The organism is uncultured Parabacteroides sp., from assembly GCF_902493135.1.
Taxonomy (GTDB): Bacteria; Bacteroidota; Bacteroidia; order Bacteroidales; family Tannerellaceae; genus Parabacteroides.
This window is the reverse complement of the sequence record NZ_CABUOD010000008.1, coordinates 57672-115342: the sequence shown is the minus strand read 5'-3', so window position 1 is coordinate 115342 and position 57671 is coordinate 57672. Positions and strand designations below refer to the sequence as shown.

At 44.8% G+C, this 57671-nt stretch carries 50 protein-coding genes and 3 tRNA genes (2 of these 53 cut by a window edge); 7 read left to right on the top strand and 46 right to left on the bottom strand.

Annotated features, from left to right (window positions below; translation table 11 throughout):
• The 20 genes from RDN79_RS05625 to RDN79_RS05530 all read right to left on the bottom strand — a co-directional run.
• On the bottom strand, positions 1–2341 hold the 5' portion of the coding sequence (locus RDN79_RS05625; RefSeq protein ID WP_298554640.1) for a hypothetical protein. The gene continues 137 nt to the left of window position 1, outside the view; the window shows 2341 of its 2478 coding nt (coding positions 1–2341); its start codon is at positions 2339–2341; its stop codon lies off the left edge, out of view.
• A gap of 139 nt (positions 2342–2480) precedes the next feature.
• Complete coding sequence (locus RDN79_RS05620; protein WP_308572971.1) at positions 2481–4145, bottom strand: RagB/SusD family nutrient uptake outer membrane protein; 1665 nt, start codon at positions 4143–4145, stop codon at positions 2481–2483.
• Positions 4146–4286: 141 nt separating this feature from the next.
• The gene (locus RDN79_RS05615; RefSeq protein WP_298554855.1) at positions 4287–7121 is read right to left on the bottom strand and encodes a TonB-dependent receptor; all 2835 of its coding nucleotides are present in this window, start codon (positions 7119–7121) and stop codon (positions 4287–4289) included.
• 43 nt (positions 7122–7164) lie between these two features.
• Entirely contained in the window at positions 7165–7656 is a 492-nt protein-coding gene (locus RDN79_RS05610) for a SusC/RagA family TonB-linked outer membrane protein (protein ID WP_298554646.1), read from the bottom strand.
• Between the two features lie 232 nt (positions 7657–7888).
• The gene (locus RDN79_RS05605; RefSeq protein ID WP_298554649.1) at positions 7889–8869 is read right to left on the bottom strand and encodes a FecR family protein; all 981 of its coding nucleotides are present in this window, start codon (positions 8867–8869) and stop codon (positions 7889–7891) included.
• Positions 8870–9073: 204 nt separating this feature from the next.
• A complete protein-coding gene (locus RDN79_RS05600) occupies positions 9074–9613 on the bottom strand; it encodes a hypothetical protein (protein WP_298554651.1) in 540 nt (179 codons plus the stop codon).
• 31 nt (positions 9614–9644) lie between these two features.
• The gene (locus RDN79_RS05595; protein WP_298554653.1) at positions 9645–10622 is read right to left on the bottom strand and encodes a hypothetical protein; all 978 of its coding nucleotides are present in this window, start codon (positions 10620–10622) and stop codon (positions 9645–9647) included.
• A 402-nt stretch (positions 10623–11024) separates the two neighbouring features.
• Positions 11025–12194, bottom strand: a complete 1170-nt coding sequence (locus RDN79_RS05590) for a 6-bladed beta-propeller (RefSeq protein WP_298554655.1) — start codon at positions 12192–12194, stop codon at positions 11025–11027.
• Complete coding sequence (locus RDN79_RS05585; RefSeq protein WP_298554657.1) at positions 12191–12754, bottom strand: TlpA disulfide reductase family protein; 564 nt, start codon at positions 12752–12754, stop codon at positions 12191–12193. Before RDN79_RS05585 ends, RDN79_RS05590 begins: the two co-directional genes overlap by 4 nt.
• 12 nt (positions 12755–12766) lie before the next feature.
• Positions 12767–12976 (bottom strand): hypothetical protein, encoded by a 210-nt coding sequence (locus tag RDN79_RS05580; protein ID WP_298554660.1) that lies wholly within the window; start codon positions 12974–12976, stop codon positions 12767–12769.
• Between the two features lie 23 nt (positions 12977–12999).
• Positions 13000–14559, bottom strand: coding sequence for a vitamin K epoxide reductase family protein (locus RDN79_RS05575; protein ID WP_308572967.1), 1560 nt, complete (start codon positions 14557–14559; stop codon positions 13000–13002).
• The gene (locus tag RDN79_RS05570; protein ID WP_298554666.1) at positions 14546–15766 is read right to left on the bottom strand and encodes a TIGR04157 family glycosyltransferase; all 1221 of its coding nucleotides are present in this window, start codon (positions 15764–15766) and stop codon (positions 14546–14548) included. The genes RDN79_RS05575 and RDN79_RS05570 overlap by 14 nt, the downstream gene beginning before the upstream one ends.
• Positions 15763–16371 carry a lanthionine synthetase LanC family protein gene (locus tag RDN79_RS05565; protein ID WP_298554669.1) on the bottom strand — a complete coding sequence of 203 codons (609 nt, stop codon included), beginning with the start codon at positions 16369–16371 and terminating at the stop codon, positions 15763–15765. The genes RDN79_RS05570 and RDN79_RS05565 overlap by 4 nt, the downstream gene beginning before the upstream one ends.
• Positions 16372–16387: 16 nt before the next feature.
• Positions 16388–17341, bottom strand: coding sequence for a 6-bladed beta-propeller (locus tag RDN79_RS05560; protein ID WP_298554672.1), 954 nt, complete (start codon positions 17339–17341; stop codon positions 16388–16390).
• Positions 17342–17442: 101 nt separating this feature from the next.
• A complete protein-coding gene (locus RDN79_RS05555) occupies positions 17443–17673 on the bottom strand; it encodes a hypothetical protein (RefSeq protein WP_298554675.1) in 231 nt (76 codons plus the stop codon).
• A gap of 38 nt (positions 17674–17711) precedes the next feature.
• On the bottom strand, positions 17712–18533 hold the full coding sequence (locus tag RDN79_RS05550) for a polysaccharide pyruvyl transferase family protein (RefSeq protein ID WP_298554678.1): 822 nt from the start codon (positions 18531–18533) through the stop codon (positions 17712–17714).
• Positions 18534–18807: 274 nt separating this feature from the next.
• Positions 18808–19956, bottom strand: coding sequence for a 6-bladed beta-propeller (locus RDN79_RS05545; protein WP_298554681.1), 1149 nt, complete (start codon positions 19954–19956; stop codon positions 18808–18810).
• 5 nt (positions 19957–19961) lie between these two features.
• Positions 19962–20216, bottom strand: a complete 255-nt coding sequence (locus tag RDN79_RS05540) for a TIGR04149 family rSAM-modified RiPP (RefSeq protein ID WP_298554684.1) — start codon at positions 20214–20216, stop codon at positions 19962–19964.
• 582 nt (positions 20217–20798) lie between these two features.
• On the bottom strand, positions 20799–21341 hold the full coding sequence (locus tag RDN79_RS05535) for an RNA polymerase sigma-70 factor (RefSeq protein WP_298554687.1): 543 nt from the start codon (positions 21339–21341) through the stop codon (positions 20799–20801).
• Between the two features lie 74 nt (positions 21342–21415).
• Positions 21416–23833, bottom strand: a complete 2418-nt coding sequence (locus RDN79_RS05530; protein ID WP_298554690.1) for a TonB-dependent receptor — start codon at positions 23831–23833, stop codon at positions 21416–21418.
• 89 nt (positions 23834–23922) lie between these two features.
• Between RDN79_RS05530 and RDN79_RS05525 the strand changes: the two genes are divergently transcribed.
• Positions 23923–24657 (top strand): SDR family oxidoreductase, encoded by a 735-nt coding sequence (locus RDN79_RS05525; protein WP_298554693.1) that lies wholly within the window; start codon positions 23923–23925, stop codon positions 24655–24657.
• A gap of 65 nt (positions 24658–24722) precedes the next feature.
• A complete protein-coding gene (locus tag RDN79_RS05520) occupies positions 24723–26378 on the top strand; it encodes an amino acid permease (protein WP_298554696.1) in 1656 nt (551 codons plus the stop codon).
• Between the two features lie 323 nt (positions 26379–26701).
• Here the strand turns inward: RDN79_RS05520 and RDN79_RS05515 are convergent.
• The 4 genes from RDN79_RS05515 to RDN79_RS05500 all read right to left on the bottom strand — a co-directional run bounded on the left by RDN79_RS05515 (position 26702) and on the right by RDN79_RS05500 (position 27875).
• A tRNA-Leu gene (locus RDN79_RS05515) sits at positions 26702–26785 on the bottom strand.
• 9 nt (positions 26786–26794) lie between these two features.
• A tRNA-Leu gene (locus RDN79_RS05510) sits at positions 26795–26876 on the bottom strand.
• Between the two features lie 52 nt (positions 26877–26928).
• Positions 26929–27004, bottom strand: a tRNA-Gly gene (locus RDN79_RS05505).
• Positions 27005–27104: 100 nt separating this feature from the next.
• A complete protein-coding gene (locus RDN79_RS05500) occupies positions 27105–27875 on the bottom strand; it encodes an SGNH/GDSL hydrolase family protein (RefSeq protein WP_298554699.1) in 771 nt (256 codons plus the stop codon).
• 110 nt (positions 27876–27985) lie between these two features.
• On the opposite strand from RDN79_RS05500, the gene RDN79_RS05495 reads away from it, so the two are divergent.
• Positions 27986–28870: an NAD(P)-dependent oxidoreductase gene (locus RDN79_RS05495; RefSeq protein WP_298554703.1), complete on the top strand. Its 885-nt coding sequence runs from the start codon at positions 27986–27988 to the stop codon at positions 28868–28870.
• Here the strand turns inward: RDN79_RS05495 and RDN79_RS05490 are convergent.
• From RDN79_RS05490 to RDN79_RS05455, 8 genes are all read right to left on the bottom strand, one after another.
• Positions 28853–29641: an aspartate dehydrogenase domain-containing protein gene (locus RDN79_RS05490; protein ID WP_298554706.1), complete on the bottom strand. Its 789-nt coding sequence runs from the start codon at positions 29639–29641 to the stop codon at positions 28853–28855. The genes RDN79_RS05495 and RDN79_RS05490 overlap by 18 nt on opposite strands.
• 11 nt (positions 29642–29652) lie before the next feature.
• Positions 29653–30477, bottom strand: coding sequence for a purine nucleoside phosphorylase I, inosine and guanosine-specific (locus tag RDN79_RS05485; protein WP_298554709.1), 825 nt, complete (start codon positions 30475–30477; stop codon positions 29653–29655).
• A gap of 136 nt (positions 30478–30613) precedes the next feature.
• Entirely contained in the window at positions 30614–31876 is a 1263-nt protein-coding gene (locus tag RDN79_RS05480; protein WP_298554711.1) for an amidohydrolase, read from the bottom strand.
• Entirely contained in the window at positions 31873–33183 is a 1311-nt protein-coding gene (locus RDN79_RS05475) for a DEAD/DEAH box helicase (protein WP_298554714.1), read from the bottom strand. Before RDN79_RS05475 ends, RDN79_RS05480 begins: the two co-directional genes overlap by 4 nt.
• 1 nt (position 33184) lies before the next feature.
• Positions 33185–34543, bottom strand: coding sequence for a dipeptidase (locus RDN79_RS05470; protein ID WP_298554716.1), 1359 nt, complete (start codon positions 34541–34543; stop codon positions 33185–33187).
• 27 nt (positions 34544–34570) lie between these two features.
• On the bottom strand, positions 34571–34915 hold the full coding sequence (locus RDN79_RS05465; protein ID WP_298554718.1) for a HigA family addiction module antitoxin: 345 nt from the start codon (positions 34913–34915) through the stop codon (positions 34571–34573).
• 8 nt (positions 34916–34923) lie between these two features.
• Positions 34924–35241 (bottom strand): type II toxin-antitoxin system RelE/ParE family toxin, encoded by a 318-nt coding sequence (locus RDN79_RS05460; protein WP_195483146.1) that lies wholly within the window; start codon positions 35239–35241, stop codon positions 34924–34926.
• 80 nt (positions 35242–35321) lie between these two features.
• Positions 35322–35900 (bottom strand): cob(I)yrinic acid a,c-diamide adenosyltransferase, encoded by a 579-nt coding sequence (locus RDN79_RS05455; RefSeq protein WP_298554724.1) that lies wholly within the window; start codon positions 35898–35900, stop codon positions 35322–35324.
• A gap of 72 nt (positions 35901–35972) precedes the next feature.
• Between RDN79_RS05455 and RDN79_RS05450 the strand changes: the two genes are divergently transcribed.
• Entirely contained in the window at positions 35973–37391 is a 1419-nt protein-coding gene (locus RDN79_RS05450) for a sialate O-acetylesterase (protein WP_298554727.1), read from the top strand.
• Here the strand turns inward: RDN79_RS05450 and RDN79_RS05445 are convergent.
• From RDN79_RS05445 to RDN79_RS05410, 8 genes are all read right to left on the bottom strand, one after another.
• On the bottom strand, positions 37363–38694 hold the full coding sequence (locus RDN79_RS05445) for a cobyrinate a,c-diamide synthase (RefSeq protein ID WP_298554729.1): 1332 nt from the start codon (positions 38692–38694) through the stop codon (positions 37363–37365). The genes RDN79_RS05450 and RDN79_RS05445 overlap by 29 nt on opposite strands.
• A gap of 86 nt (positions 38695–38780) precedes the next feature.
• On the bottom strand, positions 38781–39608 hold the full coding sequence (gene panB / locus RDN79_RS05440) for a 3-methyl-2-oxobutanoate hydroxymethyltransferase (RefSeq protein ID WP_298554732.1): 828 nt from the start codon (positions 39606–39608) through the stop codon (positions 38781–38783).
• A 46-nt stretch (positions 39609–39654) separates the two neighbouring features.
• Complete coding sequence (locus RDN79_RS05435; RefSeq protein ID WP_298554733.1) at positions 39655–41538, bottom strand: TonB-dependent siderophore receptor; 1884 nt, start codon at positions 41536–41538, stop codon at positions 39655–39657.
• 90 nt (positions 41539–41628) lie between these two features.
• On the bottom strand, positions 41629–42030 hold the full coding sequence (gene nikR, locus RDN79_RS05430) for a nickel-responsive transcriptional regulator NikR (RefSeq protein WP_186930412.1): 402 nt from the start codon (positions 42028–42030) through the stop codon (positions 41629–41631).
• Positions 42031–42338: 308 nt separating this feature from the next.
• Complete coding sequence (locus RDN79_RS05425; protein ID WP_298554735.1) at positions 42339–42518, bottom strand: hypothetical protein; 180 nt, start codon at positions 42516–42518, stop codon at positions 42339–42341.
• A gap of 315 nt (positions 42519–42833) precedes the next feature.
• Entirely contained in the window at positions 42834–44444 is a 1611-nt protein-coding gene (locus tag RDN79_RS05420) for a SusD/RagB family nutrient-binding outer membrane lipoprotein (RefSeq protein WP_298554737.1), read from the bottom strand.
• Positions 44445–44456: 12 nt separating this feature from the next.
• Positions 44457–47756 carry a TonB-dependent receptor gene (locus RDN79_RS05415; RefSeq protein WP_298554739.1) on the bottom strand — a complete coding sequence of 1100 codons (3300 nt, stop codon included), beginning with the start codon at positions 47754–47756 and terminating at the stop codon, positions 44457–44459.
• Between the two features lie 238 nt (positions 47757–47994).
• Entirely contained in the window at positions 47995–49020 is a 1026-nt protein-coding gene (locus RDN79_RS05410; protein ID WP_298554742.1) for a FecR family protein, read from the bottom strand.
• A 142-nt stretch (positions 49021–49162) separates the two neighbouring features.
• Between RDN79_RS05410 and gpmA the strand changes: the two genes are divergently transcribed.
• The 3 genes from gpmA (at position 49163) to RDN79_RS05395 (ending at position 51446) form a co-directional block, all read left to right on the top strand.
• Positions 49163–49915 (top strand): 2,3-diphosphoglycerate-dependent phosphoglycerate mutase, encoded by a 753-nt coding sequence (gene gpmA, locus RDN79_RS05405; RefSeq protein ID WP_298554744.1) that lies wholly within the window; start codon positions 49163–49165, stop codon positions 49913–49915.
• Positions 49916–49999: 84 nt separating this feature from the next.
• Positions 50000–50563 (top strand): RNA polymerase sigma-70 factor, encoded by a 564-nt coding sequence (locus RDN79_RS05400; RefSeq protein WP_298554746.1) that lies wholly within the window; start codon positions 50000–50002, stop codon positions 50561–50563.
• Positions 50564–50684: 121 nt separating this feature from the next.
• Complete coding sequence (locus RDN79_RS05395) at positions 50685–51446, top strand: exodeoxyribonuclease III (protein WP_298554748.1); 762 nt, start codon at positions 50685–50687, stop codon at positions 51444–51446.
• Here the strand turns inward: RDN79_RS05395 and RDN79_RS05390 are convergent.
• From RDN79_RS05390 to RDN79_RS05365, 6 genes are all read right to left on the bottom strand, one after another.
• Positions 51416–52378, bottom strand: a complete 963-nt coding sequence (locus RDN79_RS05390; protein WP_298554751.1) for a tRNA-dihydrouridine synthase family protein — start codon at positions 52376–52378, stop codon at positions 51416–51418. The genes RDN79_RS05395 and RDN79_RS05390 overlap by 31 nt on opposite strands.
• Positions 52375–53043, bottom strand: a complete 669-nt coding sequence (lipB, locus tag RDN79_RS05385) for a lipoyl(octanoyl) transferase LipB (protein WP_298554754.1) — start codon at positions 53041–53043, stop codon at positions 52375–52377. The genes RDN79_RS05390 and lipB overlap by 4 nt, the downstream gene beginning before the upstream one ends.
• On the bottom strand, positions 53040–53858 hold the full coding sequence (gene mtgA, locus RDN79_RS05380; protein ID WP_298554757.1) for a monofunctional biosynthetic peptidoglycan transglycosylase: 819 nt from the start codon (positions 53856–53858) through the stop codon (positions 53040–53042). The genes lipB and mtgA overlap by 4 nt, the downstream gene beginning before the upstream one ends.
• A 34-nt stretch (positions 53859–53892) precedes the next feature.
• On the bottom strand, positions 53893–55437 hold the full coding sequence (xylE, locus tag RDN79_RS05375; RefSeq protein ID WP_298554760.1) for a D-xylose transporter XylE: 1545 nt from the start codon (positions 55435–55437) through the stop codon (positions 53893–53895).
• Positions 55438–55506: 69 nt separating this feature from the next.
• On the bottom strand, positions 55507–56835 hold the full coding sequence (gene xylA / locus RDN79_RS05370; RefSeq protein WP_298554763.1) for a xylose isomerase: 1329 nt from the start codon (positions 56833–56835) through the stop codon (positions 55507–55509).
• A 40-nt stretch (positions 56836–56875) separates the two neighbouring features.
• Positions 56876–57671, bottom strand: partial view of a xylulokinase gene (locus RDN79_RS05365; protein ID WP_298554766.1) — the 3' portion only. The gene runs 692 nt beyond the window's last position; only the last 796 of its 1488 coding nucleotides appear in the window; the start codon falls outside the window, past its right edge; its stop codon occupies positions 56876–56878.

The following is a 57671-nucleotide window of genomic DNA, read 5'->3' as shown; positions in this document are numbered from 1 at the left end:
AATCACCATTGCCGGTAGGATCCACTTCAACCGTAATGACGGCTTTCTTATCAGACTGGTGCGACAACGAAAGCTCTTTCTTGTCGTAGAATCCAATCAGATACGGATCAGAAGCAACACCTGCTTTTACATCTGTATTCTTCCACGGGCCACCTTGGCCTACCGGTTTTCCCAATGTCCACAAGTCATCGATAACCCCTACCCAAACAGCTGCTTTTCCATCGTCCGAAACTATAATATGCGGATTTTCTTTACCCTCTTCAGGTGTCACACCTGTCAAAACAAGCATACCTCGGTAAGAAGCATAATCATTGATGCGGTAATTATGAGTTGATATTGGACGAATTTTTGCATATCCATCCGCATTCTCCGCAGGAAGTTCATAAAAAGTACCCATACAAGAAAACATATCACGCTCCGTTGCCACTTCCCGACAAACACGCAGTACACCTTGGTTGGTCAAATCCTTATACATTTCATTTCCCAAAGGAAGACGCCAACGCCGATTCAAATCATCTACAATCAATACTGAACCCTCTTCTATCGAAACAACCTGTTGCGGTATGGCAAACTTCGTACGAATAAAATCAGCCGTCTTCTGATCTTCCTTACGGGTCAAACTCAATTCTTCACCCATTTCATAATAACCGACTTCCGATGTCTTTCCGTTTTCCGTAACATTCGCCAACAGCCCCAAAGCACGGCGGTTGTCCCCCAGTCCATAGAGCAGGCCACCGGTAACCGTATTCTGGTCGACAGGCGCCAGACCCTGATAAATCGGGTCAGAAGAGGCCACACGATTATCGGCAGTCGTATAGTTGAAACTAACGGTTGCCAACGTATTCTTATCCGTTTTTACACGAATCCATTCTCCTTTTTCGGCTGAAGTAAAAGGAACGGAGACCGACTTTCCTGCATTTACCGTTATACTCTTCAAAGTCTTCCATTCATTTTTGCCGGCTTCGTCTATTTCAAAAGTAAAGATCACCGGTTGTTTTCCTTCATTCTTCACCCAACCGAAACGATGTGCCCAACCACCGAAAAGGAACGGTTCAGAGGCTTCACCCGCCTTCACGCTTTCCTTTGCCCAAACAGCACCTTCGGCGGTTGCCGGTCCCAATTCGTCCGGTCTTGTCAAAGAGGTAAACCACAGATTTGAGTTCGATTGACCAGGTCCCTCTATACTTCCTTTTGCTTTTCGTTTGTTCAAAAATTCTTTCTGAGCCGAATCATCACAACCGAAAACCAATTGATCGTTCCAACGGGTAAAATCACCAATCACTTTCAAATAAGCGGAACGCGGACGGATACCGGCTGAATTATCAGCTGTAAACATTCCCGGAAAATGCCAGAACATTCCATGCATCGTCATCAGATAATCAGGTTGAGACTCTGTCCCGACATTCCGAATGCGCGGCCATTCCGTATTCCATCCATGCGCACCGTCATAGCTATGGCTGGCTTTGGGCAAACGATAAAAGGACCATCCTTTTTGAGCATCCCGTACACCTAAAATAACCGATTTATAATCCCAACCGGTTGCCCAAATCGGATCTGATTCCGGATTTGTATTTCCATAAATGCCACCCGGCCCCGTCACTTCGACAAATTGATTACGACGAACCACTTTCCACTCTTTTCCATTCCACTCAGCCAAAACGCCAGCCTCCACATCAAACTTCTTCAATGCTTCTTGTGTCCCTTCTCCATTGTTGGTAAAATACATACAGCCTTGCCCGGAATATAACCCTTTACCATGTACTCCCGGTAACAACGCATTTATCGGCCCGGCATCCGTATCATTCTTTTTCTGTTGTTTCTTATTGCCATCCTGATACAATTCTTTTACTTCCAATGTATTCACATCCACTTCATAGAATCCTTCTTCCATTGTCCCGTAATAAATCTTATTTGACGGATCTGTCAAATGACGGGCATTACCTGTATGACGGCCGGACATGACAGTATATGGAATAACACGAACTTTACCTGTTTTATCAATCGCATAAGGACCTATAAAAAGTTGATTGCTTTCTTTATGAATCATTCTGTTTGCGGGTGTACCTCCAATGCTTTCATCACGTATAATCTGTTGATAATCTGATGTTACTTCATACAATTTATCAGAAGAGCCATTCGGCAGATGAGGTCCATAAGTAATCACCCACAAACGATCCGCCCAAGGCACGACCGCCCCCGTACCGCATTCGCCTTCATTATTATAATAAGCCAAACGAGGATAAATACCGGATATGGAATCCGGCACTTTTTTGACATCTTTCTGCGCCGTACAACCCAACAAAGAAAAGGCGGCCAATAATCCAACTACATTCAATTTCATATTATCTACTATTTTAGGTAAAATGTCATAAAAAGGGCTCCTCATATTCTATATGACGATATAAACAGAGAAGCCCCAAGATATTAACTATTTAAACACCGATCCCTACTAACCGGAATTTATTTTAACTCCACAACCATTACCATTTCGGATTTTGCGACAGATTTTCATTGATAAGTCTGTCTGCAGCAGGTACCGGCCACAAGTAGTCACGACTTTCATCAAACACACGTTCGGTTGCCACGGTAATATATCCCTTTTTCGCCATTTCGCTCAAATCGGCAATACCGTCTTCATCGATCTGCGGAACACCACCTATCGGATAGTTACCGTCTTTCCAATTCTGAATCAACTGCTTATATTCAGCAGAAACGGTACTTTCATTACCGTCCCAAGAGGTATTGCCGGACCATGCACGATTCAAGAAATAAATCGGACGATTCAATACTTTACCGGCAATCTTCCAACGGATCAAATCGCTATAACGATGACCTTCCCAAGCCATTTCAATGAAACGCTCGGTACGGATAATCGTACGCAACTGCGACTGCGTTCCTTCCATTACTCTCGGATATTCAAGCCCTGTTCCATTATAAGCTCTTTCACGCAATTTATTAATCGTAGCATCCAAAACCTCTTGGTTGCACTGGTTCATCTCATTCATCGCTTCGGCATACATCAACAAGACATCGCCATAACGCAGCATCGGATAAGTAGTCGGTGCACCTGCTTTACCATTTTCCAAAAATGAATCATCGACATATTTCTTAAATAATAAACCAGTATAGGAAGCATGTTCCGCTCTTGCTTTAGAATCATTATTTCCCACCTGTGCACCGTCAGAAATTCTCTGAACGGTTGTTTTAATAGGAGAAGGAGAATATTCATACCCTAACCACTTATAATCATTCGGATCATACGTCCCATCCAACACACTCTTGTTATATGCTGTTGCAAACGGAACAATCGTCATGGCCATACGCGGATCCCGATTTTCAAAAAAATCTTTCGGGTTATAAAGCGGAGATTCATCGATCGGTTTACCGTCAATACAAGGATAAGCACAAACCAATTCATAAGATGGAGCTTTTTGTCCACCCCATCCTCCTGAAAGGCGAGATATGCTATTCAACACATCACCCGCAGCCCAATAATATTTTTTCAACGTCACATCTCCACGGAAGAAGAAAATCCATTCGTCAGACCAGGAAGCCGTAAACAAGTCCTGATAGTTGCCATGCAATTTATACACATTCAAATCCATACAACTCTTGGCAGCAGTGGCAGCAGTAGCATAATCTTCATTATAAATAGCAATCCTTGCTTTAAAAGCATAAGCAGCCCCTTTCGTGGCACGTTGAATACCTGAATAACTGTTCGGTAAACGTTCGGCAGCTTTGTCCAAACATTCGTAGCTGTAAGCCAATACATCGGCTTTCGGAGATCGGGAAGCGGTATAGGCTTCATCCAAGCTCATACCCACCTTATCCAAGATCGCATCTCCCCAATGAAAAGCCAACATACCGTAAGCATATCCCATATAGAAATAAGCTTCACCTTCATATTGTGCGATGTTTGTTTCCGACACACCCATAGCACGTGCACGATCCATATTATTGATCAAACGCAAAGCACGAGCGATACCTTTATAATAATTCTCCCAACGATCGGAAATCTTTTTAGTTTCAGAAGTCAATGTACCATTATTCACCTCTGATGATTCATTTCGAGCCGTCACATCATCTCCCCATTTCATATCGTCAATCGGGAAAAAATCCGTACGATAGAAATCATTCAAAGACATTTCTATTTCTGCTTGAGAAGAATACCAATTCTCGCTTGATCCTTCAGAAAGAGGATTTAAATTAAGATCGACACACGACATAAGCATGAATAGAGATGCGGTACATATAGAAAATTTTATCTGTTTCATATCACTATAAATTTAAAATTTAACATTCGCGCCAAATGTAAAAGATGTGGATATAAAGTCGGAACTTGCACCTATTTCCGGATCCCATCCCTTAGGATAGTGGCTGATAGCAGGAAGATCATTTATTGTAGCATATATCCGAAGTCCTCTGATGAAACACTTATCCATAAGTTTTTGCGGCAATGAATACCCCAATGTAATGTTCTTGACACGGAAATATGCTCCGTTAAACAGCCAATAATCAGATCCAGTATAAGTATTGGTAGTATTGGTATATGTAAGACGAGGATATTTGACATTCCGGTTTTGATCTTCCGTATTATGCTGACTCCAATAATTACCTAATACAAGAGAAGGCACAGCTCCCCATTGTTCTTTCAACGGTTGTATCCAAGCAGAATTGAAGAGAACATTCTGGTGCCCCACGCCTTGGAAAGAAAGAGAGAAATCCCAATCCTTCCAACCTAAGAAAAGATTACCACCAAACTGAAACTCCGGCAAGGAATTACCTAAACGAACTTTATCATCCGCATTGATAACACCATCCCCATTCACATCGACATATTTGATATTACCAGCCTTATCGTTAGCAGTGAGTGTCGGATACTTGTTTCCTTTCGAATCATACAAGTCTGCATCAGTAACAAAAAGGCCATCAGTCTTATACATAAACCACTCATAATAATAAGAATCTTCTTCATAAATCTTATTACCATCTATCGTCCTCCTGTCTCCTAAATATCCCATTTTCGAACGATAATCAGACAGGTTGAAGGATACGCCGTAAGAAACCTCACCAATCTGATCACGCCAACTTGCTTCAAACTCCCAACCGTGCGTATACATATCACCTGCATTTTGTTTCGGAGCGGAAAAACCAGCATAAGAGGGGAAGCCCAACGTCAACAACATATCGGATGTTTTCTTATAATAATAGTCTCCTGTCAAACTCAAACGATTATTCAACAAAGTAATATCGACACCAATATCATAAGTCGTCGTTGTTTCCCATGTAATATTGTTGAATGCATAATAATATTGCGCCGCATTTTGTACAGCGGTCACCGAGTGAGAACCCTTATCATACATATAACTGTTTCCGAAATTGATAGCTGCTTGATATGGGAATTCCGCATCACTAATACGCTCATTGCCCAATGACCCAATAGAAGCACGTACTTTCAAATAATCGATCTGTTTGTCTTTAGGGAACCAAGGTTCACTCGAAACAGCCCAACCTGCCGATACGGAAGGGAACACACCCCAACGATAATCGGAAGCAAAACGAGAAGAGGCATCTGCACGGACATTCGCTTGTAACATATAACGATTTTTGTATGAATACATGGCACGTCCAAAAACTGATTGATACGCATTGTGTCCTGCTTTACCTGAATTATACTGGTAATCTTCCGGTCCAAGATTCAGATAGGGATAAGAATCCAATTCATAATTATTTCTTGATGCACCCAAATTTTCCCATTTATATTTATAGCCTTCATAACCTGCCATTGCATTCAAGGAATGATCATTCCATTTGTTTTCGTAGTTGGCATAAAACTGATAAGTACGGCTTTGCGTGTTATTACGTGCTTCGTTCAACTGGGTTGTCTTACTAAGTTGTGCAGCAATGACCGATCCATCTTCATAATAAACATTCACTTTCTTATTAAATGCCTTTTTGTTCTCGAAAGTGTAACGAGGAGCGAAAACCGCCGTCAAAGTCAATCCTTTCACAGGAGTCAAACTCAACTGTGCTTTCCCTCCGAATTTATAATTATTGGCATTGGTCGTTCCTCCCTCGTTCAACATAGCCAACGGGTTAGCACCCGATTTCACATCAGCATAACTACCATCTTCCCAATACGGATTATAATAAGGAGTTGCTAAATATGCCCAATAAATCGGGTTAAAAGTTTCACTCTTGGAAAAATTAGTAGAGAATGGATTAATACTTTTCGAAGTTGAAAAATCAATATCAATATTGGCCCGAATCCAAGAATTGATTTTATAATCGTTGTTGACACGGCCAGCATACCGTTCATACGATTTATTCGCATAATACCCGTCTGCCGTCTGATAATTGAACGAGAATTTGGACTGCAACTTATCCGTACCACCCGAAACGTTGAAGTTATGCTGCTGATGAGAAGTCGTATTCTTCAACAATAAATCGACCCAATCCGTATTCGGATAATGGTAAGGATCCGTTGCATTGTTAGCCATCCAAGAATTAATGGTTTCTTGCGAATATTGCGAATAAGGATTAGACGCACCATCGTTCCACTTTATCTCATTTTGAACATTCATCCAATCGATCACATTTCCATTAGTCGGCCGTGTAGTCGGTTTGTCAATGGAATATTCATAATTGTAATCCAAATTGAATTTATTCTCCTTAGCCCTTTTGGTCGTGATCAAAATGACACCTGCCGCGGCACGAGAGCCATAAATAGAAGCCGATGCAGCATCTTTCAAAACACTCATGGTCTCAACATCCGAAGCTACGACATCATTCAACGAACCGGGTACACCGTCAATAATGACAAGAGGATCATTATTGGAAAGTGTCGTCACACCACGAACACGTATTGTTGCCGAACTCCCCGGACCGCCGGAAGAACGTGTGACCTCCACACCCGAAATCTGCCCCTGCATAGCCGTAGACAACATTTGAGTGGAACGTTCCGTCAAAGAAGCCCCTTTGACACTGGATATCGGACCTGTCAAATCTCCCTTACGAGCCGAACCATAACCAATTACTACTACTTCATCCAACAATTCCGCATCCTCTTTCATCGTTATAGACACGGATGTCTTATTTTTTACAGATATTTCACTCTGAATATATCCGATATAGGAAACTATTAATGTTGCATCAGATGCAACATTAAGGGAGAACCTCCCTTAATGTTGCATCAGATGCAACATTAAGGGAGAACCTCCCTTCTGCATCCGTTATCGTACCGTTGGTTGTTCCCTTCTCCACCACATTGGCACCAATAACCGGCAGGCCGGATTCATCGAGGATTACACCCGTAACGGTTTTCTGATTCTGTTGGACGCCGGTCAATAAAAGGTTGTCCGAAGCCTTGATCAATACCTGTCGATCGATAATCTGATACTTGTAGCCAGTGTTCCTCAACACTTGATCCAGTACATCTTCCAATGTCGCATTTTTAGCATTAACACTCGCTGTTTTGTTGACATTCACACGATTATCGTTAAAAAAGAATGTAAACTCACTGCTTTTTTCAATTTCTCTGAGGATTTCAATAATACTACTGTTCTGCTTGTTGATTGATACCTTATAGCTCTGCGCGTATGTAGAGGCAGAAATACAACATGCAACTCCCAACGAAAATAAGGTTGTGATCTTCATGATACGTTTAGTTTTTCTAAATAACGGGATACAATAATCCCTCTCACTGTTTTTTTTCATAACTTTGTTATCGTTTTAATGAATAATAAATGCAAGTCTTCGGCTTGGACTCCTTACGACAAGCATTTTAAAAAACTCTCTGATTGGAAGGTGCTTGCCGGCATCTTCCAATTTTTTTGAAGGTTAACTCTTTTTATCCCATAGGCATTAGAATTAAGTTGTTTATAATAAGTCATTTTAAAGTCAATATATAATCGCCATTCTTCTCCTCTTTATACTGCAATGGAGAAGATGCTTTTATCATAAAAAGTATCCGTTCCAGCGACTCATCCCTCACCTTGAAAGTGAACCGGTATTTATCTGCCAGATCCTTTTGGCACATCACCTTTCTGCCGTACCACTGTTCGAGACGCGGGATGATCATGGAGAGTTTTTCGTTTTCGAAACTCAGCATCTTTTGTTTGCGCCAGGCGGTATATTTGTCGGCATCCACAATCTGCTTGGTGATCTTGCCGGTTTGCCGGTCCACCAAGATCTTTTCGTCGGGAGAGACGAGGTATTCTTCCAATCTGTTTGTTTCCTTGTCCGCCACACTTACTTTGATCTTGCCATTCAGAAGGATCGCTTCTATCTTATTCTCCATATCGTAGCTGAATAATTCGAACGCAGTCCCCAACGCCTCCACGCTCATATCCTCCGTATGGACGATAAAAGGTTTTTCGCGATTCTTCGCCACATCGAAAAAAGCTTGTCCATCCAATGTTATCTCACGCGTCTTACCGGAGAAACTGGCAGGATAGGTCAAACGGCTGCCCGGTCCCATCTGCACTTTCGTTCCATCCGGCAAAGAGACGGATTCCATATTCCGGATGCCGGAACTTACGACATACATCGGAACATTCGCCTTGCCCTGCAACGCGAAATAAGCGGTTCCGCCCACCCCCAATACCAATAAGATAGAGGCGACCATACTATATATCTTATAAAACACAACTTTCCGCCCTTCGCCATGCGACCAAACCTCCCTGCATATATTCTGCCAGATAGACGGCTCATCCGGACAGTCGCTCCTCACCGCATCCGGTGCATTGTCCCACTGATGCTCCATTTTTCTCGTCACCTGCCGAGAGGCCTGCAAGGCCGTGCGCTCCTCTTCGGTCAGCGTGTCCTGCATCAGCTTTCTTACTATATATTTCTTGTCCTCGTATTCCATTTTCAATCGCTTTACAGATATAAATACACCTGAATCACGCTTCCCCCCTATTCGACCGGTCACTTTTTTCATTTCAATGGCAAACGACAGACATTCAATGAGCAAATTCCGGCAACTCATCCCCTAACTATCCGGCAATTCCAGTTCGCTGATAATTAGCACCGAGCTACCCTTCCCGGTACTTATAAAGAGAGCTACTGGCAGTCAATACTTTTGTGGCATCACCAATGCCTTATATATATAGGAAAAAAAGTAATGCAATTCACAATAAGAGTTCGGATATAAAGCGTGTATATCATATTTTTTTACTCCTTCTTTCTTAACGGACATGGCAAAATTGTACAGATGCTTTTCCATATCGGGATAAAGATATAAATTCTCGGACTTGAACCTATAATAGAAATTAACGATATTCCCGTCATGATCGACCCACATAGATAAACCGATATCTATAAACTTTAATAAATCCTCCGGATAAATCAAATCCGGAAATTCTCTTTTGAAAAAAAGGAATAGGTCTTTGCCCATTTTTCTAAATCCAAACAATTCCCCCAGATCTCTCTGCTCCGGAATAAACTTTCCCCCTTTTTCAAAAAGGTAAACAACCGTGTCACCTTCTGCCGGTATATAGTCTTCACGGTCAAAGTAGACAGACTCATAACCTGCCGGACGAACTCCCTGTGCGGAAACTGCCGAAACGATGGCAACGACAAATAATAGAAGTATGGATAATTTCGTTTTCATGATTTCTTCGATTTTAATAAATAATTAATAGTTACTTTCTTTGAAATTTAGGTGGACGTGGCTTCCCGAAAAATTCCCGGAGCAACTTAGGTTCTAATCCCGGATTACAAACACCGGGAGCACCAGACCATAAATCACATAATTCGTAATAGGTATTGTAATCACTACTGGTAAGATAACCCTTATCTCTCAGAGATTCAATCCAACTTTTATATTTTCCACAAAAAACAGGATTGGGATCACTCTGAGTAGGAATGTATCTTACCCCATCCGAATTTTCATCAAATCTGTCAGATATGACATTCACTATATCAATAAAAGCTTTCGCCTCAAACTCAAAATTCTTCAATGCGCTGATCATTGCATCGCCATAACACTCATACTGAACTGCATGTACAAATTCTTCTATAAAATAAACCCAGCTTATATATGATTTGTCTTGAAACTCAATTGTATTAGTAACCGTTTTGAATAAAGCTGGATATGGACTATTCGGATTCACTTTAAAAATTATCTGAATCTTCTTGTCCACTAATTTCTGACGTAACTTCTTATAATCGGAAGGCATTATGTCAAATAGTTCCATTACATGCTCGAATTGAGACTTTTCTGCGACATTCAAAGTCGACAGCGGATGATAAATCGTTGACAATTCCGGAAAAAAGAAATTCCATTTATCACCGACATAAAAAACAGGTCCATTTCCTCCAACCCCTTCATCTTTTGCAGTTCCATACGATGGGAAGCCCCCAGCCTCGTATCCACCGGTAATTCCACCTCCCGGAGCACCACCACCTCCTTCCATATAGGTCCGGCAGGTTGTACCCTTATAAACACTCACTTCGCCTACTTCTACAAAAGCGTCCCAACAATACGTCACCATTACCGGAACCGAACGAGTCTCCAATAAAGCTTCAACATTTTCATTCAGTAAATCGCTTTCTTCCGAGCACCCCATTCCGCCAACAAGAAATGATACAAATAAAGCAAACAACTTGATTTTTCTCATAACATTCTATATTTAGGATAAAAGATTCTATTTACAAATTAAGCCACTGCTTTCACCACAAATTATTGAAAGTATAAATATAACAAAAAAATATTCAGATGCTATTCTTCAGCTTTTTTTTACTTAAATTTAAAACAACCGTATCAAAATCATAAAGCGTTCATCTGTTTTTGCAACCGATACGAACCGATATTTATATAGATGTTTTAGCAAAAACAACTTGGATAACCGCTTGATACCCGGGTGTAATAGCCACGGACATCCGGATATGGAAAAGGTACAGATCCGGGTCTGTGCGAAACCTTTCCGGGGATGCGGGAATGTTTACCTGATATGTCGGGGACATTTTTATGCCCTGTTTTTACATCTTATCCGCCGGAAAAGGACGTTTTTATATCTATTTTATTTTAAGGTTGCTATTATGATAACTGGATTATCATCCTCTTTTACTGAAAATAAAGTATCTGGAATTTTTATTAAATCTTTTTGCTTTTCCAAAAAATCCATCCATTGAGTAGAGATCCAATAGCCAACAACATATCCATTATCATCCATGTATCGAGGGAAAAAAGAGGGAACTTTACCTTCTCGAAACACAAAACCTCCATCCTTACTTTCACTTCGTAATGTCCTATTACGTTTTTTATCATACAAACCGACTCCCGGTCCAAGTCTATCTTTCTCAAAATAAGAAAATAACAAATAAGGTTCATACTCCATCATATGAAGCAGATAATGAAAATCATGAGAATCATACTCAGATGTTCCCCATGTTTCATAAGGTGATTTTTCATTTAAAGCGATGGCATATTTCGGATATAATCCTTCTTCCTTCACCGTATACAGAGTATCTTTATACAAACCTCCATAAAAATGTAAATCTGCTCCATAATGATAAAAATATCCCGGACAAAAAAGTATCGGTTCTTCTTTTTCCATCTGATAAAAAAGTGTATTTGAATAAGTTTGTACCACTTCTCCATTCCGATTAAAAACAACCAATTTCAAATTCTCCTTGCCTGTCAAATTATTAACATATCCTATATAAAGCGAATCATTCATACGGTATGGATTCACAACACTCAGAATGCCCTCCTTGTCACTTATTTTAGGTCTAAATACCCAATCTTCAACTTTATTATTCCTAATATTTATTCCAATCCACCTATCTCCTCTATTTGCATAAAGTAAATTATTATACTGATCAAAACAAGCATCAAAGACCAAAAAATAATACTCATCCGGACCGTTTCCTCGCTTCCCTACTTGTTGAACAAATCGTCCATCTTTCCGATTAAACAAGAAAGCCTCCCGCATCATATTAGACAAAACGATAAAACTATCCGTAACAGCTAAAACCGACGGTTCATCTGCCAACAAACAGGAATATGAAGTTTCCAAAGGAATAATTTCTACAGAATCAAAAATATCTTCTACATAGAGTTTTTTTCGTTCCGCACCCATAAAATCGACATGGACATAAGTATTTTCATCTTTTTGTCCACTATCATTACAAGAAGATAAGAAATATCCAATAATAATTATTAAAGAAAAGAAAGTAGCAAACTTCATAAGTTATTTTTTATAATAGTCTCTATATTTCTCATTATTTCTCTGACTTGCTTTTCTTCTACAGGTCCTCCAAATGATAAATATAGCACAATCTTATTTTTATCAATTACAATATTTGTAGGAAAACCTTGATTGAAATTCAACTTTGCAGCATCTGATCTGGAAACAGGACAGACCGGAAAATGAAGGCCATATCGAAGAAGAGTCTTTTTTATATGTTCCGGGCGATCGGTTGAAAAAGTGACAATCTGAAAATCCGGATTACTTCTATATTTTTGATATAAATCTTCCAATACCTGAAATTCTGCAACACAAGGAGCACAAGCTTCAAACCAAAAATTCAATAAGGTGACCTTTCCCCTTAGCTTCTTATCACTAAAATAATTTCCATCTTCAGTCGTAAACTGAAATTCAAAAGGATATCCTTTCCCGATACGACTTTCATGAACACTATCCTGTTGCATCTCCAATCGCTCAATATATTTTTGAATATTTTGAGGGATATTTTGGGCAGATACTATACCCGCCCAAAATAAAATAAATAATAAAAAAGATTTCATACACTCACTTTTCTAACAGGTTATTCCCTTTGAAGAACAAACCATAGAATCACAAGGTTTGTCACAAACAAAATAACTACCATCTGTCACATAAAAATCACAATAACATTGACCGCTATAACAACGTACACCAGCCAACTCCCATCCTAATTTTCCATGAATACATTTCATTTCATATTCCGACAATTTTCTTCCAATTTTGATTTCAGATAATCGCTTCATAATTTTACAATTTTAATAGTTCGTTAAACAATATGTAACAAATCCTCCAACATATACTCATCCGGCTTTTTATGCCCATTGAATAATATCGTGGGTGTCGATCGTATTTTATTTTTCATGACAAAATCATAATGCCGGGCATATTCTTCATCTACTCGCTGATCCGGTACAAAACCATATTCCTGAAAAAATGATTCCTTTCTATATTTACCTTCTTTATACCATTTGTCCAGAATAGCCAGAAAGGTGACTTCATCATGTTTCAAATAGGAATATATCAAAAACTTGGCACTAATGCTCAACGGCTCATTGAACGAAGTGAACACATACCGTATGCAAAACTTGTCTCTTCCCTTTTCCAATAGCTGCTCCAACTTCCGGTGCAAGGCAGCACATGGATCACAATGCGGATTGGTTATAACCGTAATCGTATCGCTCGACTCCTTGTTGCCCCAGCTAACGGAAGAGACGGATTGATCCACCGGATATTTTTCATTCTTTTGCAGTAAAGCATTAAAAACGTCCTTGTTTGCTTTCAAGCTATTCAATTTATATTGTGCATCCTCCATACTCGAATTCCGGTAAAACATTCTGCACAATATATCGACAGCAAATAACGGAAGCAAATAAACACATCCGGCAAGTAGCAGAGGTATTCCCGTTATATCTGCCATTCGGATATCACATAAGACATTCACAGAAAAGTTTACCCACAATATCCCCAACACCACCAGACATAAAGGACACCAAATACGGATTTTGAACTTCTGGTAACAAAAACTCCACACCGTAAAAGGCAAGGCCATGACCGATGCCAAGACGTAATAGCCTGCCAATGAACCTGCACAATGCAAAATCAACAAATTAGAAATGAAATACGACACCCCGATTTCACTCAACCCGATAATGCCGAACAATTTGGCGGCGGGAGTACTCAGGACATCGTTGCAGCTGCTTTTCTTGAATAAAGAGCAAACCTTATCCCCAAACTCGGTCTGCATCCCTATTTGCTTCAGCAAAAGCGACCAAGAGACATACAAACCGGCCAAATTGAAAACGGACGACAAAACCAAATAAACAGCCGGAAACTGTTCATTCGAGAAAAAAGAGACAAACAACAGAAACAACAAGACCGCAAAAAAGATCATCTTCTCGCCTCTATCGAACCATTCCCTTTTCAGATGCTCCCTATATCCCGGTTCCTTCGAATGCTCCGTCTTCTCGGCCAAAAGGACTACACCGGACCAAGTCTTCAAGAAGTCTTCAATTGGCAATTCGATTGATTTGCCGCGCCAATAATAAGAGACACGGGCAGAAGATAGTTTTTCCACCAATACAAACTCATTATTGGCAAACGCGATAAAAGGAGCTTCCAATTCCAACAACTCCGAAACATTCCGATTTAGTCGCAATGCCAAATTGTCCACTCTGTAATCCGAAAGCATCCGAGACAATCCGAATAAACTGTTCTTGTACGGATATTCCCGGTAGAACCGGTCCGAATACTCCGATGTATGCGGAACCTCCAATAACTGAAGAAATCGTGTAAATACGTTTTTCATACCCCGTCTAAACCAAGCCATAAACCTTTTCCATATTCTCCCCCATCCGTTCCGAAGTAAACTTCTGCTCATATTCATCCCGGAATCGTTTACCTGCTTCGGAATCCTGCAAAGCCTCTATGACCAATCGCGCCAAATCTTCCGGAGAGACGCGCACATCCTCTTCCGTCTCTTCAACAGGCAATTTATAAAGACCATTTCCCATTTCCCCAAGTCCGGTACTTGTCGAACTCACCAACGGAATGCCGAACATCATCATCTCTATGGCAACATAGCTGCATTGCTCGTGCTTGGACGGCATCACCCCGACATCGGCAATCCGGTACAATCGGTATAGTTCGCCCTTCGTCAAACGTCCGGTAAAAGTAATACGGCCCCAGATGTCTCTTGCCTTTTCCAGACAAGAAGTATAATTGCCTTCTCCTACGATCAACAACCGCGAATCCGGAAACGCGTCCGACACGATTTTGAAAGCCTCCACCAAAAGGCCGACTCCTTTTATGTCATCAAGCCTCCCCACAAACAAGACCAACTTGCCGGATTCTTCAAAACACAAATCCCGTTTGATCCGCATGACCTCTTTTTCTTCATAAGCAGGGCACTCGTCAGGCAAACCATTATAGGCCAACGATATTTTCCTTGCATCCACACCATACTCTTCAAGCAACAATTCATAGGTATAGCGGGACAAACAAATAATCGAATCCGCTTCCGAATAAACCGCCAACTCCTTCTCTATGCTATCCACAATATTCTTGAAACGCCCTTGCGTTTTCCCATCACGGCTATCCTGCATGATCTTCCTGAAAAGCGTCGTATTCCCGTTCAATTCAAAACACCACATTTGGTAATGAATGGTGAACAGGGTCGTACATTCAGGGAAATACTGTTTGGCCAACTTCAACAATGGCAGTTCCTGCCCGTAGTTGAAATGAAAGAGCAACCGGTCTTCTTCACCGATTTCTTCGATATAAGAATAGAGCACATACCAGGAATTCCGGATATAGATTTCCAGTTTATCCGAGGGCAGAGAAACACGTGGAAAGTAGAAACTCCTATATCCGTCCTTCTCTTCTATCTCAAACTCATTTTTATCGGAATTCAAGACCACCACATTCAACTCCATGTCCTGCCGGCCGGAGAAAAGAGTAATCATTTGCCGTATATAAGTACCGATCCCATAGATGGCGGCACGGCTTCCTTCATTGAACAGATATAGATGTTTCATAACAATGTCTTTTTCAAAATATAACCGGCACATCCTTTTGCCAACCCCAAGTCCCATTCCAACGGATTCGGGCCGGAGGGCACATCCCCGATGACGGACGACAGCAAATCTTTGTCTTCGGGGACAGCCTTGTTTCTTATCCTCCCGATCAGTTCCTGCACAAACAAGCCGTCCAATGTCGACAAGGCATGGTCGCGACAAGGAGAGCCCAAATGCTTTTGCACATAATAATAAATGCCTGTCAACCCCTCTTCCACGCTTTCGTCCGCCATCCTCCTCACATCATATTTCATGATATGTTCGTTTATATTGCGCAAGACCACGTTGGAATCGCCTTCCATAAAACGGTTTTGCAACAGATATTCGATTCCCCACCCGATGCCGGCCAACCCGTTTTCAAAATCATAACTTGTCCCCGCATGGATGCTTGAACAAACTTCATCCAACAGTTCGCCGGCAAAGTCGTCATATATCGGCTTTTGCGTAAAACGGGCATACCGGCAGAGGGCGATAACGATCCCCATCTTCCCATGATACAGCCCGATGTCCGGAGTAAGACTCGATGCCATGACCAAATGATTGATTATACGTTCGGTTATATCCATAATGTATTTTTTTATGTCAGTCTTTCACCTTCAATATCATCACCACCGGATTGTCGTCTTCCTGCAAGTCAAGCAGACGCTTGTCTAATTTCTGCCGGCTTTCCGGATGTTTTTCCATATAATCAATCATATCCGCCGGTTGCAAAAGGAAGGTCAATTCCCCCTGCCGGTTCATGAAGTTGCAGTTCGTTTTTCCCATATACCATTCTTTGGGCACATCCGCTGATTCAAAATCAATATAACATTCCGCTCTTGCCTTATCAAAAAATACAATATGCCACTCTTTTCCTTTTTCCAATTTAAAAACGACATATCGTTTTGTTTCACCTAAGACATAGGGGAAAACATCGGGTGAATGGTGAAAAAAGAAAATAGGGGTCAACCGATCTTCCGATACTTGAAAAACCGTATCAGCTTTTATTTCCTGAAAATAAGTTTTTCCCTCATGATTATAAAACAGACCACTACATAACCAAGACTCATTCTCTCTAAAATTCAGGATCTTTTGCTCATAATTAGGATAAACTTTAGAAACGACCCCATTTTTATCAAACACGGCCAGCTTGGTAGGAGTCTTTCCTGTGACATTTGTAGTATGCCCCAAAAACAATCCCGGTTTATAACCAAACGGATTCAAGATTGCCATATTTTCCGGCATTTTCAGAGAACACTTCAATTTTCCGCTCTTTACATCATATCCTTTCCAACGTCCCATCTCCCAGTTATAAAGAATCTGTTCTTTCTCGTCAAAACCGGCAGCAGCCCACCATCCCGTATATTCTCCCGGCCCTTGTCCCCTACGACCTATTTCATGTATGAAATGTCCATCTTTTCGAGCAAATAAATATGCTTTCCCAAAATACTCTGCCACGACAATATTGGACTCTGTTACATATACATTCGTGCCAGGAGTCAATAAACAATCGGCAGTCGTCGCCAATGGGATACATTCGATTTCACAATCAAACATTCCCCTATCTGTCTTTCTCAAATCAGGTATTACCACTCGCATTTGCGCCTGCAGAAAGAATGGTAATAATAACAATAATAAACACCCTTTATAGAACATATTCAACACAGGATATAAGGAGATGTAGTTTCTTGACAACAACAACGATAACCAAATGCGATCCAAGCATCACACCAAGCATATCCAACAGCTGAACTTGAACTATCCACTTGGAATGTGTAAATAGTACTACCATCCATCGTTCTTCCACAAATTATGCTGCCAGCTTTGATCTGTTTCATTTCTTTTTCTGACAGTCTTTTTCCAATTTTAATTTCCGCTAATCTCTTCATGATATTTTTGCTATTTATTTGTTTATATTTTTGTATTATTATATTTCCGCTAATGAACGAAACCTCTTTAACAAATAATATTTCTCTGGGAAAGTAATCGGTTTCGGATTCCATTCTACACTATCCCAATCTTTTCCGGTATAGATATGTACCCCTAAATCTTTTACCCAAGAAACCCTATAATCTTCGGGATTATTAAAAAAGATAACAGGTATACCCATTGCTATACAAGGTAAAAGACAATGCAAACGGGTAGTAACTACCAATGTTGCTTCTGTTCTATATTGTCTCAATAATTGTTTTGCCAACAAGCGCTTTAAAGTTTCCCGATTCCAGCATAGAGAACAGTGTGACACAGATATTACCCGTTCATTAAATTCTAAAGGTAATGGAATACGATCTCCATCAACAACAAAAATATAACCATTTTCAGGTTGACATTCCCGCTTAGGTAACGTCAATGTCAAACAATAACTAACAAATGTTTCCACCCCTAACTGTGACAGACGATCCGCCGTATAAGGATCACGACACCCGATCGGCTCATACCGTTTCAAATAGGAAACCACTTCTCTACGGGAGAAATATTCCCAACTATCATTATAATCTGTAATATGAAATCCCCAAAACACTGGTTCTAATTTTGAATTGAATGGCAAACATGTTGGAGGTCGATGAGAAAACCATCCATTCATTACAATTTTCATAGGTTCTGACGGATTTGCATACGCCAATTTATCCCTGTCAAAACGCTGAATAACCTTTTCTGGTAACAAGCGCTCTGTCGCTATCGATTGAATATTATCTCCCAAATTATTCAATCCACAATATTCAAATCCAGCAAAACTATATTTTTCCATAATGAGAATATTAAATTATCAGTCTCAAACTAAAAAATAGCTTATATCTATAAATACACACAAGTTACACCTTCCCCCTATCCGGTCTCGAAAAAAACAGATTATTTTCTTTCCCTATACGACTTTCACAAACACTATCCTGTTGCATCTCCAACCCCTCAATATATTTTTGGATCTTTTGAGGAAGATTCCGGGCAGATGCCATACCTACCCAAAAACTCAACGCTATGACCAAATGGTTGATTATATGCTCTATGTCACCTATTACATTTTTTTATTTTTTAAGATGAATAATAAAAATCACAGGATTATCATCCTCTTTTACACCTTGAAATTCAGGATTCAACTCCAATATTTCTTCAGATAACAAATCTTGAGTATAAATAAATCCACAAAGTTCTTGTTTCAAATTCAAATAACGTGGATACAAATTTAATCCTTTATATCTAAAACCTTGAAAATATGGAGTGCCTTTTGATAAATTCAAATTCTTTAAATATGTTTTCTCACTATTTTTATCAAAATAACCGACTCCCGCTTTTCGCTTAAATTCATAATTAAACAATATAAATTTATTTGTCTCAAAAACACAATCTACAAACAAAATATCAGGATATTTATAAAACATCAACCTTTCCTCATAACTCACCACATCTCCTCCTCTATTAAAAGCAACATAAGGAATTAGATTTTCTTTTATCTTATATATAGTATCAAAATTATCTTCAAAAAAGTATAATTCCTCATTCCGAAAATAATATGTTCCCGTAAATAAATAAGGTCCTCTAATTTTTTTCTCTAAACTTCTATCGTTAGGATAAATTTTTATCACATTTCCATTTTTATCAAAGACAACTAACCGTAATGGTTCCTGTCCTAACATATTATTTACATAAGCAATATAATATGCTGAATCAATTCTAAAGAAACGCGGAATACCATCTTTATAAGTTAATGTATGGAACATATCCAAAGAAGGTCTTTTCACCTCACAGACCTTTTTCCCTGTATGCAAATCATATCCTATCCAAAACGATAATCCTTTATCTGCATATAAAACATTATCATTCTCATCAAAAGAGTTAAATGGAATTGCCAAATATTCATCCGGGCCTTGACCGCACCTTCCTATTTCTCGTAAAAATTCCCCCGTTTTCCGATCAAACAGATATGCTCCAACGAAAGGATTTACTTTTAATATATAAGTATCTGTCACATACAAACTCAGACCATCTTTGATTAAGCAAGAATCGTTAGTCTCCAATCGAACAAAACTGACACTATCAGCTATATCCTCCAATTTCATTTCTTTTTGCTCACTCGAAAAAAGATCTATACAAACTAATTTAATCTTGTCATTTCTTGTTTTCCCACAAGAAATGACAAGAGATAATAGTAGAATTATGCACCATTCTATTCTCATAGACATTATCTAAGGGAATAATATTCACCCATCAAACGACAATTTGCCAGCCCTGTATTTGGACATTTTTCATATTGACGATCCCAAGGAGCATTTCCCTCACAGGGAGGTTCTGTTTCTATCGCAAAAGAATTACTTCTATCTGTACAATAACATTCAAACCAACAAACATTTTTTCTACCACCTATAATAAGTTTCATTTCTTCAGCAGATAATACACAATTCCGCTTCTTTACTTTAATTTCTTTTAATCGCTTCATACCCTACCAATTTAAATATTAAACATATGTATATTATTTATCAAAATTTCTTGATTGGAAATTTTCTATAATTTTATTTTTCATGTTAAATCGAATCGGTTTCGGATTCCATTCTACACTATCCCAATCTTTTCCAGCAACAAGCACTCTGTCGCTATCGATTGAATATTATCTCCCAAATTACTCAATCCACAATATTCAAATCCAGCAAAACTATATTTTTCCATAATGAGAATATTAAATTATCAGTTCTAAACTAAAGAACAACTTATATTTATAAATACACACAAGTTACCTCCTTTCCCCTATCCGATCCCGGAAAAAACAGATTATTTTTAGCACCTGACCGTACAAATTTCATAAAAAATATGACAATATCCCCCCATGAAACGGATATTTCGAATAACAAACTGGTTTTTAGCAAAATATAAAAACCGGTAGTTTGTTAAAAAATATTACCCTTGCGGGTAATTTGAGTTAGAAGGGGTAGAAAATCGAATTAGATGCGGTAGTAGTTTCGATTCGGACCAATCACTTTTTTAGATAAATGACAATAAGGGATAGGAAATGGAATACATTAAATCAGATAAAGAAAAGTAGCAATGTTATATTCTTCTTCAAGTATTTGAGAGCTTCGCTGATTTGGTTTTCGACTGTTTTTTCTGAAATATTCAACAGGAGGGCTATTTCTTTGTAGCTCTTTTGTTCCTTACGACTTAAATTGAAAATTTCACGGCGGCGCGGCGGTAATTCGTCGATCAGACGGTCTATGTACTCCTGGAGATTGTGGGCGTCAATCTCTTCTTCCACGTCATACGGTTCTTCCAATGCAGCAAGAACCGTGACTTTGTAGAAATCTTCATTCACATTTTTACGGTGCCGGTTAAAGATCAGATTCCGGGTAATAATGAACAGCAAGCCTTTAAAATGGTCGTCTTCACGAAGAAATTCACGCGTTTCCCATATTTTGATAAAGACCTCCTGCACTACTTCTTCGGCTGCATCGGCACCGGTCAGATAGAGGCGACTGAAATTATAGACCTGTTTCCAGTATTGCTTATACAGAGCAGTAAACGCGTCTTTACTGCTCTGCTTCAATAGTAATATCAGTTCCCGTTCTTCCATATTCCTTTAAATAGGATACAAACGTAACAAATTTTTCTTATTTTTTCATTTTCAATTCTCAATTTTCCATTCATTTAGTGGTTCGTTCCTTCAAACAAATCATGATCTTCCTTTTTCTGGGAGCTCTTGACCTTGAAGTTATTGAACGTATAACTGAGCGTAAGCGTAATGAGCGGATAGCTGGGGCGAATCCGCGTGATGGATTGCAAGTCGGATGTGATGATCTTACTTACATAACGGGCCGAATTGAAGACATCCCGGAACGAAAGCGTTGCCGCCAACTTGCGGTTCATCAACTGCTGGCGAACAGCGAGATTCACGTACCAGAAAGCATCCGTACGCCCCTGGGTCGTGACAGACGGTCCGACAAAGTTGCCGTCCACCTGGATGCGGGTATATTTAAAGACATCGAAAGAGTTGTTCCACATAACATCGTAGTTCGTACTTGTCTCATTTTCACCGCCGGTTTTATACTGGTTCTTTACCTTATAATGATACAGGCTGCCGTTCAGGTTCACATTCCACCAGCGGGTAAGCTGTACCTGTCCGCTCAGTTCGATGCCGGTCGAATAGTCGTGTCCGACATTCGCCATCGAATCCAGTGTCACACCGGCCTCGTAAGGGACACGCAAACGTTCGATCTTATCTTTGCGGCTCCGATGGAACACCGTAGCTGAAACCGTATGCTCGCCGATATTCTTCTTATAGTTCAACTCGAACGAATTGATATATTCCGAACGGATATCCGGATTACCGATCTCGGCCGAATAAAAATCCCGATAGGTGATATACGGCTCCATGAAAAAGAGTTCCGGACGAGTGATACGGCGCGAATAGGACGCCAATAGCTTATGCTCCTTCGGGAACGTATAGCCTAAATGGAGGGAAGGGAAAAACTCGAACTTGTTGTATGTACGGTCCTTGCCCGGAATCGAACTCCGCAGGACACGATGCGTATGCTCGCCCCGCACGCCAGCCTGGAAATCGAACGATTTATAGCTGTCGGCAACGATTGCATAAACCGAATTGATGCCATGCTGGAAATAGAATGTGTTATAGATATCGTCCCGGTTATAAAACTCTTTCTTCACCGGGTCCCAGAAATGCATCGTGTAGTCGCCGTCTTCCAGATAAGAGAAATATTGGTAACCGCCTTCGATCCGCCCCGTCTTGCTGTACGGATAAATATAGTCCAGGTTGCCCCGTACCGTCCAGCGATGTTCGGCTTCCCAGGCACGATGCCCCTTTTCACGCTCGTTATCCTTATTAAAAAGGTCACTTTGGAAATATTCCATCGCATCTCCTCCGTACTTCAGGTAGAAACTGCCTGTCAGCTGATGTCCCTTATCGTCGAATTTATGATCGAAACCGATCGTTCCCTGGAAATAGGTTTCATGCAGATCGTAATCGTCACGGCTATAATAATCGCCTTCACCGAAAGCAACCCCGCCTGCCAGGCGCTTTTCCTTATAATCCAGGTCACCGTTGCGCGTACGCCCGCCATAACCGCCTTCCAGGTCGGCATTCAAGGTGGTATGGGGCAATGTGTACATCCAGCCCGCCTTCATCGAATAGTTGAAATTGTTGCTTTTACGCGGTCCGTTGGAATGGGAGGTCGTTGCCGTGTCTGAGATAATAGTCGTCTTCTCCTGATCGAAATCACTCTTGCGCAGGCGATCACTCCACACACCGCCCAAATACCAGCGCGATGCTTTGTTCTGCTGGGACACAAGGAAATCCACCCCACGCGACAGGACCGTACTTCCCGTCAGGTTCACCATACCGCTAAAACCATGCTGGGCGTGTTTCTTTGTTACGATATTGATGATCCCGACATCACCTCCCGTATCGTGGCGGGCTGAAGGCGTGGTGATGATCTCTATATTCTCGATATGTCCCGCGGGGATCTGCTCCAAAGCCTGCGTACCGCTGAACACACTCGGTTTGCCATCTACATAGACCGTGAAACCGGTACTTCCGCGGAAACTGACCTCTCCTTCGGCATCCACACGTATGGAGGGCGTATTCTCCAGGATATCGACAGCCGATCCGCCTCCGGCAAGCAGGTTCGAAGAGGCTTCGATTACCTTTTTGTCCAGTTTATAAATCACTTGCTTTTTCTGTGCCACGACTTCGACTTCAGCCAATCCCACTTCCAAGGGCTTCATGGCGATCGTTCCCAAATCTACTGCTTTCGAAACAGCATCCAAAACAATACCGGGGCGGTTATACAGATCGTAGCCGACCAAGCGCACCAAAAGGTTATACTTTCCATCTTTCACATCTGCAATACGAAACGTACCGTCGGGGTCGGGCAAGGCATGAAACACAGGATTGACGTCTCCTTCACGAAAAAGGAGGACATCGGCAAAATCAATCGGTTGGCTGTTATTGGCATCGACTATTTTCCCTTTTATACGGAAGCCCGGAGCCGCCATGACGGAATAGCTAATGCACAACAAGGTCAACATGAGACAAAAACACTTCTTCATTTCCTACATTGGTTTGTTAACAACGCTACGAAGATAGGACTTTCGTACGAAAGAAATCGTATATTTGCGTATTTAAATCACCATTTAGCATGGCATCAGCAAAAAGAATCATTATCATCGGAGCCACTTCCGGCATCGGATACGAGATCGCTCAACTATACCGTAAGCAGGGATGGCGGATCGGGATTGCCGGACGGCGCACGGAACTGCTCGCAAAAATCCGGTCGGAAGCGCCCGACCGGATCGAAACGGCACAAATAGACGTAACCAGCCCGGATGCTCCGCAAAAACTGGAGGAGTTGATACGGAAAGTCGGCGGGATGGATGTCTTCCTTCTGAGTTCAGGCGTCGGCAGCCAGAACCGGAATCTGGATCCAGATATTGAACTATCTACGGTCCAGACAAATACGGTCGGCTTCACCCGAATGGTCGTTACCGCATACGATTACTTCAAAAGGCAGGGCGGCGGCCAATTAGCCGTGATCAGTTCCATCGCCGGGACAAAGGGATTGGGAGCCGCTCCCTCCTATTCCGCAACCAAGCGTTACCAGAATACTTATATCGAAGCACTCGACCAGCTGGCACGGATGGAAAAGCTCCCGATCGTATTCACGGATATCCGCCCCGGATTTGTAAAGACCGATCTGTTGAAAAATGATCAATACCCGATGCTGATGTCTCCGCAATATGTTGCCCGGAAAATAGTAAAAGCGATCGAACGGAAGAAACGCTGCGTTGTAATCGACTGGAAATATGCTGTTCTGGTCTTCTTCTGGAAGTTGATTCCCGGTTTTGTATGGAGGCGGTTGCCTATCCATAATTAGCATTTGTATATCATCCGGGCAATCCCTACCTTTGTGCTGAATTTATAAACTTGCACAAATAGACGATGGGATTATTCATTAAAAAGCCTTTGGAGGCCTTGCAGGCCGAAGCCAATCAAACGGGAAGTAAATCATTAAAACGGGTATTAGGTCCCTGGAGCCTGGTCGCACTCGGTGTGGGGGTCATTATCGGAGCCGGCCTTTTCTCCATAACCGGAACAGTCGCCGCCGGATATACAGGACCGGCCATTACACTCTCATTTGCCATCGCTGCAATCGGATGTTGCTTTGCCGGACTTTGTTATGCCGAGTTTGCTTCGATGATTCCGGTTGCCGGAAGCGCCTATACATACTCATACGCGACGATGGGCGAACTGATCGCCTGGATTATCGGGTGGGATTTGGTCTTAGAATATACGGTTGCCGCAACGACGGTCAGCATCAGTTGGAGCCGTTATCTCGTCGTCTTTTTAGAAGGGCTCGGAATCGACCTGCCGACCGCTTTCACAGCCTGCCCCTGGGATGGCGGGATTGTCAATATCCCGGCATTCCTGATCGTTGTCCTGATGAGTGTCTTCCTGATCCGCGGGACGGAAGGAAGTTCCATCTTTAACGGGATCATCGTCTTCCTGAAAGTGTCGGTCGTCCTGGTATTCGTCTTTTTAGGATGGAAATATATTAATACGGACAACTACACGCCTTATATTCCGGCAAACACCGGCACGTTAGGCGAATACGGGCTATCGGGTGTCCTGCGCGGAGCGGCCATCGTATTCTTCGCTTTCTTAGGTTTCGATGCAGTCAGTACGGCAGCCCAGGAAGCCAAGAACCCCAAAAGGGACATGCCGATCGGAATACTCGTCTCATTGCTCGTATGTACCCTGTTATATATGTTGTTCGCCCACGTCATGACGGGCGTAGCCCATTATTCCGAATTTGGCGGCCAACAGGGAATCGCTCCCGTGGCAATTGCGATCGAACACATGGGAGAAGCAGATGCTTCGGGCGTGCTTCATCCGGATTACCCTTGGATGAATAAGGCAATCGTCCTTGCCATCCTATTCGGATACTGCTCAGTCATCATGGTGACGCTGTTAGGGCAGAGCCGCGTTTTCCTCAGCATGAGCCACGACGGGTTGTTGCCTCCGTTCTTTTCGCATATCAACGAAAAGTTCAGGACACCCGCCCGTAGCAACCTGTTGTTCATGGTGCTTGTCGGTCTGCTGGCAGCTTTCGTTCCGGCACGCCTGGCAGGCGAAATGACCAGTATCGGAACCCTTTTCGCCTTTACGCTGGTTTGTGCCGGTGTGCTTGTGGTCAGGAAGACAATGCCCGATGTACATCGCGCTTTCAAAACCCCGCTCGTCCCGTTCGTTCCGGTGGCCGGAATCATCACTTGCCTGTGCATGATGCTTTTCTTACCTGCCGACACTTGGATACGACTGGTGCTGTGGATGTTGATCGGGCTGGATATTTATGCAGGCTACGGCATCAAGCACAGCAAGTTAGAATACAATCAGGCCAACCGCCGCGGTCATCTGGCGCTGAATATGATCGGGATCGTCCTTGCCATCCTTTGTGTGATCACAGGACTTTGGCATCAGCAAACCGTCGGTTGGGAAGAAAGTAAAGTCCTGCTGATCCTCTCTTTTGTTTTCGCCTTTACGCATCTGGCCTTTTATATGGTCCGGATATGGAAGCAAACGACTAAAGTTTTTTAATCATTTTTTATTGATCTCAGACGGGCACAGCTTGTATAATAACAAAAAGATATATAAATTTGCAGAAACGGTTCTACAGTGTAGAACTCACATTAATTAAACAAACTATTCCTAAGTTTAAGGTATTAGTCAACTTCAGTTTGTTTTCATATAAACTGATTTGGAACAACCTCATCTACATGTGAATGCGGATGAGGTTTTTTATTCCAGTAAAACATGGATTCCATAGCAATGGACATCCCCGGACAGGAATATGAGAAGAGTACAAAAACAAAATAGTCCATATAATCAGCTTTTGAAACTAACTATATGGACTATCTGTGTACGCAGGATGAGACTTGAACTCACACGCCGTAACCGGCACTACCCCCTCAAAGTAGCGTGTCTACCAATTCCACCACCTGCGCGAGAAAGGGTGCCCAGAACAGGACTCGAACCTGCATGCCTCTCGACACACGCACCTGAAACGTGCGCGTCTACCAATTCCGCCACCTGGGCCTTTCTTCAGTACATTAAAAAAAGCGGCCTCATACCGCCTTCTGTTACCGATTGGAGCGGAAGACGGGACTCGAACCCGCGACCCTAACCTTGGCAAGGTTATGCTCTACCAACTGAGCTACTTCCGCGATAACGGGTGCAAAGATAGAGGTATTTTTTTATTTTCCAAAACCTGACTGCACTTTTTTTGCTCTATTTTTACAGTCTGCACCCGCCCAAAATCATATCTTACTTTAATCCAGTCGCTTCCATCCACATGTTTGCCATCAACTGGCGACCGGGCAAATCGGGATGTACACCGTCATTCGACCAATAACGTGCCGGAGCCAGCTTCACCGCAGCATCGAATCCTGACTGGAAGGGCACGAATACGGTATTGAATTCCTCCGACAGTTTACGGGCGGACTTGCGGAATTCATCGAACATCGGATACCATTTGGAATCTTCTATAGCCGCCCCGTCACGCAAAGTGAAAGGTTCGCAAAGGACTATTTGCGTATTCGGGAGTTTCTCTTTCGTATACTTCAACAAGGCACGCAGATCGTTTTCGTATGTCTCGACCGTTCCTTTATAACCATGCGTCAACGTATGCCAATAATCATTCACACCGATCAGGATACTCAGGACATCCGGTTGAAAAGCCAGGCAGTCGATCTCCCAGCGTTCACGAAGCTGATAGACCTTATTACCACTGATACCGCGATTGTAAACCTTTGGCTGCAACGCCGCTTTCCTTTCCAACAACTGCGTAGCGGTAAAGAGCACATAGCCGCTACCGAACTGTTCCATCGTATTGCAACGGTTACTATTCTTGTCGCGGCCGCAGTCCGTGATGGAATCTCCCTGGAACAGGATCACACAATCTTTTTTCAGATTAATCTTCGGAGCATGCACGGATGTATTTTCCTTTACAGCGGCTTTTGCGATCTCCGGGATCATCAGGGCGCCGACCCCTGCCAACATTCCCTTTTTAAGGAAGTCTCTTCTGGAATTCTTCATGGGTAGAAATAAGTTTATTTTATTACATTGATTGAATTGAATACAAAGATAGAAACTTTACAAAAAAACGTATCTTTGTTTCTTCATATTTTCAAAAAGAATAATTTGTCATGTTTAGTAAAATAGTTGCGATAGAGCCGGTCAGTTTGATCCCTTCGGCAGAAAAAGCATTGCACTCGTTTGCAAATGAAGTAGTGATGTACCCTGATATTCCGGCGGATGACGAGGAGATCGTCCGTCGCATCGGCAATGCCGATGCGGTGCTGCTGAGTTACACTTCGAGTATCCGCCGCGAGGTAATGGAAAGATGCCCTAATATCAAATACATCGGTATGTGCTGTTCGCTTTACTCACCGGAAAGCGCCAACGTCGATATCATGTATGCCAACGGGCACGGTATCACGGTCACAGGCATCCGGGATTATGGAGACGAAGGAGTAGTCGAATATGTCATAAGCGAGCTGGTACGCTGCTTTCACGGGTTTGACGGGCCGGCCTGGGATGGCGAAGTCCGCGAAATCACCGGGTTGAAAGCCGGTATCATCGGCTTGGGCAAGTCGGGCGGCATGATCGCCGACGCGCTCCGTTTCTTCGGTGCGGAAATATCTTATTTTGCCCGCACAGAAAAGGATTGGGCACGTGAGAAGGGATATCGTTTCCTTCCTTTGGACGAACTGCTCGCACAAAGCGAAGCCCTGTTTTGCTGCCTGAACAAAAACACCGTCCTGCTGCACGAGGCCGAATTCCGGAAGCTGGGTAATAAAAAGATACTGTTCAACACAGGACTGTCTCCCGCCTGGGACGAGGAGCCGTTCGTCAAATGGCTATCGGGCAATAACCTTTGTTTTTGCGATACCGTCGGCGCCTTGGGCGGCACCCATCTTTTGGAGCATACGCATGTACGATGCGTGCAGACCTCGACAGGCCGCACCCGCCAGGCATTCGACCGCCTGAGCGAAAAGGTGCTGGCCAATCTCTCAGAATACAACGGGTGAGACAATGTTCAGCAGGGTGTTCACGACCGACCATCCTGCTATCTCGGCCGTCGCACTATACACATCCACGACGGCATGCACCTGGTCGTTCCTTATCTCCACCCGCTGGGTATCCCCCTTAAATCCGGGAGTCGACTGTATGGTCACCTGCATGGCTTCCGGGCCGACAGAGGCGCGTGAGGCGGCTACCGTGACATTCACTTTAGTAGGGAACAGGCGGATGGCTTCCACCGCATTGCCGGTAAACACGACTTTCTGTCCTTTCTGCAAAGCCTCCTCATAGACCGGTGTTCCTTTTAAGGCATCAGGTCCCTTTTCATTGTAGAAACGGGCAGTCGCCTTCCCCATCAAGGCTGCTGTGCGCAAGACATCGAACCCTCCGGTAGCTCCCGAAGCGATATAGATACGTGTCCCGTTCTCCTTGGCCGTTTCGCATACTTCCCGGTAAAACGCTTCATCGGCCAGCGCCCCGATCGAAAGGGTCACGATGGAAGTCCCGTTCTTCAACGCCGGAACGGCGAACTCCCGAAGAGCGGCCGGAGAAGCCGTCTCCACCAGTATATCAGGTTTCAAGGCCAGCAGCTCATCCGCCGTAGTACAGAGGGCACAGCTTTTCCCTGCCTCTGCCATCCGGCCGGCAATACGTTCCGCCTTGGCTACCGTACGCGAATAGACTCCCACCAACTCATATTCGGGCAACAACCCTTTGACGACAGCTTCCGAAACGATTCCGGCAAGCCGTCCGCATCCTGCTATTACAAATGTTTTCATATCGACAAAAGTTATATCTTGGCAACCAATTCCCTGAAAAGGACGGTCATGACCGCAGCCGCTTGATTGGCGGCGACAATCACATCGGCGCCGTCATTGACGAAATCATCGGCAAAATGATAGCCTTCATTCGTAATCACGGACATACCGAATACACGCAGGCCGGCATGACGGGCCACGATCACCTCCGGAACCGTACTCATTCCGATCGCATCGCCTCCTACCCTTCCGTAGAAAGCATACTCTGCCGGCGTCTCGAAAGAGGGGCCTGTCAGTCCGACATATACGCCTTTCTTCAACGAGATACCGTGGGACGCGGCAATTTCTTCGACAAGGCGGATAAACTCCCGGTCATACGCCCGCGTCATATCCGGGAAACGAGTTCCGAACTGTTCGTCATTGGGGCCGATCAACGGATTAGGCATCATATTGATGTGATCGCGTATGATCATCAGGTCACCGATTTTAAAACTCGTGTTGATACCGCCAGCCGCATTGGAAACCAACAGGTTCTTAACCCCCAACAGCTTCATCACCCGGACCGGGAACGTCACTTGCCGCATCGTATAACCCTCATAATAATGGAAACGCCCCTGCATGGCAAGCACCTGTTTTCCTCCTAACCTGCCACAGATGAAGTTACCTTTATGTCCTGCGGCCGTCGAATGCATGAAATGCGGGATCTCAGCGTAAGGAATAACCACGGCATCCTCGATCTGGTCGGCGAGAGAGCCCAAGCCGCTACCTAAGATAATAGCGGTTTCCGGATGACCGGTAATACGGGACGACAGGTAACCGGCCGCTTCCCGATAAATCGTATTGTCATTTGTATTCATATACATTCAAATTAATTGTTCATACAGATAAAAGAATAGGTTCCCTTTGAGGAAACTTTTGTTTCATGCCGAGGAAACTTTTGTTTCATGCCGAGGAAACTTTTGTTTCATGCCGAGGAAACTTTTGTTTCCTCACCTACGGTTCTCTCACCAGCTTATAGGCAAGCTCGGCTGTCCGCTCCATAATCTCGTCCTCGCCCGGAACCTTTTTATCCTGCATCAGGATTTTACCGTCACAGATAACGGTATCGATGCAACTGCCGTTCGCTGCATACACCAGGTTGGAGACAAAGTTATGATTCGGGGTAAAAGCCGGGATATTCAAATCCACCAGGCAGAGATCCGCCAGATATCCTTCGGCAATCCGTCCGGCTTTCAGCCCGATAGCCGAAGCGCCGGCTTCTGTCGCGGCATGGAAGATATCACCGGCAGGAATCGCCTCCGGGTCTTTCCGCCAGGCCTTGCCTAAAAGCGAAGCGAGCTTCATCGCCTCGACCATATCCAGATTGTTGGAAGAAGAACAGCCGTCAGTCCCTAAAGCTACGGTCACACCGGCTTTCCGCATCTCGCAGAACTTGAACCGGATGCCGGAAGCTAACTTCATATTGGATGCGGGATTATGCACCACTTTCACCCCGTGATCCGCCAGCATGCGGATTTCATCGTCATCGACATAAATGCCGTGCGCGATGATCAGGCGTGGAGACAGCACTCCCAACTTATTCAGGTAACGCACGGGCGTCAGCCCGAACTTTTTAACCGAGTCTCGTACCTCCCCTTCCGTCTCAGCCAAATGCAGATGGACAGGGGCATCATGCTCCGCGGCAAAACGATGTATCCATTGCAGCAGTTCGCCGGAAACCGTATAGATGGCATGAGGACCGGCGGCATACCGTATCCTGTCACTGTAATTCCCGACCACTTCCGCCATCAACTTTTCATTCTCGCGCTTACAACGTTCCGCCAACTTCGGATTGAAGCCGTCGAAGCAGGCGCCTGCCACCAACGCACGCAGGCCCATCTCTTCCACCGCATCGGCAGTCGCCTCGTATTGATGATACATGTCGGAGAATGTCGTCGTCCCGCTTTTGATCATTTCAAGGCAGGCCAGTTTTGTTCCCCAATACATATCTTCGTATGTCAGCTTGTCCTCATTCGGCCAGATCTTCTGTTCCAGCCAGGGCATCAACGGCATATCATCTCCAAAACCGCGGAAAAGCGTCATAGCCGCATGGGTATGTGCATTCACGAAGCCCGGTATCAGAGCTTTGCGCTTTCCGTCGATCACCTGATCCGCCGGTACTTGTAAGTCCGTGCCGATTTGCCTGATCTTGTTTCCTTCGATATAGACATCTTTCACGGCGTCATCCAACAAGACGCCTTTTATCAACAGGCTCATATAAACTTAGCTTTCATGTTCTTTATCTTTTCATCCCGGATGCGATCCAGCAGCCCGGAAAGTTTGTCCCGCTTGACAGCTGCGAAAGCGCAACTTTCCTTTACCTCGACAATGCCTAAATCCTCCTTTTCAAGTCCGCCTTTGCGGAAGAGGAAACCGACCACGTCTTTCTTGCTCAGTTTGTCCCGTTTCCCCCGGTTGATCGTCAGCGTCACCCATTCGGAACACACGGGCTTCTTCGCCACCTCCGGCAGGAAAAACTCGTCCGGCTCGCGGGTGATGTATTCGGGAACCGTCTCTTCCGCATTCAATATCAGGTAGGCGACCCCTTCCGCGTTCATACGGGCCGTACGTCCGTTACGATGCACATACGCCTCTTCGCTCACAGGAAGATGGTAATGGATCACGTTCTTCACTTCCGGAATATCGAGACCGCGGGAGGCCAAATCGGTAGAGATAAATACGGTAGCACTTCCGTTGCGGAAATGCGACAAGGCGCGTTCGCGTTCCGGCTGCTCCATTCCCCCGTGGAAGTATTCGTTATCCACCCCCATTTCGGTCAGGTAGTCGCTCACCCGTTCCACCGTCTCCCGGTAATTGCAGAAGATAAGGGCAGAACCGCCATTCAGTTCGCCTAAAAGCTTGTACAAGGTTTCCAGCTTGTCCTTAACGGGAGACTTGACCACACGCAACGTCAGTCCCTTCGACTCCTTCACATCCTTCAGGAACGACAACCGCACCGGAGCCGTGATCCCGGTGAAAGCAGGAATATCGACTGCTGCCGTTGCCGAAGTCAGTACCCGGCGGCGCACGCCGGGGAGATGTGCTAAGATCTCCTTCATTTCAGCGAGGAAACCCAGTTCGAGCGATTTGTCAAACTCATCGAGGATCAGCGTACGCACACTGTCCAGGTCGATATTTCCCCGTTCCAGGTGGTCGACGATACGTCCCGGCGTGCCGATCAGGACCGTCGGCGGATGTTCGAGACTCTTCTTCTCCGTGCGGATGGGATGCCCTCCGTAGCAACAATTCACCTTATATCCGGCTCCCAACGAACGGAATACCGTTTCGATCTGCAAGGCCAGCTCACGGGAAGGAGCGATGATCACGGCCTGTATCTTTTTGTCCTCATCCGTCAACGTCGTCAGCAAAGGCAAAAGGAAAGCCAGCGTCTTGCCCGATCCTGTCGGACTGAGCAGCACCATGTCTTTTGTCGTCCCGGCATCCAGTACCGCCTGCTGCATCTCGTTCAGAGCGGCAATGCCGGTATTGGCAAGCGCACGGGCGACTATTTCATTATTTGTCATATCAATCGAATCGTTTATAAAATTCGGCTACCGACTCGATTCCCTTGTAAAAGAAATCAAGCGTACAACTTTCGTTCGGCGAATGGATCGCATTCTGTTCGAGGCCGAATCCCATCAGGACGGTCTTGATGCCCAATACCTGCTCGAATGTCGAGATAATAGGGATACTACCGCCACGGCGCACGGCCAACGGACGTTTGCCAAAAGCCACGGCAACGGCTTCTTCAGCCGCCTTATAAGCGGGAAGGTCGATCGGGCAGACATAGCCCTGTCCACCGTGTTTAGGCGTCACTTTTACCTTGACATAAGCCGGAGCCACACGGGCAATGTAGGCTTCAAACAGTTTTGAAATCTTCTCATGGTCCTGATGCGGAACCAAACGGCAGGATACTTTGGCATAGGCTTTGGAAGAAAGAACCGTCTTGCTGCCCTCTTCCGTATAACCGCCCCAGATGCCGCAGATATCGAAGGACGGACGACAACTGTTGCGTTCCAAAGTGGAATATCCTTTCTCACCCAACAACTCATCCACACCGATGGCCGCTTTATATTTCGCTTCATCAAATGGAATCCGGGCGATCATCTCGCGTTCGGCAGGCGAAACCTCTTCCACATCATCGTAGAAACCGGGAATTGTGATGCGCCCGTCAGCATCCGTTATATCGGCCATCAGCTTACACAACACATTGATCGGGTTGGCAACCGCACCACCGAAATGGCCGGAATGCAAATCCCGGTTAGGCCCCGTGACCTCGATCTCCCAATAGGCAAGCCCACGAAGTCCGGTTGTCAGGGATGGCGTTTCGGCACTGACCATGCTGGTATCGGAAACCAGGATCACATCCGCTTTCAACAATTCTTTATGCGTACGGCAGAAGGCTTCGAGGCTCGGCGAACCGATCTCTTCTTCTCCTTCGAAGATAAACTTCACATTACATTTCAGCAAATTCAGATTCAGGGCGGTTTCGAAACCTTTTACCTGCATCATGGCCTGCCCTTTATCATCATCCGCACCACGTGCCCAGATACGTCCGTCCCGGATTTCGGGTTCGAACGGACGGCTCTTCCACAGGTCAAGCGGCTCGGCGGGCATTACGTCATAGTGCGAATAGACCAAAACGGTCTGCGCCTCAGGAGAAACCATCTTTTCCCCATACACGACCGGATTGCCTTCGGTCGGCATCACAACCGCTTTATCGGCACCGGCGGCAAGCAAGAGTTCTGTCCAGCGTTTCGCACATGCCTCCATATCAGGCTTATGTTCATGCTTGGCACTTATCGACGGAATACGGATCAAAGAGAAAAGCTCTTCGATGAAACGGGCTTTGTTGGACTCGATATATTTTTTTACGGATGTCATATTTATTCTTATTTTGCTCTGTTCCTACTATAATACTGCCACTATTTTTCTAATATGGGCCAATCTCTCCAAAAAAGAGGTATCGGATTTTGCCATTTGCATGTCATACCGGGTTTGCTGACGAATCCAAACTTCTGCATCAATGCCAAGCGCAGCTTCAAACAGAAGGGCATATTCTGTCGACACAGAACGCTTACCATTCAATATTTCATTAAGCAATGTCGGAGAAATCCCCATTTGCGCTGCCAATTTCCGCTGCGAAATACCTCGATATTCTATCTCATCCTTTATCAACTCGCCTGGATGTATGGGTTCGGATGGAGTCAAATTATTGGCAATCATTTTAGGATCAATACCTTGAAGTGTAATCATAGCTACAATCATTTATAATGGTTTGACAATTCTATTATATTACATACGGTAACAATCGGTTCTTCCATCGAATCCCTTACGGTAAATTCAACTCGGTACTTGTTATTCACCCGTACAGAAGAAATACCCGTCTTATCGCCTTTCAGTGCCTCATAATTCAAGGAATTTATCAAAAGGAGTTCTTCTACCTTCTTAGCATCCAAAAGAAAATCTATACACTTTTGATAACGCCTTATCACATCAGGCTGATAACGATGCTTCTTGTCATCAGTCTTTCCTTTCTCGTAAAGGTCACGCAAATATGCTTCTTCGAATGTAACAACCATATCGTTCTCGTATTTGCGTACAAATATACTATATTCTTCCAGTATTCACAAAAATGTGAACACTTCTTTTTTATGCATCATCAGGTATTGTTCTGCTTTTTCCGCTTATACAAAAACGACTGCCAGCGCTCCTCCGCATTCCCCTGGCAAAACATTTCATAACGCGCCATTGTAAAAAACAAATCGGAAAGGCGGTTCACGAACTGCATGATCTCAGGAGAAACCGGATCTTTCCGGTTCAATGTCCACAGACGGCGTTCGGCACGGCGTACGATCGTACGGGCCGACTGCAAGTGGGCGGAAACCAAAGAGCCGCCGGGCAGGATAAAGTAACCGTTATCTGTCATCTGCCCCGATAAAGCATCAATACGTTCCTCACAAAAAGTAACCAGATCACCGGATATTTTGTTCGGGTTCTTATGACGAATGCCGGACGGAGTCGCCACATGCGACATTACCACCATCATCTCCCGTTGTATTTTTCCCAACAAGTCCTGCCATTCATGTTCGGTAGGCAGCAAAGCACGGACAATGCCGATCTCGGCATTCACTTCATCCAATGTCCCGTTCGCTTCGATCCGGATATCGTCTTTATCCACTCGTTCGCCACCATGAATTCCGGTGCGGCCGTTATCTCCTCCACGCGTGTATATTCTCATTTTTATCAAATTTGATAAGTATCGTGACAAATATAACCATTATCTTTGACTATTGTATTTAATCTAATTTTTATGAAAGCAAATCTGATTCCTGCATTCTGCCTGTTATGTTGCATAACGGCTAATGCCAAAGTAAAATTACCGCAATTGTTAAGCGACCATATGGTACTCCAACAGCAAACCGATGCACGCTTATGGGGAGAAGCGACTCCCAACAGTATTGTTACCATCCAGGCATCCTGGAGCAACCAGCCTGTAGAGACGAAAGCAAACGACCAGGGATTCTGGGAAACGGCAATCGGAACACCCAGTGCAAACTTTATCCCGCAGACCCTGACGATCAGCGATGGAGAGCCCGTGACACTTCACGACGTGCTGATCGGTGAAGTCTGGTTCTGCTCCGGACAGTCCAATATGGAAATGCCTTTGAACGGTTTCGATAAATGTCCGATACACGATTCCAATAATGTAATAGCCGATGCCCCCAACCATCCGGGTATCCGCATGGCGACTATCGAACGCAAAAGTGCTCTCACCCCGCAGACATATGCGAACGGAGAATGGAAACAGCCGACTACCGAAAACGCACAATGGTTCAGCGCCACCGGGTATTTTTACGCTTTAGCATTGCAACGCACTTTGCAGGTGCCCGTCGGCATCATCAACTGCTCTTGGGGCGGTTCCCGTGTGGAAGGATGGTTGCCCGAAGAAATATTGAAAAACTATCCGGATATAGACCTCAACGAAGCCGGACAAAAGGAAAGGAGTTGGACACATCCGATGATTATGTACAATGCCCTGCTTTATCCGTGCCGGAATTATACAATCAAAGGTTTTGCCTGGTACCAGGGATGTGGCAACGTAGGAAAAGCCGACACATATGCCGATCGGCTGGTCACGATGGTCAAGCAGTGGCGTTCGCTCTGGAAAGAGGGGGATATTCCCTTCTATATTGTAGAAATCGCTCCTTTCGCTTATAACAACAAACCGGATGCGATCGACGGAGCCTTGTTGCGTGAAGCACAATTTAAGGCACAAACATTGATTCCCAACAGTGGCCTGATCTCGACCAATGATCTGGTCGAACCTTATGAAGCCCCGCAGATCCACCCTCAAAACAAAAAGGATATCGGCGATCGACTGGCTTATCAGGCTTTAGTCAAAACATACGGTTATAAAGGGATCATTGCAGACAGTCCTTCTTATAGGGAGATGCAGGTCAACGGAAACAAAATTACGGTCCGATTCGATAACGCTGAAAAAGGATTCAGCCCGTGGATCGGTATAGAAGGGTTTGAAATCGCCGGACCAAATAAAGTATTCCATCCGGCAAAAGCCGAATTCGGTTCCAATCCGAACGAAATCATCGTATCTTCCCGGAAAGTAAAAAATCCCGTAGCCGTTCGCTATTGTTTCCGTAACTTCCAACCGGGTAATCTGAAGAACCACCGTAACCTTCCGGTTATTCCTTTCCGTACAGATAATTGGTGAACCATTCATTTGTAGCCGGATCTGCCCAATACAAATGGGTATATCCGGCTCGTACGTTGTTATAAGAAAAAAGCGAAGTATCCGTTTCCACTCCTTTGGCCGTAGTGGCAGCAGCACAGGATGGAAGCGGGTTCTTTTGTCTTACAATACGGGAGTAATGAAACTCGTGGCCTTTCAGATGAGAACCCTTATATAATAAGGTACGGTATCCCAAACGCAATTTCATATTTTCCATGGTAGCGGACTGGTGCAACACACCTGCCATCGGGTAAACCTTTCCTTCTTTATCCCGTATCCCGTCGCAAAGATACATCATTCCTCCGCATTCAGCCAACAGCTTCCCACCACTCTCAGCATACTGACGAATCGATTGAAGCATAGATTGATTGGATGATAAAGCAGCAAGGTATAATTCAGGATAGCCTCCGGGAAGATAAACGAAATCGGCTTTCGGCAAAGAAGCATCTTTTAACGGGCTGAAATAAGTCACTTCCCCTAACTGATGCAGATAGCGGATATTTGCTTCATACATAAAACTGAATGCGGCATCGCGTGCAATCGCAATCGCAAATGAGGGCTTCCGATCATAGGAATGAAAGTCCACGGATATGGGAACGACAGGCGTCCGGGTAGGCTGCGTAAGTTCCAACAGGCGATCGATGTCTACATATTTCTCGACAAGTTCCGCTACACGGTCGGCAAACTCTTCAAAACAGAAATCTTCATCCAATGACAATCCTAAATGCCGGCTGGGGATCTCCACATCCACACGTTTGGGAAGATAACCCAAGGCCTCTACCCCAGCATCCTCGCAAGCCTGTTTCAAAAAAGAATAATGGCTTTCGGACGCGACAAAATTAAACACAGCTCCTACTACACGTATGCTCTTATTAAAATGCTTAAATCCGTACAATAAAGGAGCCACGGAGTATGCCGTGCTCTTTGCATTGACAATCAGAACTACCGGTATTTCCAGCATACAGGCGATTTCTGCACTACTGCCCTTCATACCGTCATAACCGTCAAACAACCCCATCACACCTTCGGTTACCGCCACATCCCTATTTTGGGTGTAGCTGGCATACAAATCACAGACGTGCGCTTCCGACATCATAAACAGATCCAGATTCACAGACGGACTACCGGCAGCCATCCTGTGATGACGCGTATCGATATAGTCCGGCCCACATTTAAATGGCTGTACCTTAAGCGAACGATTCTTCAAAGCACGAAGCAAACCGAGCGTAAATGTAGTTTTTCCGCTTCCCGATGAAGCGGCACCGATCAGTAGATGAGATTGCATACCCGTATGTTTTTGTAAGAACTACAAATATACGACAAAGCCCCGAATAGTCAATCCGAGGCTTTTATCTATATTACAATAATTATTTAGTATTGTTCCTTCTCGTTCGGGAAGTCCTGGGTCTTTACATCTTCGATATAATTCTGTACGGCACGGGTAATTCCCTCAGCCAGATTTGCATAACGGCGCAGGAAACGAGGAGAGAACCCCTGATTGATACCCAGCATGTCATGCATGACCAAAACCTGTCCGTCAACACTGCCACCGGCCCCGATGCCTATAATAGGAATCGTCAATTCGGAAGCGACCTGTGCAGCCAGAGTAGCCGGAATCTTTTCCAGAACGATCGCGAAACAACCGATTTCTTCCAACAGATGAGCATCTTCGATCAGTTTCTTTGCTTCTGCCTCTTCGCGGGCACGAACGGTGTAGGTTCCGAATTTATTAATCGACTGGGGAGTCAATCCCAAATGTCCCATAACAGGAATACCGGCACACAAAATACGTTCGATCGATTCCCGTATTTCCGCACCACCTTCGAGTTTGATACAGTCCGCATGGGTTTCCTTCATCACACGGATAGCGGAGGCCAACGCCTCTTTCGAGTTACCCTGATACGTACCGAAGGGCAGGTCTACTACAACCAACGCACGCTTAACGGCTTTCATCACCGATTTACCGTGGTAGATCATCTGGTCCAGCGTGATCGGCAGTGTCGTCACGTTACCGGCCATTACATTGGAAGCAGAATCGCCGACCAAGATAACATCCATACCGGCCTGATCGATCAAAGTAGCCATCGAATAATCGTAAGCTGTCAACATGGAAATCTTCTCTCCACGCTGTTTCATTTCTATCAGGCGATGTGTGGTCACCTTTCTATTATCCTCTAAATCCCTCTTTGCAACTGACATAATGATTTTTATTAAATGTTACAAGGCGCAAAGGTATACAAAATGTTTAGAAAGTGACATCGATTCCAGCCATAAAGGTTGCCTTCGGCATCGGATATCCCTCGTTTATCGAATAACGGGTAGCCGTCAGATTCTCACCTTTTACAAAGAGCTTCAAACCCTTATCCAACGAACCGAAACGATAAGAAGCACGGGCATTCAGGACCGTGTAATCCTCTTTTTTATTATCTTCCGGTGTCTTTCCAACCGTAGTATAGAGATCGAAAATAGACTGTAGACTCATATTAAAGGTAAAACGTCCGGGCGTATAAGTAGCACTGGCATATAATTTATGTGCCGGAGCCGCTTCTATTTCCTTATTCATATATAAATAGCTGTAATTCATATCCAGATTCAAATTCTTACAGACCTGATAACCGGCTTCGAATTCTATACCTTTATTATAAAAGCGCCCGATGTTGGACATCTGCCGGTTTACAACCGAAATCATGTCCTTGCCATCCATATAAAAAGCAGTCAGTTCGGCATGTAAACGATTATCCAGCAGGAATTGGCCGATAGACAATTCATAAGTCAACATACTTTCCGGTTTCAGATCCGGATTAGCTTTCGAATAAGGAAGATAAGAAATATACAATTCACGCAACGTAGGACTTCTGTAGCCTTTAGAAAAAGAACCTTTTATCGTATTCCCTTCAAACGGACGGATCGCAAAACCCGCTTGCGGAACCCACTCTCCCCCATAAGCACTGCTATGTTCATAACGTACACCGGCATTCAAACTCAAGATATCAAACAAATCCTGCTGCATGATGGCATACCCCGCCACTTCGTGAACCGATTTATCGACAACCTCCCCGATCGTACCTTTGATCGAATCATTCCAGGCATGTCCGCCCCAATTCTTATAATCGACACCTGCCGTAAATGTATTCCCTTTCACCAGACGGAAAGACTGATATAATTGGATTCCCGTATTGTGGTCGTCCGAATAAAACAGGAACGGGCTCGGTTGCTTCCCTTCCGAATAGCCGTCGTTGATTTTATGATGTCCCCAATTATAGAAAACACGAAGTGCCCCGCTTGTCTTCTCATGATGATTCTCCAATGCGAAAGAGGTCGTTCCACGTAAGATATGCATCACATGATCCAACTTGGGAGCGGTGATCATACCAGGATCTTCCGTATTGTATTTAGCAAGACTCAAATTTCCGGTCACCTTATAATGGTCATCCATCCGATATCCTAAGTTTGCAAAACCATTCGTGATATCAAATTTCGAATCAGGCCGGTGCCCATCCGTACGATCATGATTGACAGATATGAAACTACTGAAATTTCCGATGTTATATCCATTGTTAATCATATACTTCTGCGTATTATACGAACCGAACATGACACGTGCCTGCGTACGGCGTCCCTGCTGCTTATGCTGGCGGGTAATGATATTAACAACCCCTCCCATCGCATTAGAACCATACAGCAAAGAACCGGGTCCGCGGATCACTTCCACGCGCTCTATATCCGAAGCCACATAGGTATCAGGCAAAGAATGTCCGAACACTCCCGTCCATTGCGGCTGTCCATCGAACAACATCAACACCTTGTTGCCCTGTCCGACACCACGAATATTCACCGTTCCGGCCGATCCGGAAGAAACCCCAAAGCCGGTAACCCCTTTTTCTGTCACAAACAACCCCGGTACACGTTCCGACAGTACCGGCAACAAGGCTGATTCGCTGCTCGCCTCAATTTGGTCCCGGTCGATCACCGAGATAGTAAGCGGCACACTGCTACGATTCACCTGTACCTTATTTGCTGAAATCACAACCCCCTGCAAGTTAATCAGGCTATCGATTGCAACCGGATCATTTGCAAAGACCAGAGAACTGCACAAAAGCCCGGAGGCAAGTAAAACTACTTTTTTCATCTCTCTTCTATGTATTAAATTTCTACTGTCAAACATTCAATCGTGTCACACTTTTTATAATTCGTGCTACCGCATGGATAAAAAATATATCTAATCCGCCCGGCTCATAACCAACTTGCCATGCTTAAGTCCCTTTATCGTAGTCAACCGGTCCGACAGTTCAGTCAAACGGTAAGCCGTACCCATCACGGTCGCGATGTGCAGACAAAAATTCCGGTTCACATAATATTGGGAAGAAGACAGGATAACATCCTGATAATTTTGTTGGATATCGGCAATCCGGGAAGTAATCTCCTTTTTTACCTGATCATACATAAGGATAATCGTACCTGCCACGATATGGTTACACTGCCATTTCTTTTCAGCGACATTCTTCTCCACCAGAAAACGGATAGCCTGCGAACGATTGGCAAAACCATTCTCGCTCACATATTGGTCTAACGATTCCAGCAGGTTATCTTCCAATGAAACACCGAAACGCTTTAAAGACATATACAGCTCTTTTATTAAAAATTCGGGCATAAAGGTAGTATATTTTTTTTATATCAAAGAGTTGTATAAATGGTAAAAGTAGAATTTGAAAAAGTTTTTTTATTATGCTTTACATTATCTTTCCTTCCTACACCTGCATAAAAAATACTGCTGTTCATACGATATATTCCATGAATAAAACGCCTCCTCCCCCCTCAATCGCCCCAATGACTTATTGTAAAAAACATCTTCAAACGGCTTACAAACCTCTTGTCAAGTGTCTTCTGAATTATTATCTCCAAGACGAAAAAAGTAGTTATGGAAACGTTTTACTCATGAATTGCGCAGAAAATTTCCACGACGACCGTCTTCATCACCATGAAGTCAATGTTCATACATAGTGAACTCGGCAACCCGGAGTTGCAAAGACGGTCGTCAAGGCGATGAAGACGGTCGTCACGGAAATCTCCCGCCACCACCTCCGAAAAGAACCTTGTCTCCCTTGCCATATTTCCGTATCCTCCTTCATATTCTCTCAAATATTCGATTCTCCGAGAGTTAAACTTTTCCGGGATGTAAGGAATCATGGGGAATTAATTGACAAATGCAATGCTATTGGGGAAACCCCGGCAGCCGATCAGTCTATTATGTTAGAAAAAGGATCAAACAAGTAGAAAAAAGACAGATTGGAATTGCGATCGTTTTCTCTTGAAATAGAAAAAAGAGGGGTTATTGTAAAAATTTATGGGAGCAGACTTTTCACAAGCCCGCTCCCATTATAATCTAATCGTTCTAACTTAAAATATTACAGAATCAAATGTTTCTTAAAAGTTTCTGCCCATATCCCACCACAGACGAGTTCCGCCCGTATCAGGACCACCCAATAACTGAAGCAATTGTTCGTACTGCGTCGGATTGTCGCTGATCAATGCCTGCGGATAGAACAGACGGCGGATCATGATATCCGTATCGATCGTTCCACCACTATTATTGACAGCTACTTTAAACAGTTTCGGATATCCTGTACGTCTTTGTTCCGTCCAAGCTTCACAACCTTCCGGATAGATCGCCAGCCATTTTTGTGTAATGATCTTTTCCAGTTTTTGTTCGTTGGAAAGAGCGTTGTCCCACTTTGGCGTCACTTTGGAGACAGCAGCCACATCAAACTTCGCGTCGAATGCATCCTTATAATCGGCCGGAACTTTCTCGCTTGCCAGATAGTCGGAAACGTTATCAGCTCCCCACTGTGCAAAAGAAGTTTCGACACCTTTCTTATAATACTCGCCCGGATCGCCGGAAATATATCCACGAAGAGCCGCTTCGGCACGCAGGAACCAGATTTCGGCAGCCGTCATCAGAATAGCATCCGTGTTCTGGGCGACCGTACTGGCCGAATGGTCGCTATATTTTTTATGCGTGACTCCCGTTCCCTGGCGGACTCCCTTATAAGTTCCGGCAATATTGAATAAAGCTCCTTCAGAACCACCGGAAGCCGGAGTATAATATTTAGAAATACGCGGATCGTCATATCCTACCAGGAAAGATTCCATGCTTGCATTCATAAAGACTTCACCCCAACCCTTATTGATTTCCCCCAACGGGTTCGTGAATCCGCTTGTCGTAGCATTCACTGCAATTACGTCCGCCGGTTCTTCCAGTACGCCACCTTCATCAGACAACGCTTTTTTAACCTCTTCGGCAGCTTTAGACGGATCGACAACGGATAAACGGATAGCCAGGCGCAAACGCAAAGAATTGGCAAATTTGATCCAGTCGCCATAAGTCTGGTTCGGTGTCAGATAATCCGATTTCTTAAAAGGATTTTTATCCGGATTGGCCGCTACATACGAACGGATAGCCTCCAATGCTTCGTCCAGATCGGCAAAAAATGCATAATAAGCCGTTTTCATATCTTCCGGTTCGGAACCGGTACTTTCGCCGTAATTCGTATAGATCAGCGGTCCGTAGATATCGGCAATGCGATGCATCAGTTCCACCTTCAGGATTTTAGCGACACCCAGAAATTCAGGCCTGTCCGCATTCCTGCGTTCTGCATTCTTGGCTGCGGTCATTATATATCCATAAGTATAAGTCCAGTTGGAAGAAGTCCAGCCATCGTTCAAGTGATAGGTGGAGTTGTTGCTATTAAAACTACCGTTCATATCATGGAAATAACCGGAGAACATATCGGCTTCCAGATTCTGCATCGTCTGGAACGGCCAGTTCTTGCCACCACCCCAATCATAGTTGAAATAGATACCTTGTTCAACGATCGTAAGCGGCAAGGTGTAGTACATATAATCGTACGATTGCAGTTCCTCGTTAAAACCGTTTGTTTTCGTATTCTGCGATTCGAAGTCCTCCGTACAAGCCATCAGTCCGGCCACTCCTGCAATAAAGAACGCAGCTATATATTTATTGAATTTGCTTTTCATAATACTCTTTTTTTAGAATGAAACCTTCAGATTAAAACCTAAGCTCCGGGTAGTCGGCATACCGAACACATCCACACCCTGGTTGCCATTGCCACTGGACAAGCTGGCATCCGGATCGAACGGAGCATCTTTATAGAAGAAGAACAGGTTACGGGCAACAAATGAGAGTTGCACATCCTGGAACACTTTCGATTTCTCCATCAATTTTCTCGGGAACGTATAGCCTAAAGAAAGTTCACGCAAACGAACGTTTGTAGCATTATACATATAATATTCGGAACATCCGTTACGTCCGCCGACCCGACTATAGAAAGCTTCTATATTTTCTTTTTCAATACGTGTACCTTCCAAATCGATGAAACCGGCATTACGGGCATCGGCTGTAGCCTGTGTCACGCCTTTGGAATCCAGGTCAGCCTGTGTGATAGACAATACATCACCCCCAAAACGGCAGTCAACCAGGAAATACAAAGAGAAATCTTTATAAGTAAAGGTATTGCTCCATCCCAGCAAAGCATCCGGGTTTGAATTACCGACCTTCACATTATTACCGGTATTTACATTCGGCAAATTGTTTTCATCAAAAATGATCTTACCGGCTTCGTCGCGTTCGAAAGCATTTCCGTACAGGTCACCCAGCGAACCGCCTTCTTTAATACGCATCATATACATCATACTGAAGCCCTCGTCCCCATAAGCGAACGATTTCAGGTCCGGATGCAATTTCACTACTTTGTTCTTGTTGGTTGAGAAATTGAATGAAGACTTCCAACGGAAATCATTCGTCATAACCGGTGTGACGCCAACCGTTAGTTCCACACCTTCGTTCTGGATATTACCTGCATTTACGTAATAATATTTATACGGTGCACCTGCAAACGACGGCATCTTCAGCAACTGGTTCTTCGTATTTGTCTTATAGTAAGTGAAATCCAAATCCAAACGGTAATTGAAGAACTTCCATTCCGTACCGACTTCCCAGGATGTGCTCAATTCAGGTTTCAAGTTATCGAAAGCAGCCGCTTCGTTCACGATGATCTTACCGCCTGCACCAATCATATCGACAGGATTACTTACATACAGAGGAATATCGTTACCCACTTTAGACCAGGAGCCTCTCAGTTTACCGAAGTTGATCCATTCCGGCATATCGAGCGAATTATTCATGATCCATGACAAACCGACTGACGGATAAAAGAAACCTTTATTCTTATGTTTGGTGAATGCCAGTGTGGAAGACCAGTCGTTACGGGCCGTAACATCCAAATACAGGCTTTCTTTCCATCCCACCTGGGCTGTCGCGAATATAGACTGGAGCGTACGGCGCTGGTTGATGATCTCGTCACAGCCGGCCGATGTGTTCATATTGATATTGGCAACAGTAAATACGTTCGGATAATAGAGGGAAGCTGTCTTGGAATCCAAGCGTAACTCGTCTACCCGCGTACTGTTGATACTTGTACCTAAGGCTGCATTCAAAGACCAGTCGTTCCATTTCTTGTTAACCATAGCCATAACATCTCCGTACAACAACATTTCCGTATGGTTCAGGTCGATGTAGCGACCGTTCGTACCGGCGATATCGACCGAGGTCGTTGCATACATTTTTTGCTGGAACTTATCGTTCGTATAGTCCACATTCCCACGAGCCTGGATTTTCAGCCAGTCTGTAACTGTCACGGCCGCAGTCAATGAAGCCAACGCACGGTAACGCTTGTCGCGGCTTGTCACACGATTCACCAGCCAATAGGGGTTCTGCTCGAAACTGTTAATAGCCGTATGCCAATTCTGTACCGGCATATTCCGTTCGAAATCGATCGTTTCGTATTCATCTCTGTAGGGAGCTATATCCTCGCCACGTGGAAATCCGTACAACCCAACCAGTGGATTCATATAATAACCACCGGAGGTCGGGCGGTTCTTGATAGACTGCGTCATCAGATTGACGTTGGCATCGATATTCAGGCGATCGTCAAAGAACTGTGCCGTTTCACGGAAGTTCAGGTTATGCTTCTGCAGTTTGTTCTTTTCTACGATACCGCTTGCACTGGTATTTGCATAAGAGAAATAAGTCTGCAATTTATCGTTACCTCTTGTCAGTGACAACGAGTTGATAGCCGTTACCCCATTCTGGAAAAAATCGCCTGCATTATCATAATCTTTCAGGTTCCCATCTTTGCCCCAACTCTGGTCGTCCTTACGACCGTAATTGTTTTGGAATTCAGGAAGACTAATTGCATGATCGACCGTCAGGTTGGAAGAGAAAGTAACGCGCTGCAAACCAGCCTTACCTTTCTTTGTCGTGATCAGGATCACACCGTTGGCAGCCTGCGAACCGTAGAGGGCGGCAGCAGAAGCCCCTTTCAGGATACTCATGCTTTCGATATCGTCCGGGTTCAGGTTGGAGATACCGTCACCGGAGTCACGGTTACCACCGTTATTTTTACCTCCCATTGCGGAAGAGGCTTGTTCGCTGATCGAGTTCAACATCGGAACACCGTCGATCACATATAAAGGCTGGTTGTTTGCATCTGCATTGGCAGAGCGTACACCACGGATCGAAACCTTTGCCGAACCACCCAGACCGGATGAGTTCTTATTGATCTGCACACCGGCCGTCTTACCAGCCAATGCCGTAATCATGTTCGGATCTTTGGCACGTGTCAGTTCGTCACCTCCAACCTGCTGGCTTGAATAGGTTAAGGAAGCAGCTTTCTTCTTGATACCCATGGCAGTCACAACCACTTCATCTAACTTCTGCGTATCTTCGGACAAAGTCACATCGATAGTAGCCTGTCCGCCATATTTCAACTCCTGCGAATCGAATCCGATATAAGAAAATACCAATGTGGCATCGGCTGGAACATTGTCGAGCGTATATTTACCATCTATATCGGTAATCGTCCCGTTTGTCGTTCCCTTCACCAAGATATTAGCGCCGATAACCGGTTCGTTGTTCTTATCGACAACCACACCCGACACGCGTTTACCCTGTTGCTGCATGACAGTTTCTTTCTTATTCAGGATAATCTTTTTGTTAACAACGGTGTAAGCGATATCGCTATTACCGAACATTTTATTCAGTACATCAAAGATATTTTTTTCGTTTACACTGACAGAGACCTTCTTATTTATGTTGACCACGTTAGCATCATAGATAAAGGAGAAGTCCGTCTGATTCTCTACCGCTTCCAGCACGTTGGCAATCGTACTGTTCGACATTTCCAACGATAAAGTGGTATTCTGGGCATAGGAATTGTTTGCTACTGCAATGCCGAGACTCAAAAAAAGAAATACAACACTTAATCTCATAACTAATGGTATTTTTAGGAAAAAAGCGTAACTTTCCTTTCCTATAATTTCTAAGGTTACAATTTTATTCATATTTTTGTGATGCTTATTATTTATAATAAAGTTATTTGTGAGCTGCGTCAACAGCTTTTTAGACTTTTCATGCGGGGGAATGCGTCAACATTCTTCCGTATGTTTTTTTAATTCCTCTTATGTCTTCATGGGCAATCCGATTTAAAATGGTTATACACTCTATTTTTTATTTTGATATTTCTATTACTGATATTTGCAACGTATTGTCGGTATTCATCACCGGCTTCTGTATCTTATACTTAATACCGGAAGCGAGTTTGAGATATTCCATAACCTGCGGCAACTGCTCATCCTTGAAACGCGCCGTGATAACCGAATTCAGCACATCGTTATCCTTCACGTCAAACCTGACATTGTAATGGCGGCTCAACATCTTTAAAACCTGTCGCATCGAATGGTTACGGAAAATGACTTCACCGTTTATCCAGGCCGTGTCGTAATCCGTATTGACAGAAGTAATATTCAGTTTGCAGGTCGATTTCGAAAATTCGGCTCTTTCATCCGGCTTTAAAAGCTGGGAAACCGTTTTGCCGTTTTTCTGATTAATATTCAGTTTTACAGACCCTTCCACCAATGTGGTCCCGATCACCTCATCATCCCGGTAAGCCGACACATCGAAAGTGGTTCCTAAAACTTCTATCGAATAGGCCGGATCGACTTTTACGATGAAAGGCTTTTCCGGATCTTTCGTTACTTCAAAATAGCCTTGTCCGGTCAATTCCACCTGGCGACTTTCGGACCAGAAGTTCTGCGGATAGGTCAGTGTACTTCCTGCATTCAGCCAAACTTTCGTGCCGTCAGGCAGTTCAAAGCGGGAAACCACTCCGGGATTGGTGCGCACTTCAACCATGCGCACCCTTTCACGTCCTAACTGCATAAACATATATGCAGATAAAATCAATACCGGAATGAACAACACTGCTGCTACTTTTTGCAATAAAGACAAATTCCTATACAACCTAACTTTTTTATTTTGTTTACGTACTTTCGATTTAAAACGGACAAGCGCCATTTCAGGGTCTACAGACTGCATGACATGCAGGCGATCCGTTACTTGTAACGTGAAATATAACTGCTCGAGCACCTTTTCATTTGCGGGCGACTCCGCCAGCCAGGCTTCAACCTCGGCTTGTTCGCTCTTAGTCTGTGTCTCGTCCAGATACTTGATTAATATGTTTTCGTCTATTGTCATCTTTTTTCCTGTTTCTATAACTAATACAATCCAGAAAAAGGATGTACTAAACGAAAAAGCGATTTCTTTTCAAGAATTTATAAAATCTTTTTCATCATCTCATCTGTTATATTAATAATCAGTTAGTTATAAAGTTAAGCATATGAAAAAAATAGTTTTACTTCGCCACGGCGAAAGTGTTTGGAACAAAGAAAACCGTTTTACGGGATGGACAGATGTTGATCTTACCAAAAAAGGCGTAGAGGAAGCGACAAAGGCCGGTGATTTATTGAAAGAAAAAGGATTCAAATTTGACAAAGCGTACACATCTTATCTGAAACGTGCTGTTAAAACATTAAATTGCGTTCTGGACCGGATGGATCAGGATTGGATTCCGGTAGAAAAGAGTTGGCGGCTGAATGAAAAGCATTATGGCTCGTTACAAGGACTGAATAAAAGCGAGACGGCTGAAAAATATGGAGACGAACAAGTACTGATCTGGCGCAGAAGTTATGATATCGCCCCTCAACCTCTGAAAGAAGACGATCCGCGCAATCCGCGTTTCGAACTCCGTTATAAAGATGTACCCGATAGCGAACTCCCCCGTACCGAATCATTGAAAGATACGGTGGAACGAATTTTGCCATATTGGAAAGAAGTGATCTTCCCTTCGCTCGAAACATCCGACGAGATATTGGTAGCCGCTCACGGGAACAGCCTGCGTGGGATTATCAAATATCTGAAAAATATCCCGGACGACGAGATCGTACATCTTAACCTGCCGACAGCCGTGCCGTACGTATTTGAATTTGACGATAATATGAATCTTGTGAACGATTATTTTCTCGGTGATCCGGAAGAAATTAAAAAATTAATGGATGCAGTAGCTAATCAAGGAAAGAAAGATAAAAAATAAAGCCAGGGAGTATTTGTTCTATTTTGAATAAGAATCGCTCTTTATTCAAAATAATTCATTAAGTTTGCAATAAAAAAGAACCTGGTGGTCTACGAAAACGAAGAAACTATACACAAATTAAATAGCGGTGACGAACAAATGTTCGACACCGTTTATAAACAATATTATAGGGGGCTATGTGCCTTTGCCTCTCAATACGTAGCAGAATCCGAATGTGAAGAAATTGTACAGGATGTTATGATGTGGGTATGGGAAAACCATACCCTTTTAAATCCGGAAATGTCCCTGAAATCCCTGTTGTTTACGATGGTTAAAAACCGCTGCCTGAATAATATAACCCACAATCAAATCAAACAACAAGTCAGGGAAAAATTATATGATAAATTCAAAGATCAGTTTGAAGATCCGGACTTTTATCTGGAAGGAGAATTGATCGCTTTGGTTACCAAAGCGATCCGGGAGCTCCCGGAGGACTATAGACAAGCGTTCGAACTGAACCGTTTCCACCATCTTACTTATAATGAGATCGCCGACCGGACAGGTGTTTCTCCTAAAACTATTGCATACCGTATCTGCCAATCCCTGAAAATACTCCGTACGGAACTAAAAGACTATATGCCGCTACTGCTTTGGCTGCTTTATAAATAGGTGATCTGCTCGAAGCGCATATTTGGTGTTTACAACTGCAAATATAAAAAATCATGATTTATGGCTGATGAATTATGGATTTCAATTACATTTGCCATATCATTGAAATAAGTATTTGGAGATGAAAATTATCACATACAATGTAAACGGCCTGCGTGCCGCCGTAGGAAAAGGATTGCCCGAATGGCTGGCACAAGAACAGCCCGACGTGCTTTGTCTGCAGGAAACCAAGTTGCAACCGGACCAATACCCGGCCGAAGTATTCGAGTCGCTCGGCTACAAAGCGTGGCTTTTCAGTGCGCAGAAGAAAGGTTATAGCGGGGTTGCGATCCTGAGCCGCCGCGAACCGGACCACGTGGAATATGGGATGGGGATCGAAAAGTACGATAACGAGGGCCGTTTCATCCGGGCCGATTTCGGGGATCTGTCGGTGATCAGCGTTTACCACCCTTCGGGTACGAGCGGCGACGAGCGTCAGGCATTCAAGATGGAATGGTTGGAAGATTTCCAGAACTATGTGGTGGAGTTGCAAAAGTCGCGTCCGAAGTTGGTTTTATGCGGGGATTACAACATCTGCCACGAGCCGATCGATATCCATGACCCGATACGCAATGCGACGAACAGCGGTTTCCTTCCGGAAGAGCGGGAATGGATGACTCGTTTCCTGGATGCCGGCTACATCGATACTTTCCGCCTCCTCAACCCGGACAAACAAGAATATACCTGGTGGAGTTACCGTTTCAGCGCCCGGGCCAAAAACAAGGGCTGGCGCATCGACTATTGCATGGTCAGCGAACCTATGAAAGGACAGGTGGAAAAAGCGTATATCTTAAATGAGGCCGTCCATTCGGATCATTGTCCGGCGGTGATCGAGGTGTCGTAAATTAAATTCCTCACCGCCTCCTGGTAATCCGCCAGCCGGGAGCTTTTCAGGACTTTTTTCCGGAGCCGTTTCTCTGCATACGGCAGCAGATAGTCCCAAAGAGTCTTCATCTTGTCAAGTATCTGATGTTCGCCTCCCTCCAGACGGGAAGAATAGCCCGCTATTAGTAAGGCATGGAAAGCGGACAGCTTTTCCTTCTTCTCCTGGGCAGTAAGCGGGATACCGGATATATATTCCGTTGCCAACCAAGGAGAAGACAGCAGACCGCGTCCGAGCATGATCCCCTTCAAACGGGGGAAGCGTCCGACTAACGAACGAATATCCGGCAAAGTCCGGATATCGCCATTATAAAAAAGCGGAAGCGTGCATGAATCGTAAAACCGGGAGAAAGCCTTCTGATCCGCCTCTCCTTTATATTGCTGCGTGCCGATCCGGGGATGCAGCGTGAGATGCGTGAGGGGCAGCCCGTTCAGAAAAGGAAGAAGCGCCTGCGCCTCATCCGATGAATCCCAGCCTAACCGCAGTTTGACCGAGAACTGTATCTCCGGAAACTCAAAGATCGTTTCCAACAACGCTTTCACCTCATCCGGATAAGGCAGGATACCCGCTCCCCGATGTTGTCGTGCCTGCATAGGGAAAGGACAACCTAAATTAATATCGGCACGCCGATAGCCCGACTCACGAAACAAACCGGCAATCCGGCGGAACTCTTCGGGCGAGGCTGCGATCATCTGGGGAACGAGTGAGGCGGATGTATTTGCTTCCGGTGCAAGATCCCGCAGCTCCTTATTACGGAAGCCCCCCTTTTCGAGACGGACAAACGGAGTGTAATAAGTCTCGACTCCCCCGAATATTTGTGCATGCGCTTCCCTGTAAACCGAGTCGGTATAACCCTGCAAAGGGGCGAAATGAATGACATACGGTTCCATCATTCCGGAAACATTTCAGTGAAGAGTGAATGAAGACGTGTTTTGGCCGTTTCGAAATCCTGCTCCGCCCCCAACTCTTTCTCAAGCGAGGTAACCCCTTTATCTTTAAAGCCGCAAGGATTGATCAGGGAGAAGTAATTCAAGTCCGTATTTATATTCAAAGCAAAGCCGTGCATGGTGACGAAACGGCTGCTTTTCACACCGATCGCACAAATCTTACGGGCTTTTCCCGGTACATCGGGATCGATCCACACACCTGTAGCTCCCGCGAGCCGCTCCCCTTTAATACCATAAAGAGCTAAAAAACGGATAATCGTTTCTTCCAGCCTGTCGATGTATTGCTTGAGCCCCAACTTCCAGGCATCCAGGTCGAAGACCGGATATCCGGTGATTTGTCCCGGCCCGTGATACGTGATATCCCCTCCCCGGTTGATATGGTAGAAAGAAATGCCCCGTTGCACGAGCAGTTCTTCCGGAATCAGCAGGTTGGCATCTTTGCCACTCTTCCCGATCGTCAGTACCGGCTGGTGTTCGCAGAAGAACAACCGGTTTTCCCCGGTCATGCCTTGTGCTTTCGCTTCCAAAAGGGCATTGAAAGCAGCCGTCTGGCGTTCCAAGGCCTTCTCATATTCGATACGTCCGAGGTCGTGATATATAAAATGACTCATATGATTATCGTTCTTTTGTGAATATTCTTTTCCATCAGACGAACCGTCGTGCCGGATTCCGCCCGGAGCTTCTTCCGTTTACGCACTTTCCTGCTACCTGATTCAGGGTCGGGCTCACCGCTGCCATACCCCATTTCGATCTTAAGCAGTTTTCCCATCAACGACATGATCTTCGTCTGCCGCTTCAGCATATAAGGAGAAGGTTTTGCCGAATTGAACTTGCGGGGATTCGGCAAGGTCGCGGCGATCAGAGCCGCTTCGGCCTTCGTCAATTTATAGGCCGGCATTTTGAAATGGGCTTGTGCGACTGCTTCGGCGCCATAGATGCCGTCTCCCATTTCGATCGAGTTCAGATAGACTTCCATGATGCGTTCTTTCCCCCAGATCCATTCGATCAGGACGGTAAAATAAGCCTCGATGCCTTTGCGCAAATAGGTCCTTCCGGGCCATAGGAACACGTTCTTAGCGGTCTGTTGCGAAATCGTGCTCGCCCCGCGTACGCGTTTGCCTTTCTCGGCATCGGCACGGGCTTTCTGAATCTGCGTCATATCGAAACCGTGATGGTCGAGAAAAAGATTGTCTTCCGAAGCCACGACCGCCTGTGCCAATGGCTGGGCGATCTTTTTCATCGGTACCCATTTGTGTTCCAGCTTGAAGGGCTTACCGTCCTGGAACTGTTCGTACATCCGGATGAACATCAGCGGAGTGTAGTAAACAGGAATGAACTTATATGCCACCACAGCCAACAAACTGGAAACAAACAGGAACAGCAACAGGTTCCGGCTTCCTATCAGTATTTTTTTCAGTATGCGCATCGATTCTTGTCTTTTCGAACGCAAACTTACGGATTTATTTCCAATATTGTTCCATCTGCTCCAGTGTCTTGCCCTTTGTTTCGGGAACGAATTTCCAGATAAACAGGGCGGCCAACATCCCCATGACACCATAAACCCAGTAGGCCATGCCATGATTGAACGTATCAGTCAGATACTGGTTCTTATCGAGCATCGGGAAAGTCCAGGAGACAAGAAAATTGGCTATCCATTGCCCCGCAACGGCAATACTCATCACCGTCGAGCGGATCGTATTCGGGAAAATCTCCGCCAGCAATACCCAGCAGACCGGCCCCCACGACATCGCGAAACCTGCCGTGTACACCAGCATGCAAACCAGCGAGCCGATACCGACGGAATGCGTATAGAAAGTCGTCCCCAGGATCATCATCGAGACAGCCATGACCAATGCCCCGATAATCATCAGCGGGCGACGTCCGAACCGGTCGACCGTGAAGATAGCCAGCACGGTAAAGGAAAGGTTCACGGCTCCCACCACGATCTGTTGCAACAAGGCGGCATCGGTAGCGGCCCCCATTGTCTTAAAGATCTCCGGCGCATAATACAACACGACGTTGATCCCGACAAACTGCTGGAAACCGGACAACATGACCCCGACAAATATGATCAGTATGCCGAACGAACGCACCGGGAAGACCAACGATACAAAAAAGCTGCCGATCAAAGCGATCTCCAAAGCACTCGTATTGCCGGCCAGTTCCAACGCCCCGTACAAAAGCAGAAACAGCACCAGCCACATCCCCATAAACAGGAAATAGGGACGCATGGAGGGTTCCTGCTTCCTGAAACTCTCTTTTATTTCCGCCAGTTCAGGTGCCGCTTTTTCTTTTCCCATCAAACGGTCCAATACCGACAGGGCCTTATCCGTTTTGCCACGCATCACCAAATAACGGGGCGTTTCCGGCACAAACATCAGAAGGACCAGGAAGAGCAAAGCCGGGATGATCTCGGACGCGAACATCCAACGCCAGCCGATCGCATGCAACCAGGCGGCATCTCCCTGCAACGCGATACTGTAATTCACAAAATAGACGACAAGCATACCGAAAATGATCGCAAACTGGTTCCACGACACCAAGTTTCCCCGTTTCTCCGCCGGCGCCATCTCGGCAATATACATCGGGGAAACCATAGAAGCCAAACCGACTCCTACCCCTCCGACAATCCGGTAACACACAAAAAGGTACATGTACGTATGGTTACCGCTACCGGGCAGCCCGACAAACAACTCCGGCCATGCCGAACCGATTGCGGACAACAAGAACAGGATGGCAGCCAGCACAAGTGTAGGTTTCCGTCCATACCGCTGGCTGATCCAGCCGGCAAAAGAAGCGCCTAAGATACAACCGATCAGGGCACTGCTCACAACGAACCCTTCAAGCGCATTTGCCTGATCCAATGGTAATCCGACAGGTTCGATAAAGAATTTACGCAGCGATTCGACCGTCCCGGATATCACTGCCGTATCATATCCGAATAATAATCCCCCCAATGTCGCAACAAGGGTAATGCCAAAAATATAATTGTTGTTGTTTTTCATAATAAAAAACACAAAGGATATGTGCCATCAACACCTGGTTCTTTTCTGGCACATATCCTTTATTACATTTTAAATATACTGATTTATAATCATCTCATACAACTCCTGTTTTCCGCTGATCTGCTTCGGTTCGCCACCGGCAAGGGCGATCGTGCGCAAGTCTTCGAGAAGGAGTTTTCCTTCTTCGAACTTCTTGCCTTCACCCTGGTCGAAGCTGGCGTAACGTTCGGCACGCATTTTCTTGTAATCGGAATGTTCCAGGATATCGGCGGCGGCCATCAAAGCACGGGCAAAAGAATCCATACCGCTGATATGGGCCAGGAAGATATCATCCAGATCGGTCGAGTTACGGCGTGTCTTGGCATCGAAGTTCGTCCCTCCGGTAGTCAGGCCGCCCGCTTCGAGGATAACCAGCCAAGCCTGTGTCAGTTCGTAGATGTCAACCGGGAACTGGTCCGTATCCCAACCATTCTGATAATCGCCGCGGTTGGCATCGATGCTACACAACATACCGGCATCGGCGGCAGCCTGAAGTTCATGTTCGAAAGTATGTCCGGCCAATGTGGCATGGTTCACTTCGATATTGATGGCAAAATCCTTGTCAAGGCCATAATGACGCAAGAAACCGATAACCGTTTCCGTATCCACGTCATATTGATGTTTGGTCGGTTCCATCGGTTTAGGCTCTACCAGGAAAGTACCTTTGAACCCGTTCTTGCGGGCATAGTCGCGTGCCATCGTCAACATCATGGCAAGATGTTCCTTTTCGCGCTTCATGTTGGTGTTCAGCAAGCTCATATACCCTTCACGTCCGCCCCAGAACACATAGTTTTCACCGCCTAAGGCTATACAAGCATCGATCGCGTTCTTGATCTGCGTGCCGGCACAAGCGACAGCAGGGAAATAAGGATTGGTGGCAGCCCCGTTCATATAACGTTTATGCCCGAACACATTGGCGGTAGACCACAACAACTTCTTCCCGGTCGCTTCCTGGTGTTGTTTGGCATACTCGACCATCGTGTGCAGGTCCTTTTCGAATTCGGCCAATGTCGGCGCTTCATCCACAACATCCACATCGTGGAAACAATAGTAAGGGATGTTACATTTCGTCATAAACTCGAAAGCGGCATCCATTTTATACTTGGCACGGGAAATACGGTCCGCAGCAGCATTCCAGGGAAATGTTTTCGTTCCGCCCCCGAACTGGTCGGCACCTTCCGCGCACAATGTATGCCAATAGGCCATAGCGAAACGCAGGTGGTCTTTCAGCGTCTTGCCCATTACGACCTTGTTTTCATCATAGTAATGAAAAGCCATCGGATTCTTCGACTCGCGTCCTTCAAACTCTATTTTTCCTATTCCCGGAAAAAATTCTTTTTCACCTTTAAAGTAATTCATGATAATAAGTATTTAATTGATTATACAATTCTTTCGTTCATTACGCCAATGCTTTCTCCAGCCGTTCTTTCCAGACCTCGAAAGCCCCGCAGTACTTGTCCGCTTTCAGCCCGTCCGGCTCTATCACATCGATCTTTTTCAAGGAAGCAAACGCCTCTTCGGCAGACGTATAGATACCGGCACCGATCCCGGCACCTTTGGCGGCCCCGACAGCCCCGTTCGTGTCGTAAAGCTCGATCACCGTCCCCGTCACGCCTGCCAGCGCATCCCGGAAAATCGGGCTTAGGAACAGGTTGGCATTACCGGCACGGATCACCTCGATATCGATTCCCATCTCATTCATGATATCCATGCCGTACTTGAAAGAGAAGACGATCCCTTCCTGTGCGGCACGAGCGATATGGGCTTTGTTGTGGATGTTGAAATTCAGCCCGTAAATGGAGCAGTCCACCTGCTTGTTCTGCAACATGCGCTCCGCGCCGTTTCCGAAAGGCAGGATCGACAGGCCTTCCGAGCCGATAGGTACGGTTGCCCCCAGTTCGTTCAAGGCAGGGTAGTTGATACCTTCCGGAGCCACATTCCGCTTCACCCACGAATTGAGGATTCCGACCCCGTTGATGCACAGAAGGACACCCAAACGCGTCTGTTCTGCCGAATGGTTCACATGCGCAAACGTATTCACACGGGACAGCGTGTCGTAGTTCACCTTGCCGTTCACACCATACACAACCCCCGACGTACCGCCCGTAGCAGCTATCTCACCCGGATTCAGGACATTCAGCGACAACGCATTGTTCGGCTGGTCGCCAGCCCGGTAGGTAACCGGCGTACCCTTC

What these genes read in the sequence shown, in the direction of transcription:
- RDN79_RS05620 (WP_308572971.1), bottom strand. Translation starts at nt 4,145, where the DNA reads ATGTCTTTGAATGATTTCTATCGTACGGATTTTTTCCCGATTGACGAT.
- RDN79_RS05610 (WP_298554646.1), bottom strand. Translation starts at nt 7,656, where the DNA reads ATGAAGATCACAACCTTATTTTCGTTGGGAGTTGCATGTTGTATTTCT.
- RDN79_RS05605 (WP_298554649.1), bottom strand. Translation starts at nt 8,869, where the DNA reads ATGGAATACGAGGACAAGAAATATATAGTAAGAAAGCTGATGCAGGAC.
- RDN79_RS05600 (WP_298554651.1), bottom strand. Translation starts at nt 9,613, where the DNA reads ATGAAAACGAAATTATCCATACTTCTATTATTTGTCGTTGCCATCGTT.
- RDN79_RS05595 (WP_298554653.1), bottom strand. Translation starts at nt 10,622, where the DNA reads ATGAGAAAAATCAAGTTGTTTGCTTTATTTGTATCATTTCTTGTTGGC.
- RDN79_RS05590 (WP_298554655.1), bottom strand. Translation starts at nt 12,194, where the DNA reads ATGAAGTTTGCTACTTTCTTTTCTTTAATAATTATTATTGGATATTTC.
- RDN79_RS05585 (WP_298554657.1), bottom strand. Translation starts at nt 12,754, where the DNA reads ATGAAATCTTTTTTATTATTTATTTTATTTTGGGCGGGTATAGTATCT.
- RDN79_RS05580 (WP_298554660.1), bottom strand. Translation starts at nt 12,976, where the DNA reads ATGAAGCGATTATCTGAAATCAAAATTGGAAGAAAATTGTCGGAATAT.
- RDN79_RS05575 (WP_308572967.1), bottom strand. Translation starts at nt 14,559, where the DNA reads ATGGCTTGGTTTAGACGGGGTATGAAAAACGTATTTACACGATTTCTT.
- RDN79_RS05570 (WP_298554666.1), bottom strand. Translation starts at nt 15,766, where the DNA reads ATGAAACATCTATATCTGTTCAATGAAGGAAGCCGTGCCGCCATCTAT.
- RDN79_RS05565 (WP_298554669.1), bottom strand. Translation starts at nt 16,371, where the DNA reads ATGGATATAACCGAACGTATAATCAATCATTTGGTCATGGCATCGAGT.
- RDN79_RS05560 (WP_298554672.1), bottom strand. Translation starts at nt 17,341, where the DNA reads ATGTTTGATTGTGAAATCGAATGTATCCCATTGGCGACGACTGCCGAT.
- RDN79_RS05555 (WP_298554675.1), bottom strand. Translation starts at nt 17,673, where the DNA reads ATGAAGAGATTAGCGGAAATTAAAATTGGAAAAAGACTGTCAGAAAAA.
- RDN79_RS05550 (WP_298554678.1), bottom strand. Translation starts at nt 18,533, where the DNA reads ATGGAAAAATATAGTTTTGCTGGATTTGAATATTGTGGATTGAATAAT.
- RDN79_RS05545 (WP_298554681.1), bottom strand. Translation starts at nt 19,956, where the DNA reads ATGAGAATAGAATGGTGCATAATTCTACTATTATCTCTTGTCATTTCT.
- RDN79_RS05540 (WP_298554684.1), bottom strand. Translation starts at nt 20,216, where the DNA reads ATGAAGCGATTAAAAGAAATTAAAGTAAAGAAGCGGAATTGTGTATTA.
- RDN79_RS05535 (WP_298554687.1), bottom strand. Translation starts at nt 21,341, where the DNA reads ATGGAAGAACGGGAACTGATATTACTATTGAAGCAGAGCAGTAAAGAC.
- RDN79_RS05530 (WP_298554690.1), bottom strand. Translation starts at nt 23,833, where the DNA reads ATGAAGAAGTGTTTTTGTCTCATGTTGACCTTGTTGTGCATTAGCTAT.
- RDN79_RS05525 (WP_298554693.1), top strand. Translation starts at nt 23,923, where the DNA reads ATGGCATCAGCAAAAAGAATCATTATCATCGGAGCCACTTCCGGCATC.
- RDN79_RS05520 (WP_298554696.1), top strand. Translation starts at nt 24,723, where the DNA reads ATGGGATTATTCATTAAAAAGCCTTTGGAGGCCTTGCAGGCCGAAGCC.
- RDN79_RS05500 (WP_298554699.1), bottom strand. Translation starts at nt 27,875, where the DNA reads ATGAAGAATTCCAGAAGAGACTTCCTTAAAAAGGGAATGTTGGCAGGG.
- RDN79_RS05495 (WP_298554703.1), top strand. Translation starts at nt 27,986, where the DNA reads ATGTTTAGTAAAATAGTTGCGATAGAGCCGGTCAGTTTGATCCCTTCG.
- RDN79_RS05490 (WP_298554706.1), bottom strand. Translation starts at nt 29,641, where the DNA reads ATGAAAACATTTGTAATAGCAGGATGCGGACGGCTTGCCGGAATCGTT.
- RDN79_RS05485 (WP_298554709.1), bottom strand. Translation starts at nt 30,477, where the DNA reads ATGAATACAAATGACAATACGATTTATCGGGAAGCGGCCGGTTACCTG.
- RDN79_RS05480 (WP_298554711.1), bottom strand. Translation starts at nt 31,876, where the DNA reads ATGAGCCTGTTGATAAAAGGCGTCTTGTTGGATGACGCCGTGAAAGAT.
- RDN79_RS05475 (WP_298554714.1), bottom strand. Translation starts at nt 33,183, where the DNA reads ATGACAAATAATGAAATAGTCGCCCGTGCGCTTGCCAATACCGGCATT.
- RDN79_RS05470 (WP_298554716.1), bottom strand. Translation starts at nt 34,543, where the DNA reads ATGACATCCGTAAAAAAATATATCGAGTCCAACAAAGCCCGTTTCATC.
- RDN79_RS05465 (WP_298554718.1), bottom strand. Translation starts at nt 34,915, where the DNA reads ATGATTACACTTCAAGGTATTGATCCTAAAATGATTGCCAATAATTTG.
- RDN79_RS05460 (WP_195483146.1), bottom strand. Translation starts at nt 35,241, where the DNA reads ATGGTTGTTACATTCGAAGAAGCATATTTGCGTGACCTTTACGAGAAA.
- RDN79_RS05455 (WP_298554724.1), bottom strand. Translation starts at nt 35,900, where the DNA reads ATGAGAATATACACGCGTGGAGGAGATAACGGCCGCACCGGAATTCAT.
- RDN79_RS05450 (WP_298554727.1), top strand. Translation starts at nt 35,973, where the DNA reads ATGAAAGCAAATCTGATTCCTGCATTCTGCCTGTTATGTTGCATAACG.
- RDN79_RS05445 (WP_298554729.1), bottom strand. Translation starts at nt 38,694, where the DNA reads ATGCAATCTCATCTACTGATCGGTGCCGCTTCATCGGGAAGCGGAAAA.
- panB (WP_298554732.1), bottom strand. Translation starts at nt 39,608, where the DNA reads ATGTCAGTTGCAAAGAGGGATTTAGAGGATAATAGAAAGGTGACCACA.
- RDN79_RS05435 (WP_298554733.1), bottom strand. Translation starts at nt 41,538, where the DNA reads ATGAAAAAAGTAGTTTTACTTGCCTCCGGGCTTTTGTGCAGTTCTCTG.
- nikR (WP_186930412.1), bottom strand. Translation starts at nt 42,030, where the DNA reads ATGTCTTTAAAGCGTTTCGGTGTTTCATTGGAAGATAACCTGCTGGAA.
- RDN79_RS05425 (WP_298554735.1), bottom strand. Translation starts at nt 42,518, where the DNA reads ATGGCAAGGGAGACAAGGTTCTTTTCGGAGGTGGTGGCGGGAGATTTC.
- RDN79_RS05420 (WP_298554737.1), bottom strand. Translation starts at nt 44,444, where the DNA reads ATGAAAAGCAAATTCAATAAATATATAGCTGCGTTCTTTATTGCAGGA.
- RDN79_RS05415 (WP_298554739.1), bottom strand. Translation starts at nt 47,756, where the DNA reads ATGAGATTAAGTGTTGTATTTCTTTTTTTGAGTCTCGGCATTGCAGTA.
- RDN79_RS05410 (WP_298554742.1), bottom strand. Translation starts at nt 49,020, where the DNA reads ATGACAATAGACGAAAACATATTAATCAAGTATCTGGACGAGACACAG.
- gpmA (WP_298554744.1), top strand. Translation starts at nt 49,163, where the DNA reads ATGAAAAAAATAGTTTTACTTCGCCACGGCGAAAGTGTTTGGAACAAA.
- RDN79_RS05395 (WP_298554748.1), top strand. Translation starts at nt 50,685, where the DNA reads ATGAAAATTATCACATACAATGTAAACGGCCTGCGTGCCGCCGTAGGA.
- RDN79_RS05390 (WP_298554751.1), bottom strand. Translation starts at nt 52,378, where the DNA reads ATGATGGAACCGTATGTCATTCATTTCGCCCCTTTGCAGGGTTATACC.
- lipB (WP_298554754.1), bottom strand. Translation starts at nt 53,043, where the DNA reads ATGAGTCATTTTATATATCACGACCTCGGACGTATCGAATATGAGAAG.
- mtgA (WP_298554757.1), bottom strand. Translation starts at nt 53,858, where the DNA reads ATGCGCATACTGAAAAAAATACTGATAGGAAGCCGGAACCTGTTGCTG.
- xylE (WP_298554760.1), bottom strand. Translation starts at nt 55,437, where the DNA reads ATGAAAAACAACAACAATTATATTTTTGGCATTACCCTTGTTGCGACA.
- xylA (WP_298554763.1), bottom strand. Translation starts at nt 56,835, where the DNA reads ATGAATTACTTTAAAGGTGAAAAAGAATTTTTTCCGGGAATAGGAAAA.